The 57,671-nt window shown below is 64.9% G+C and carries 44 protein-coding genes and 1 pseudogene (1 of these 45 cut by a window edge); 27 read left to right on the top strand and 18 right to left on the bottom strand.

The window, feature by feature from the left end:
• The first annotated feature begins 967 nt into the window (after positions 1-967).
• The gene (locus BFN03_RS00860; protein ID WP_070380488.1) at positions 968-2,023 is read left to right on the top strand and encodes a GmrSD restriction endonuclease domain-containing protein; all 1,056 of its coding nucleotides are present in this window, start codon (positions 968-970) and stop codon (positions 2,021-2,023) included.
• A gap of 59 nt (positions 2,024-2,082) precedes the next feature.
• On the opposite strand, the gene BFN03_RS00855 is transcribed toward BFN03_RS00860, so the two are convergent.
• Together BFN03_RS00855 and BFN03_RS00850 are read right to left on the bottom strand one after the other, a co-directional pair.
• Positions 2,083-3,369, bottom strand: coding sequence for a lactate 2-monooxygenase (locus BFN03_RS00855; RefSeq protein ID WP_070377423.1), 1,287 nt, complete (start codon positions 3,367-3,369; stop codon positions 2,083-2,085).
• 54 nt (positions 3,370-3,423) lie between these two features.
• Entirely contained in the window at positions 3,424-4,332 is a 909-nt protein-coding gene (locus BFN03_RS00850) for an alpha/beta fold hydrolase (protein WP_070380487.1), read from the bottom strand.
• 206 nt (positions 4,333-4,538) lie between these two features.
• Between BFN03_RS00850 and BFN03_RS00845 the strand changes: the two genes are divergently transcribed.
• Positions 4,539-5,693, top strand: coding sequence for an alkaline phosphatase family protein (locus tag BFN03_RS00845; protein WP_070377422.1), 1,155 nt, complete (start codon positions 4,539-4,541; stop codon positions 5,691-5,693).
• 76 nt (positions 5,694-5,769) lie between these two features.
• Here the strand turns inward: BFN03_RS00845 and BFN03_RS00840 are convergent, their stop codons facing one another.
• A complete protein-coding gene (locus BFN03_RS00840) occupies positions 5,770-6,789 on the bottom strand; it encodes a beta-ketoacyl-ACP synthase III (RefSeq protein WP_070377421.1) in 1,020 nt (339 codons plus the stop codon).
• A gap of 285 nt (positions 6,790-7,074) precedes the next feature.
• On the opposite strand from BFN03_RS00840, the gene BFN03_RS00835 reads away from it, so the two are divergent.
• The 4 genes from BFN03_RS00835 to BFN03_RS20970 all read left to right on the top strand — a co-directional run bounded on the left by BFN03_RS00835 (position 7,075) and on the right by BFN03_RS20970 (position 11,169).
• A complete protein-coding gene (locus tag BFN03_RS00835; RefSeq protein ID WP_070377420.1) occupies positions 7,075-8,190 on the top strand; it encodes a DUF4185 domain-containing protein in 1,116 nt (371 codons plus the stop codon).
• A gap of 14 nt (positions 8,191-8,204) precedes the next feature.
• A complete protein-coding gene (locus BFN03_RS00830; protein ID WP_070377419.1) occupies positions 8,205-8,828 on the top strand; it encodes a class I SAM-dependent methyltransferase in 624 nt (207 codons plus the stop codon).
• Positions 8,829-8,910: 82 nt separating this feature from the next.
• A complete protein-coding gene (locus tag BFN03_RS00825) occupies positions 8,911-10,746 on the top strand; it encodes an acyl-CoA dehydrogenase (protein ID WP_070377418.1) in 1,836 nt (611 codons plus the stop codon).
• A 195-nt stretch (positions 10,747-10,941) separates the two neighbouring features.
• Positions 10,942-11,169, top strand: coding sequence for a PLDc N-terminal domain-containing protein (locus BFN03_RS20970; RefSeq protein WP_070377417.1), 228 nt, complete (start codon positions 10,942-10,944; stop codon positions 11,167-11,169).
• Positions 11,170-11,670: 501 nt separating this feature from the next.
• On the opposite strand, the gene BFN03_RS00810 is transcribed toward BFN03_RS20970, so the two are convergent.
• Together BFN03_RS00810 and BFN03_RS00805 are read right to left on the bottom strand one after the other, a co-directional pair.
• The gene (locus tag BFN03_RS00810) at positions 11,671-13,944 is read right to left on the bottom strand and encodes a VanW family protein (RefSeq protein ID WP_070377415.1); all 2,274 of its coding nucleotides are present in this window, start codon (positions 13,942-13,944) and stop codon (positions 11,671-11,673) included.
• A gap of 333 nt (positions 13,945-14,277) precedes the next feature.
• On the bottom strand, positions 14,278-15,612 hold the full coding sequence (locus BFN03_RS00805) for an acetyl-CoA C-acetyltransferase (RefSeq protein ID WP_070377414.1): 1,335 nt from the start codon (positions 15,610-15,612) through the stop codon (positions 14,278-14,280).
• A gap of 131 nt (positions 15,613-15,743) precedes the next feature.
• On the opposite strand from BFN03_RS00805, the gene BFN03_RS00800 reads away from it, so the two are divergent.
• Positions 15,744-17,090 carry a 3-oxoacyl-ACP reductase gene (locus tag BFN03_RS00800; protein ID WP_070377413.1) on the top strand — a complete coding sequence of 449 codons (1,347 nt, stop codon included), beginning with the start codon at positions 15,744-15,746 and terminating at the stop codon, positions 17,088-17,090.
• A complete protein-coding gene (locus BFN03_RS00795) occupies positions 17,090-17,953 on the top strand; it encodes a MaoC/PaaZ C-terminal domain-containing protein (protein ID WP_070377412.1) in 864 nt (287 codons plus the stop codon). Before BFN03_RS00800 ends, BFN03_RS00795 begins: the two co-directional genes overlap by 1 nt.
• Before the next feature lie 71 nt (positions 17,954-18,024).
• On the opposite strand, the gene BFN03_RS00790 is transcribed toward BFN03_RS00795, so the two are convergent.
• Together BFN03_RS00790 and BFN03_RS00785 are read right to left on the bottom strand one after the other, a co-directional pair.
• Entirely contained in the window at positions 18,025-18,624 is a 600-nt protein-coding gene (locus BFN03_RS00790) for a TetR/AcrR family transcriptional regulator (protein ID WP_070377411.1), read from the bottom strand.
• 75 nt (positions 18,625-18,699) lie between these two features.
• Positions 18,700-19,854, bottom strand: a complete 1,155-nt coding sequence (locus tag BFN03_RS00785; protein ID WP_070377410.1) for a glycoside hydrolase family 3 N-terminal domain-containing protein — start codon at positions 19,852-19,854, stop codon at positions 18,700-18,702.
• A 137-nt stretch (positions 19,855-19,991) separates the two neighbouring features.
• On the opposite strand from BFN03_RS00785, the gene BFN03_RS00780 reads away from it, so the two are divergent.
• The 4 genes from BFN03_RS00780 (at position 19,992) to BFN03_RS00770 (ending at position 26,254) form a co-directional block, all read left to right on the top strand.
• On the top strand, positions 19,992-20,441 hold the full coding sequence (locus BFN03_RS00780) for a universal stress protein (RefSeq protein ID WP_442971894.1): 450 nt from the start codon (positions 19,992-19,994) through the stop codon (positions 20,439-20,441).
• Between the two features lie 31 nt (positions 20,442-20,472).
• On the top strand, positions 20,473-21,630 hold the full coding sequence (locus BFN03_RS00775; RefSeq protein WP_084385449.1) for an isochorismate synthase: 1,158 nt from the start codon (positions 20,473-20,475) through the stop codon (positions 21,628-21,630).
• Between the two features lie 72 nt (positions 21,631-21,702).
• A complete protein-coding gene (locus BFN03_RS19970; protein ID WP_084385448.1) occupies positions 21,703-21,876 on the top strand; it encodes a DUF2613 domain-containing protein in 174 nt (57 codons plus the stop codon).
• Positions 21,877-21,922: 46 nt separating this feature from the next.
• Complete coding sequence (locus tag BFN03_RS00770) at positions 21,923-26,254, top strand: alpha-(1->3)-arabinofuranosyltransferase (RefSeq protein ID WP_070377408.1); 4,332 nt, start codon at positions 21,923-21,925, stop codon at positions 26,252-26,254.
• Positions 26,255-26,277: 23 nt separating this feature from the next.
• On the opposite strand, the pseudogene BFN03_RS19965 reads toward BFN03_RS00770, so the two are convergent.
• Positions 26,278-27,351: pseudogene (locus BFN03_RS19965) on the bottom strand (acyltransferase family protein); the annotation flags it as partial.
• Positions 27,352-27,571: 220 nt separating this feature from the next.
• On the opposite strand from BFN03_RS19965, the gene BFN03_RS00765 reads away from it, so the two are divergent.
• Positions 27,572-28,726: a DUF3068 domain-containing protein gene (locus BFN03_RS00765; RefSeq protein ID WP_070377407.1), complete on the top strand. Its 1,155-nt coding sequence runs from the start codon at positions 27,572-27,574 to the stop codon at positions 28,724-28,726.
• A gap of 170 nt (positions 28,727-28,896) precedes the next feature.
• Here the strand turns inward: BFN03_RS00765 and BFN03_RS00760 are convergent, their stop codons facing one another.
• Entirely contained in the window at positions 28,897-30,093 is a 1,197-nt protein-coding gene (locus BFN03_RS00760; RefSeq protein WP_070377406.1) for a polysaccharide biosynthesis protein, read from the bottom strand.
• Positions 30,094-30,155: 62 nt separating this feature from the next.
• Between BFN03_RS00760 and BFN03_RS00755 the strand changes: the two genes are divergently transcribed.
• A complete protein-coding gene (locus tag BFN03_RS00755) occupies positions 30,156-31,931 on the top strand; it encodes a hypothetical protein (RefSeq protein ID WP_070380486.1) in 1,776 nt (591 codons plus the stop codon).
• Here BFN03_RS00755 and BFN03_RS00750 read toward each other — a convergent pair.
• Positions 31,872-33,092, bottom strand: a complete 1,221-nt coding sequence (locus tag BFN03_RS00750) for a glycosyltransferase family 4 protein (protein ID WP_070380485.1) — start codon at positions 33,090-33,092, stop codon at positions 31,872-31,874. The genes BFN03_RS00755 and BFN03_RS00750 overlap by 60 nt on opposite strands.
• A gap of 162 nt (positions 33,093-33,254) precedes the next feature.
• Between BFN03_RS00750 and BFN03_RS00745 the strand changes: the two genes are divergently transcribed.
• From BFN03_RS00745 to BFN03_RS00735, 3 genes are all read left to right on the top strand, one after another.
• Positions 33,255-34,022 carry a class I SAM-dependent methyltransferase gene (locus BFN03_RS00745; protein WP_070380484.1) on the top strand — a complete coding sequence of 256 codons (768 nt, stop codon included), beginning with the start codon at positions 33,255-33,257 and terminating at the stop codon, positions 34,020-34,022.
• Positions 34,023-34,189: 167 nt separating this feature from the next.
• Positions 34,190-34,375: a hypothetical protein gene (locus tag BFN03_RS00740; protein ID WP_157109536.1), complete on the top strand. Its 186-nt coding sequence runs from the start codon at positions 34,190-34,192 to the stop codon at positions 34,373-34,375.
• Between the two features lie 28 nt (positions 34,376-34,403).
• The gene (locus BFN03_RS00735) at positions 34,404-35,852 is read left to right on the top strand and encodes an aldehyde dehydrogenase (protein WP_070377404.1); all 1,449 of its coding nucleotides are present in this window, start codon (positions 34,404-34,406) and stop codon (positions 35,850-35,852) included.
• A 90-nt stretch (positions 35,853-35,942) separates the two neighbouring features.
• Here BFN03_RS00735 and BFN03_RS00730 read toward each other — a convergent pair whose 3' ends face one another.
• The 4 genes from BFN03_RS00730 to BFN03_RS00715 form a co-directional block, all read right to left on the bottom strand.
• Positions 35,943-37,772: a phosphoenolpyruvate carboxykinase (GTP) gene (locus tag BFN03_RS00730; protein ID WP_070377403.1), complete on the bottom strand. Its 1,830-nt coding sequence runs from the start codon at positions 37,770-37,772 to the stop codon at positions 35,943-35,945.
• A gap of 274 nt (positions 37,773-38,046) precedes the next feature.
• Entirely contained in the window at positions 38,047-38,355 is a 309-nt protein-coding gene (locus tag BFN03_RS00725) for a DUF6802 family protein (protein WP_070377402.1), read from the bottom strand.
• Between the two features lie 103 nt (positions 38,356-38,458).
• Positions 38,459-39,904 carry a hypothetical protein gene (locus tag BFN03_RS00720; RefSeq protein WP_070377401.1) on the bottom strand — a complete coding sequence of 482 codons (1,446 nt, stop codon included), beginning with the start codon at positions 39,902-39,904 and terminating at the stop codon, positions 38,459-38,461.
• A complete protein-coding gene (locus BFN03_RS00715) occupies positions 39,901-40,917 on the bottom strand; it encodes a hypothetical protein (RefSeq protein WP_157109535.1) in 1,017 nt (338 codons plus the stop codon). Before BFN03_RS00715 ends, BFN03_RS00720 begins: the two co-directional genes overlap by 4 nt.
• 189 nt (positions 40,918-41,106) lie before the next feature.
• Here BFN03_RS00715 and trmB point away from each other — a divergent pair, with 189 nt between their 5' ends.
• The 3 genes from trmB to BFN03_RS00700 are packed head-to-tail and all read left to right on the top strand — an operon-like array spanning position 41,107 to position 45,600.
• Positions 41,107-41,883 (top strand): tRNA (guanosine(46)-N7)-methyltransferase TrmB, encoded by a 777-nt coding sequence (gene trmB, locus BFN03_RS00710; RefSeq protein WP_198163334.1) that lies wholly within the window; start codon positions 41,107-41,109, stop codon positions 41,881-41,883.
• The gene (locus BFN03_RS00705) at positions 41,880-42,617 is read left to right on the top strand and encodes an NYN domain-containing protein (RefSeq protein WP_070377399.1); all 738 of its coding nucleotides are present in this window, start codon (positions 41,880-41,882) and stop codon (positions 42,615-42,617) included. The genes trmB and BFN03_RS00705 overlap by 4 nt, the downstream gene beginning before the upstream one ends.
• Positions 42,618-42,627: 10 nt before the next feature.
• Positions 42,628-45,600 (top strand): MMPL family transporter, encoded by a 2,973-nt coding sequence (locus BFN03_RS00700; RefSeq protein ID WP_070377398.1) that lies wholly within the window; start codon positions 42,628-42,630, stop codon positions 45,598-45,600.
• Positions 45,601-45,624: 24 nt separating this feature from the next.
• On the opposite strand, the gene BFN03_RS00695 is transcribed toward BFN03_RS00700, so the two are convergent.
• A complete protein-coding gene (locus BFN03_RS00695; RefSeq protein WP_070377397.1) occupies positions 45,625-46,326 on the bottom strand; it encodes a DUF1707 SHOCT-like domain-containing protein in 702 nt (233 codons plus the stop codon).
• A 208-nt stretch (positions 46,327-46,534) separates the two neighbouring features.
• Here BFN03_RS00695 and BFN03_RS00690 point away from each other — a divergent pair, with 208 nt between their 5' ends.
• From BFN03_RS00690 to BFN03_RS00670, 5 genes are all read left to right on the top strand, one after another.
• A complete protein-coding gene (locus BFN03_RS00690; RefSeq protein WP_070377396.1) occupies positions 46,535-47,992 on the top strand; it encodes an adenylate/guanylate cyclase domain-containing protein in 1,458 nt (485 codons plus the stop codon).
• Positions 47,993-48,021: 29 nt separating this feature from the next.
• Positions 48,022-49,173, top strand: coding sequence for a TIGR00374 family protein (locus BFN03_RS00685; RefSeq protein WP_070377395.1), 1,152 nt, complete (start codon positions 48,022-48,024; stop codon positions 49,171-49,173).
• A 177-nt stretch (positions 49,174-49,350) separates the two neighbouring features.
• Positions 49,351-49,905 (top strand): YceI family protein, encoded by a 555-nt coding sequence (locus BFN03_RS00680; RefSeq protein WP_070377394.1) that lies wholly within the window; start codon positions 49,351-49,353, stop codon positions 49,903-49,905.
• 62 nt (positions 49,906-49,967) lie between these two features.
• A complete protein-coding gene (locus tag BFN03_RS00675) occupies positions 49,968-50,348 on the top strand; it encodes a DUF3054 domain-containing protein (protein ID WP_070377393.1) in 381 nt (126 codons plus the stop codon).
• Between the two features lie 53 nt (positions 50,349-50,401).
• On the top strand, positions 50,402-51,874 hold the full coding sequence (locus tag BFN03_RS00670) for a peptide MFS transporter (protein ID WP_070377392.1): 1,473 nt from the start codon (positions 50,402-50,404) through the stop codon (positions 51,872-51,874).
• A 33-nt stretch (positions 51,875-51,907) separates the two neighbouring features.
• Here the strand turns inward: BFN03_RS00670 and BFN03_RS00665 are convergent, their stop codons facing one another.
• Both BFN03_RS00665 and BFN03_RS00660 read right to left on the bottom strand, forming a co-directional pair.
• Entirely contained in the window at positions 51,908-52,645 is a 738-nt protein-coding gene (locus tag BFN03_RS00665) for a sulfite exporter TauE/SafE family protein (RefSeq protein ID WP_070377391.1), read from the bottom strand.
• Between the two features lie 31 nt (positions 52,646-52,676).
• On the bottom strand, positions 52,677-54,482 hold the full coding sequence (locus tag BFN03_RS00660; protein ID WP_070377390.1) for a penicillin-binding transpeptidase domain-containing protein: 1,806 nt from the start codon (positions 54,480-54,482) through the stop codon (positions 52,677-52,679).
• 112 nt (positions 54,483-54,594) lie between these two features.
• Between BFN03_RS00660 and BFN03_RS00655 the strand changes: the two genes are divergently transcribed.
• Positions 54,595-55,206 carry a hypothetical protein gene (locus tag BFN03_RS00655; protein WP_070377389.1) on the top strand — a complete coding sequence of 204 codons (612 nt, stop codon included), beginning with the start codon at positions 54,595-54,597 and terminating at the stop codon, positions 55,204-55,206.
• A gap of 132 nt (positions 55,207-55,338) precedes the next feature.
• Positions 55,339-56,934: an ABC-F family ATP-binding cassette domain-containing protein gene (locus tag BFN03_RS00650; RefSeq protein ID WP_070377388.1), complete on the top strand. Its 1,596-nt coding sequence runs from the start codon at positions 55,339-55,341 to the stop codon at positions 56,932-56,934.
• Between the two features lie 3 nt (positions 56,935-56,937).
• Here the strand turns inward: BFN03_RS00650 and BFN03_RS00645 are convergent, their stop codons facing one another.
• Positions 56,938-57,671, bottom strand: the 3' portion of a protein-coding gene (locus BFN03_RS00645) for an isopenicillin N synthase family dioxygenase (protein WP_070377387.1). It continues 223 nt past the right edge of the window; 734 of the gene's 957 nt are visible here — the last part of the coding sequence; its start codon lies beyond the right edge, outside the window; the stop codon is at positions 56,938-56,940.

Here is a 57,671-nt window from a genome sequence, read left to right as displayed (position 1 = left end):
TGCGTTACGGCGGCCCGGGCCCCCACCCTGGACCAGGCGGTTACGGACCGGGATTCCACCCAGGACCTCCAGGCCACTTCGGACCCGGTTTCTTTGGCCCCGGCTACCATCCTGGCCCCGGCTACCACCCCCGTCCCGGCTACTAAAGAGCACACTCACAAACTTGTTGCAAAACTCAATCGATCGGCTTGCGTAGGCCGCCGTCGGCCAGAAGCAGGTGAAACGGGCGGACCGACGCAGCCCCTGATGTGAGCACGCGAACGATAGCTTCGTTCGAATCATCAAGGCGTTCGCCAGGATCGCCGCCGAATTCCACGCACACACGCAATTAGTACAAAGCGTACGGTGGTCGCTGGACCCGCCAGTCACTACAGGGGCCGCCCGGATCAGGCGCAATTGTTGAATGCGAAGGATCCGGATCTCGATCAAGGAGCACCACATCATGAATATTTCGCACTTTCCCGCGCGCCGGACTCTCGCCAAAATCATTACTGCCGCAGCGCTCGTCGCGCTTCCCCTAGGTATCGCAGCCGCACCGGCTACCGCCGCGCCAGTCGTATCGCACTCGGCGCATGCCACCGAACTCGTTCGCGGCCCTGGAGGATACGGACCGCATGGTTTCGGTGGACCGGGAGGTTTCGGTGGACCACATGGTTTCGGCGGCCCACACGGTTTCGGCGGGCCACACGGTTTCGGCGGGCCCGGCGGGTTTGGACCGCCCGGACACGACTTCTTTGGACCCGGTTTCGGTTTCGGAGGTCCCGGCTTCGGAGGTCCCGGCCTCGGGCCTCCCGGAATCTTCGGACCTCCTGGTTTAGGGTCGCTCTGAGCGACACAGTTGCCGGGCGTCGCGACCTTCGTCGCGACGCCCGGCACAGTTTCGGGCCGACTCGCTCGCGCAGAACCTGACGATCCCGGCATGTTCGGCCATACTCTTTCGCATGCTGACGTACTGCCGAGTAACCGAATGACCCGCCTCTCGTCCTGGGCGCCTGTCACACGCAAGAAATGGCCCTCGGTCGCTGCCGGATCAATCGTGGTCGTATCCGCAGTTCTCTTGCTCAGCTCATGTCAGGGCGACCAATCACCTGAAGTCGCAGCAGGATCGACATCTGCAACGAGCACGGCTGCGGTCCCCACGCTTGGTCCATCGAGTACCACTTCGGCGCAGGCACCGACGACGTCTGCGTCTGCTATCGATCCCCTCACCGCCGACGTCGTCGACAAGAACGACGCACTGCGTCTGCTCGCCACCCTCGAGATCAAGGGGCGTGCGCCGAAGACCGGCTACGACCGGGACCTGTTCGGGTCGTCGTGGACCGACGACGTCACCGTAGAGGGCGGCCACAACGGGTGCGACACCCGAAACGACATCCTCCGGCGCGATCTCGAACAGGTCGTGTTCAAGCCGGGTAGCAGTGACTGCGCCGTGCAGAGTGGAACACTGCTCGACCCCTACACCGGGAAGACCATTTCCTTCGTGCGGGGCGATCGAACGTCAGCGGACGTGCAGATCGATCACGTCGTCGCTCTTTCCGATGCGTGGCAGAAGGGCGCCCAGCAACTCGACACCGCCACCCGAACGAACTTCGCGAACGACCCGCGGAATCTGAAAGCGGTCGACGGTGCCGCCAATCAGCAGAAGTCGGACGGCGACGCCGCAACGTGGCTGCCGCCGAACAGGAGCTATCGGTGCACATACGTTTCCGATCAGGTAGCGGTAAAGGCCGCGTACGGACTGTGGGTCACCCAGGCCGAGCACGACGCAATCGCGCGCGTACTCCAGGACTGCGGAGCCGCGGAACCCGCCTCGACCACCGACTCCACCCTCGCACCGATCGCGTCGCCGGTGCCGGTCGCGCCGGCACCTCTCCCGACCGTCGATACGGCACCACCGAGCGACGTCTATTACAAGAACTGTTCGGCGGCCAGGGCTGCGGGTGCCGCGCCGGTTCTGATCGGCCAACCCGGCTACAGCACCCACCTGGACCGAGACGGTGACGGAGTGGGCTGCGAGAGCTGACGGCGACCGTACCGGGCGCAGAGCCGTTCAACGAACTGCCTTTCACCGAACGCGTCGACCTACGCCCGTCGCAGAGCGTCCCGATCGATCTCGGCAACGGACTTCAGACCGCTCAACCCCATCGTGAGGTCGAATTCGGCGATCACGTTGGCCGTGGCGTCTCGTGCGCCGGCTTGACCGGCAAGGGCCAACCCGTACAAATGCGGGCGACCGAGTGTCACCGCGTCTGCGCCGAGCGCCAGGGCCTTGAAGACGTCTGCTCCCGTGCGGATTCCACTGTCGAGGAGCAAGGTCAACTTGCCGTCGGCGACGGGCGCGATGTCTACCAGCGCATCCAGCGAAGACACGCTGCCGTCCACCTGTCGTCCGCCGTGATTGGACACGACGATGCCGTCCACCCCGGCATCGATGGCGCGACGAGCGTCGTCTGGGTGGAGGACGCCTTTGAGGAGGATCGGCAAGGACGTTCTGCTGCGCAGGGTCTCGATGTCCGCCCAACTCAACGACGGTCGTGAATAGATGTCGAGAAACGTCTCGACGGCGGCGCGCGGTTCCGGCGACCGGAGGTTGTCGAGGAAACGACCGGGAAAGCGCCGGGTCATCGATATCAGCGACCGGATGGCGCCGAGCGTCACCTCCACATCCGCCTTCCCTACCGCCGACCTGACCCTGTCGTGCACGATCCTGCGGAACACCGGGTCCGATGTGTACTGTGCGATCCCCTGGCCTTGCGCGAATGGAAGCGAGCCGAGGTTGAGATCCTCCGGGCGCCAACCGAGCATGGTCGTGTCGAGGGTGACGACGACAGCGTCGGCCCCGATGTTCTCGGCCCGCCCGAGCAAGCTGTCGACGAGGTCGTCGTCTGTGCTCCAGTACAGCTGGAACCATCGGGGGGCGTCGCCCATCGCCGCCGCGCTCTCCTCCATCGGCGCGCACCCCTGATTGGAGAAGATGTACGGCACACCCAATTCGGCGGCGGCAGCAGCGATCGCCACGTCACCCTCGGGCCGAGCAAGTTCGGAGGCACCGACGGGAGCAAGGAGCACCGGCGCCGGGATCCGTCGACCGAACAGTTCGACGCCGATGTCGCGCTTCGAGACATCGCGCAGCACCCGCGGAACGATCTGCCACTTGTCGAACGCGTCCCGGTTGGCCTGCATCGTGCGGCCCAAGCCAGCCCCGCCGTGGACGTAGGCCCAGCCCTTGGCGCTCATCTTCTTTCTGGCCCGCCGCTCGAGCGTATCGAAATCCGTGGGGACGGACGGCGTACGACCGAGCACGCCGTCGCGGTAGATCAGATTCTGGCGGGCCCGGCCCGGGCCGTCCCGGTTCTCGCTCTCAGACATACGCAGAGCCTTCCACAGACCGCGACGGGGGGACGGTTACAGCGCGAACCATTCCTACGCCCCCCTCTTGTCCCAGATGTCGAGCAGCGAATGGAGAATCTCCTCCGACATCCCCAGCCCGCCGAGATGACTTTCGCCATGCATCATGTGGAACTCCGCGTTGGGCAGCAACGAAACCATGTGCTGGCCGTGCTCCATCGGGATGATGTGGTCGCAGTCGCCGTGCCACCACCGCACCGGGGTCTCCACAGAACCAACCTGAAATCCCCAATCCTTGGTGAACAACACCAGGTCGGCGAACGGCGCACTGAGTTGCTTGCGAGTGCCGTTGACGAGATCGTCGAGAAACATCGCCTTGAATTCCGGGCGCGCGAGCAGTCGGCGGTCGCCTTCCGGAGACAGCCGCCCGTAGAGGTCGATGATCGGAGACGCGAACGGCCTTGCGAGCCGGATGATCGAGCCCGCTGCCATTCCTACGGGAATGCCACCCGCTGCCAGTGCCGGAGCCACCAGCGACGCAAAATCCATCAGCCCGCTGCGAATTGCATCGGGGCCTTTCGTCGGGGCGACACCTCCGATGACGGCGGTTGCGACCACCCGATCGGGCATCGCACGGGCCGCGGCCAGTGTGTAGGGTCCGCCACCGGACAGTCCGATCACGGCCATCTCGTCGACGCCCAGTGTGTCCGCGACTGTGCGAAGGTCGTCAGCGAAGTCGATCACCGCGCCGTAGTGGTACAACGTCGACGAACCCACACCCGGTCGATCTATCCCGATCAGCCTGACATTCTCGCGTTCGGCGAACGCCCTTGCCTCCATGGGAACCTGGCGTCGCGCACCTGGCGTCCCGTGCAACCAGAAGATCGCTCTCCCCTGCGCCGAACCGAACTCTGCGAACCCGAGTCGACGCCCCTCACCTACAGCAACTGTGCCCTCCAACTGCGGGCGTGCAATATCCACCATGCCCACAGCTTTGCACGTGACCCCACTCACGATTGGTCCCGGTATCGGTTCTGCGTCACGCAGCGGATGTGAACTGGGATTTAGCGGTTTCAGTGTCTGCTCGGATCCAGGACGCATCCAGTTGCCTTCCAGGCGGCCCGAACCTATCCGGCTCACCTGGCGCCCGTAACGCGCTACGGTCTCGACCAATCCGCCATAGTGGATCTATGACCGTTTCGGCGCCCCCGCTCGACGTGTACTCACAGCCCACGCTGTCTACGCTCATGCCGTCGGTCCTCGCCTCGCTAAGCGTCAGCGGCGAGGCCAATCGCCTAGACCTGCCGGACAGCAAGCGCACCGTCGTCCTGCTGATCGACGGCCTGGGCTGGAATCTGCTGAATCGACACCGGGAATACGCACCCTTCCTCGACAGCCTTTCCGGCCAGCCGATCCGAGCGGGATTCCCCACCACGACGGCCACCAGCATCGCGTCCCTCGGAACCGGGTTACCGTCCGGCAGCCACGGCATTACCGGGTACCAGTCATACGTTCGTGAGGTTCACAACACTCTCAACTGGTTGTCGTGGCAATCGGGGCGTGGCCGAGACGAACGTCGGCGACTGGCGCCCGAGGTCACCCAACCCTCACCCACGGTCTTCGAACGCGCTACGGCGGCGGAAATTTCTTGCCGCATCGTGGCCCCCTCGACATTCGACGGGTCGGGCCTCACCCGCGCGGTCATGCGCGGCGGCACCTTCATCGGGATACACGCATACGGCGACCTGATCGCGCATGTTGCCGACGCCGCGCGTGCAGACGATCGGACGCTGACGTACTGCTATCTCAGCGAAGTCGACACACTCGGCCACATCTACGGGCCGGGTTCCGAGTCCTGGCTCCGACAATTGGCCCTCGTCGACCGCCTAGTCGAGAACCTCGCCGCAGCTCTCGAGGGCACCGGCGCCGCGCTTTACATAACCGCCGACCATGGCATGGTCACCGTCGCCGAGAACGACAAAGTCGACTTCGACAGCACCGCTGCACTGTCGGACGGTGTCGTCGCGCTCGCGGGTGAGCCGCGGTGCAGACACGTCCACACGAGGCAGGGGGCCGCAGCCGACGTCGCGGACAGCTGGAGGGCCGAACTCGGACACCGCATGTGGATCGGGACCAGGGATGAGGCCCTCGCCGCAGGGTTGTTCGGGCCCGCCGTGCGGTCCGAGATACATAACCGCATCGGACACGTGGTCGCAATTGCGCAAGGCGAAGCCGCCGTGGTTCGAAGGAACGTCGAATCGAGGCTGTCTGCGCTGCCCGGGCAACACGGAGCTCTCACCGACGACGAATTGCTGATTCCTCTGTTGCACATCGCCGCCGCTTAGTCGCGGCACCGACACACCGCCAGCGGTCCTGCCAGGCCGACTCGTCCCGGAGCCGGCCCGACTGGCCGATTTCGGATCAGTTCTTCGCGAGAACCGGCAGGGTCACGACCTGAGCCGCGTAAGACAGCCCGGCACCGAACGCGAGCAGCAGGGCTGTGTCACCCGGCTTGGTGTCACCGGACTCGAGCATGGCGGCCATCGCCAATGGCACCGATGCCGCCGAAGTATTTCCGCTCTCGGCGATGTCGTCGGCAACCGGAACGCCCTCGGGGATCTTCATGCTCCGGGCGATCACCTCTGTGATCCGGGAGTTGGCCTGGTGCGGAACGAACGCATCGAGATCTTCGACGGACAGCCCCGCCTTCTCCAGTGCAGTGAGGCCCACCTTGCCCATCTCGAAGGCGGCCCAGCGGAACACCGCTGTTCCGGTCATCTTGATGTACGGGCGTGTGGCGCCCGGCGTCGTGATGTACTCGTACCAATCCATGTCCTGCACGATGGCACCGGACTGGGCGCCGTCCGAACCCCACTCCACCGGCCCGATACCCGCGACGTCACTCTTGCCGACGACGACGGCTCCGGCGCCGTCGCCGAAAATGAACCGTGTACCGCGGTCGGTCGGGTCGGTGGTGACGCTCATCTTCTCGACACCCACCACGAGGGCGTAGTCGACGGATCCTCCCCGCACAAGGTCCGACGCGACGGTCAGCGCCGTGCAGAAGCCCGCGCACCCGCCGCTGACGTCGAAGGCGCCGGGTCCGCTGGTGCCGAGCGCATCGGCGACCACGGCCGCGGCCGGAGGTGTCAACAACAGGTACGTCGACGTGGCGACGATGACGCAGCCGATCTGCTCGGGATCGATCCCACTCGCCTCGATTGCGTCCCGTCCCGCAGCAATGGACATCGTGACGACGCTCTCGTCTTCCGCTGCGAAACGCCGGTTCTTGATACCCGAACGAGACTGGATCCACTCGTCGGTCGAGTCGATTAACTCACAGATCTCGTCGTTGGTGACGACCCGTTCAGGCCGGTATACGCCGAGCCCGAGGAGGGCGGACTGCCGACCTCCAGCCGCAGTAGCGATCTGCTTTCCCATCGATCGATCTCCTCAAAAGGTCCCGCGTGGTTTATGCGCGGCGTGAACTTACCGTGAGCACACGTTACGTCGAAGTCCAACCCACCGGTAGCACCGGTAGGTATTACCGCTCGAGAACGACCACGAGACGCCGACCTGCGGAATTCGTGCCGAGTGTCAAATCAACGCGCCAGCGAAGAGTCAAATTGTTAGACTTCTTCCTGATTTCCAGCAGTTGGTCGCCCTTAGCGGGCGCTCCGTCGGGCCGTGCAATTTCGCCTGTTGCTAGGGATTGGAGAGTCCATTTTGAAACGATTCAGAACTCTCGCAGCCGCCTCTCTCACCAGCGTCGTAGTGTCATCGATCGCGTTTGCCGCACCCACAGCGGCGAACCCGAATGCCATCAATCCGATACCCGGGCTCAACGGCACCAACGGAATCCCCAACCTCACCGGGCGCGCTCGCGCTGTGTCGCAGCAGACTGGGTTGCTCAGCACCAACCGCACCCAGGACGTCAACGTCCTCGGCACCGACCTCGGCATCATGTGGGACAACGGCCGGGGACAGATACTCACCGCGTTCGGCGACACTGCCGGTCTCGGTCTCCCCAACCTGCTGTCTGGCAGCTTGTGGGCCTGGCGCAGCAGCACCCTGTTCCGCAGTTCGGACAGGAATCTCTCCGACGGCATGCACTTCGACAGCGCCCCGCGCGACATCTTCGGACAGGCGAAAGAACTCGTACCGAGCCCAAAAATTCCGTTCGTCGAGATCAGCCGTGTCCCCACAGCAGGTGTCGCGGTCGGTGACACCCAGATCCTCAGCATGATGTCGGTACGAGACTGGGGCGAGGCCGGATCGTGGAACACGAATTTCTCCGGGCTCGCCTACTCCCTGGACAACGGAGAGAATTGGATCGTCGCGCCCGAGACACATCGCCCGAACGCCGGCGGCAATGCCAACTTCCAGATGAGCGCGTTCGTCAAGGACGACGGTTACGTCTACCAGTACGGAACGCCGTCTGGACGTGGCGGGCTGGTCCACCTGGCACGCGTCCCCGAGGCCGAGATCATGGACCTCGGCGCCTACGAGTACTTCGACGGCACCGAGTGGGTCGAGTCGAATCCGGACGCCGCCAGGCCGATCATGGCCGACGGGGTCGGTGAGCTGTCGGTCGCCTACAACGAGTACCTCGGCCAATACCTCATGATGACCACCGACCAGTTCAACTCCGTGGTGATGCGACGCTCACCATCGCTCACCGGCCCGTGGAGCGGGCCCGAGGTACTCATCGACACCAGAGAGCTTCCGAGCGCGTACGGGGCCTACATCCACCCGTGGTCGTCGGGTCCGGATCTCTACTTCCTCACAACCGTGCACAGCAACTACAACGTGCTCCTGATGCACACCACGCTGACTCCCTGACTACCGTCAGGGCCATGGATGCATCGGCCTGGGACGAGCTGTACTCGCGCAGAGAACTCGTGCGCGGCGAGCCACCGAACGAGTTGGTGGTGGAGTGGGTCACCTCGCTTCCCCGCGGCCGCGCACTCGACCTCGCATGCGGAGAGGGCCGCAACGCACACTGGCTCGCCACTCGCGGCTGGGAGGTGACGGCCCTCGACTTCTCGGCCGTAGCCCTCGACAGAGCCGTCCGAGTGGCCGCAGCGGCGCCCCGATCCGTCCGCGAACGGCTCGACTACCGGCTGGCCGATGTCACCGCTTCGGACCTCGGCGGCGAGTACGACCTCGTGCTGATGATCTACCTCCATCTCGCCCCCGAGGAGCGCCTCCAGGTTGTGAACCGCGCCATATGCGCTCTGAAACCTGATGGAATCCTCATGATTTTGGGGCATGACACAGTCAACTCGACACAGGGGGTCGGTGGTCCACCAGACGCCGAAATCCTCTACAGTCCAGATGATTTGGTAGCATCGTTCAAAGGCAGGCTCGACATCGACGTCGCAGAACGGCGCTCCCGAGAGACCGACACCGGCACAGCAATCGACGCACTCGTGGTCGCGCGCCGTCGAGGTCTTGGCAGTCAGGAAAATCGCGCGTAATATCAGCAAAGTTACCGACGAGTAATAACTTGGGCGGTACTCGCTGACAGACCGCACCATCTCACTGGGAGAGACAGAAGACATGGGCCATTACAAGAGCAACGTCCGCGACCTGGAGTTCAACCTCTTCGAGGTACTCGGGCTCGAGCAGCCGCTAGGCGAAGGCGTATGGGGCGATCTCGACGCAGACACGATCCGCAACATGCTCAGTGAAGTTGCCCGCCTCGCCGAAGGACCGCTCGGCGAATCGTTCGCCGATGCCGACCGCAACCCCCCGGTCTTCGACCCCGAGAGCCACTCCGTCACGCTGCCGGAATCGTTCAAGAAGTCCTTCCGCGCCCTCTACGACGCCGAGTGGTACCGCATGGGTCTCTCCGAGGAGATCGGGGGCGTTCCCGTGCCACGGTCCGCCGTGTGGGCCATCAATGAACTGATCCTCGGCTCCCAGCCAGCTGCGCACATGTACCAGGCCGGTCCCGCGTTCGCCAACGTTCTGTACAACAACGGCACCGACGAACAGAAGAAGTGGGCCGAGACCATCGTCGAGCGCGGATGGGGCGCGACCATGGTCCTCACCGAGCCCGACGCCGGCTCCGACGTCGGCGCCGGACGCACCAAGGCCATCAAGCAGGACGACGGCTCCTGGCACATCGAGGGTGTCAAGCGGTTCATCACCTCGGCCGACTCCGACGACTTGTTCGAGAACATTTTCCACCTCGTCCTCGCGCGCCCCGAGGGCGCCGGACCGGGCACCAAGGGACTGAGCCTCTTCTACGTCCCGAAGACGCACTTCAACTTCGAGACCAACGAGTACGGCGAGCGCAACGGCGTCTTCGTCACCAACGTCGAGCACAAGATGGGCCTGAAGGTATCGGCCACCTGTGAGCTCACCTTCGGTGGCCACGGCATTCCCGCGCAGGGCTGGCTCGTCGGCGAGATCCACAACGGCATCGCGCAGATGTTCGACGTCATCGAGCACGCTCGCATGATGGTCGGCACCAAGGCCATCGCCACGCTCTCCACCGGCTACCTCAACGCCCTCGATTACGCCAAGGAGCGCGTGCAGGGCGCCGACCTCACGCAGATGACCGACAAGGCCGCTCCGCGTGTCACCATCACGCACCACCCCGACGTCCGTCGTGCCCTCGCGATGCAGAAGGCATACGCCGAAGGGTTGCGCGCGGTCTACCTGTACACCGCGGCACACCAAGACGCGGCCGTCGCCAAGTTGGTGTCCGGCGCGGACGAAGACCTCGCGTACCGGGTCAACGACCTGCTGCTTCCGATCGTCAAGGGCGTCGGCTCCGAGCGCGCGTACCAGTACCTGACCGAAAGCCTGCAGACCTTCGGTGGCTCGGGCTTCCTGCAGGACTACCCGATCGAGCAGTACATCCGCGACGCGAAGATCGACTCCCTGTACGAGGGCACCACCGCCATTCAGGCGCAGGACTTCTTCTTCCGCAAGATTGCCCGCGACCGTGGCGTGGCCCTCGCGCACGTTGCCGGACAGGTCAAGAAGTTCATCGACAGCGAGGCAGGCAACGGTCGCCTCAAGGCCGAGCGGGCTTTGCTCGCCACCGCCCTCGAGGACGTTCAGACCATGGCAGCCACCCTCACCGGGTACCTCATGGGTGCGCAGGAGCAGCCGACCGAGCTGTACAAGGTCGGCCTCGGCTCCGTCCGCTTCCTGATGGCCGTCGGCGACCTGCTCATCGGCTGGCAGCTGCTGCAGCAGTCGGAGATCGCGATCAAGGCTCTCGACGAGGGTGCATCCGGGGCGGACAAGTCGTTCTACGAAGGAAAGGTCGCCATCGCGTCCTTCTTCGCCAAGAACGTTCTGCCCGAGCTCACCGCAACCCGCGGCATCATCACCAACATCGACAACGACATCATGGAGCTCGACGAAGCCGCCTTCTGATCGGCTCGGAGACCAACTACTGACGGTCGCCGCAACACCCAACCGTAGGAGTTGCGGCGACCGTTTCGTTTTTCTGGATATCGATCAGCCACTAGTTCTGCAAGCCATGACCCGCCACTGAAAAGCGCCGGGGCACATTGCTTTCAGCCATGACCTGGCGAGGTTCGACAAGAGATCATCTTCTAGAGTGGTGTGATGTCCGTGGCCGAAGCCTCGAGCGAACCACTGTTACCGCTGTACGCAGACGTTCTCTGGATGCTTGGGGCCGTATTTGTCGTGGCGACCTCCGTTGCGATCATTCGTGCACGAATTGCGTCTGTGGGGGTGAAGATCGTATGGATAGTGATCGTGCTGCTAGTCCCTTTCTTGGGCGCGCTTGCATGGTGGCTGATCGCGCGGCGGCTCGTCACTCGCTTGAATTGACCGACAACGATGGCGGGACACCCCTCACTCTCCGCGACTGACCCTCTAGAGGGTTGTCCCGTTTGACGATTGCCATACAGGACTGCAGCAAGCTGGCCGTCAGCACCACCTGGCGGCCAGCGTACGTACCTACAGCCTGCCGGGTGCGCAGCCTCAGGTTCGCAACGGAATCAACACTCGATCACCGTGGCATGTTCTGCTTCCGCCACATGACAACCGCCGCGGAGAACCAAATTGCCAGAACGATCAGCGCTAGAGACCAGCCGAGGATCCCGCTAGAGAATCTCCCCTGCAACATGATCGGGAGCATGACACACAAAATGGCCAATGCCGTACAGGCGGCGTTCAGTACTCGAAACCTCTGCTTGGTCATCCCTCAACTCTCATACCCAAGCTTGTCAAGAGCAAGCTCCCGTGATTCTCCGACACGTAAACCCGGATGTGCGAAAATGGGCCGCGCCCAACCTGTTCGAAGAACGGGCGCATTCGGGAGCAACGCGGCTACTCGTCCTCCTGCATCGGCTTCGGCCTCGACTTGGTAGTAGTGGTTGTCGGGCTTGTCGTAGTGGTTGTCGGGCTTGCGGCCACTGGGGATTGAGTTCGCGTGGCGGCAGGAGTCTCCACAGCCGGCTTGGGCATCGCAGCGGGTGAGCGCTCGGCGGATTCTGTTGCGTCGTCGGGCTCTTCGCACTTGACGACCGGGACTGGGTCGTAGCGAACCGTCCTGGTGTTGCGAGAGATCTCCCTCCCGGTTGCGTGATCGGAGATCACGCGGGTGTCGCTGGTGGTGAATCCTGGTGCGCCACCCGAGGGGATGCAGTGATCACCCGCCGGCAGCGTGATCGTCTCCGGCTGGGTCGGCCTCGTCCGGTTGCCGGTGATGGACTGGACATCGACCGTCTTGGTTCCCCACATCCTGACAGTCAGATCCGAACTTCCGCCTATGGCCTCGATCAGGACGCCGGTGTCCGAGGTGTTGCGGAATTTCAGGTCGATGGCCCCCTCGAAGACGGTGGCTTCGCGCGCCTCCGGGTACCGCGAGATGTAGTACGAGTGTTCGGTGTGCTCGACATCCTCCATGCCGGCGAAATACGCGGCGTTGTAGAGCGTCGTCGCCACCTGGCTCACCCCGCCGCCGACAGCGGTGTCCGGGCGACCGTAGTTGATGATTCCCGACTCCACGTAGCCCTGGGCCGTGCCACGCGGACCTGTGTAATCGTTCATCGAGAAAGTGTCGCCCGGCTTGATCAGCGCACCGTTGATCTGAGCGGCTGCGAGACGGATGTTGGTGCCGGAGGCCGCCGAGAACCCGCTGGTGGTGAACTCGCTGATCACTTCCTTGACCCCGAGCGCCTGTGCATCTTCGGTTGTCAGAGCAGGCTCGACCTCTCCGTAAATCGCATCGGCTGTGCGAGAGACGTTGCTGCGCAACAATTCGGGCAACTCCTGCAGAGTCTGCGGCCACTGCACCAGGTCTCCGACGACAGCCGGAACGACCGTGGGCGATCCCCCGCTGAGAGCGATCGTCGCATCTTTGGGCTCAACCTCCGTCGATTCGAGCTGGGGAGCCAGAATGTCGGTTGCAGCCTCGAGGTTGTACGTGGGCTTCAACCCGCCGTTGCCGTCCGGCTCGAATCCGAGGACGGCGCCGACCTGTTCCCGCTGCAGGGTCGCAGCTTCGCCGTCACGGCCGGCGAACACCAGGTCCGCAGACACAGCGGGCGTCGCGATCTCGTCGAGAGCCCTCTGGACACCTTCCCTCGTGACCGTTACGGGCACCACGTCGACGGGCAACTCAACCGTCTGACCGAACGCCCACCGCTCGGTCAACGCCGCCGATGCGCCCTCACCGTCGAGTGTCTGCCCAGTCAGCGGATCGACCGGTACGGGGGCTGCGTCCTCGAATACGACGTCTCCCTCACGAGGCTCGCGGTCGGTCTGCCCACGCAGATCATCGATGGCCGCGGTCATCGCGGCGTCGTCGCGGGTCGAGACCACGCCGATTTCGTCGGTGAAGAAGAACGATGCGAGCCGAGTGAACGGATTGAGTGGTTGCGAATCGGCCCGGTCGAGCGTAGCTTCCCAGTCGACTCCGAGACCGGCGGCAGCGGGCACGAGTTCCGCAGACACGTCACCGGCCTGCACGGTCACCGGTTGATCCACCCGCGGCCCGACCTGAGCCTCCAATGTGGCGGCGGCAGCCTCACGAGTCGACCCACCCACGTCGACACCGGCCACAGTGACCCCACGTGGGATTTTCCCGGAGGACATGGCGAGGTCGGCGACATAAGCGATTGCGATCACCGCGATAACCGCTCCGGCAATTGCAGCAATCTTCGCCCAGGGCGGGCGAGTCGTAGCGGCAGGTTCGGACGCCGACGCCGTCTGCGGTACCTGAGCTTCGATACCCACGGTGGGCCCGGTGGGCGAGTCCGCAGTCGGCACATCGGGCAGCTCACCTGCCCTGGAATACGCCCGCTCTTGTCCGGTATCGGCCTGCTGAGCGATCGCCGGTATCACCTGCGTCTCGGCGTCGTAGGGTGCAGGCTCTGCCCATTCCTGAGGTTCCGGATCCTGAGGTTCAGGATGCTGTGGGTCCGGATCCTGAGGTTCCGGATGCTGTGAGTCCGGATCCTGAGGTTCCGAATCCTCACCGTCGAGGCGTTTGTTGAGCTCACCGAGGTTCAGTTGCGTGGTCGGGGCTTCGTCGGAGTTCGGCTCGGGCGGCGCCACCTCGTGTGCATCGCTGCCTGTATCGCCGTCTTCGTCCCTCACCGTGGCCCTCTCACCGATTTGTCCGTCGGCCTCAGCTTGCCGTCGGTGCTCGTTGCATTTCGGGCGCGCGCCAAATAGAGCGAGGTCCGGTTCAGACCCCGCGCCCGTCGACAGACTACCGTCGCCGGAAACGTAGAGAGCCCCGCGCTGCTGCCAAGTCGGGGGTCAGGCAGCAGCACGGGACTCAAAGGAATATCGCCAGCTAATCTCCAGCGTTACACCTGCGGCCAAGAGTTCCCGAAAGATCCGACCAACTCCGCAAGTCCGGACGATTGTTCGTTATACGAACACGCTGACCTTTCGGTCTGCCAGCTACCCGACAGACCGGTCGAATCACGCCTCTATGATTGCCGTCACACCTTGTCCGCCGGCCGCGCAAATCGAGATCAACCCACGTCCTGACCCCTTCTCGGCAAGCGCCTTGGCGAGCGATGCGACGATACGGCCGCCCGTCGCAGCGAACGGGTGCCCCGCCGCCAACGATGATCCGTTGACGTTCAGCTTGCTCCGATCGATAGACCCGAGTGCGCCGTCGAGACCGAGCCTCTCCTTGCAGTACTCCTCCGATTCGAAGGCCTGCAGCGTCGCCAGCACGACGGATGCGAAAGCTTCGTGGATCTCGTAGAAATCGAAATCCTGCAAGGTGAGGCCGTTGCGGGCCAGCAGACGCGGGATGGCGTACGTCGGCGCCATCAAGAGTCCGTCCTTGCCATGGATGTAGTCGACGGCCGCGGTCTCGGAGTCGACGAGATGGGCAAGTACCGGCAGTTTGCGCTCGGCAGCCCACTCGTCGCTCGACAGCAAGACCGCAGACGCGCCGTCGGTGAGCGGGGTCGAGTTCCCCGCCGTCATCGTGGCGTCGCCCGCCTTTACCCCGAACACCGGCTTCAGCGTCGCCAGCTTCTCGACGGTGGAGCCGGGGCGCAGGTTGTCGTCCCGGGTGAGGCCCAGGAACGGCGTCACCAGATCATCGAAGAATCCGCGGTCGTATGCGGCGGCCATGTTCTTGTGGCTGGCCGCAGCCAATTCGTCCTGGTCCTCACGGCGGATGCCGAACTCCTTCGCCGTGATGGCTGCGTGCTCGCCCATCGAGAGCCCAGTGCGGGGTTCGCCGTTGCGTGGGATCTCGACGCCGAGCATCGAGGGGCGAACATTGCCGAGGAGTTTGATGCGTTCGCCAGTCGTCTTCGCACGGTTCAATGACAACAGGAACTCGCGAAGCTCGTCGTTCACGCCGATCGGGGCGTCAGACGTAGTGTCGACGCCACCGCCAACTCCGGCATCGATACGTCCGGCCGCGATCGCATCACCGACGGTCACAATCGACGCCAACCCGGTGCCGCACGCCTGCTGCAGGTCGAACGCCGGGGTGTAGGGGCTCAACGCGCTACCGAGCACGGATTCGCGCATCAGGTTGAAGTCGCGGCTGTGCTTGAGCACGGCGCCACCCGCTACCAAGCCCAGCTTTTCGCCCTGAAGGTTGAAGCGGCTCACCAGCCCGTCCAGGGTCGCGGTGAACATGTCCTGGTTGGACGCCTGCGCGTACGCCTTGTCGGAGCGGGCGAAGGGAATTCGATTTCCGCCGACGATGGCGACGGGACGCTGCTGCTTTCCGCGTGGCTTCCGCGCTGCTGCGGACTTCGAGGTGGTGCGAGCTTTGCTGGTCACTGAACGTCTCCAAGGATCTGGTGTGATTACCTGTTGGCTACTATTCTTACTCAGGAGTAAGTTTCTTGTCGACACCGCGCCCCAATCGGAGCCCGGTGACTGACCACCCAGAGACGACAGAAGGTAGGACAGTGTCAGCCAGCAAGGGAGCTCCCGACATCTATTCCCAGTTCCTCTCATCCGCGCCCGGCGCTTTCATCGCCGCGAAGGCGGGACTGCCGCGCCCAGAGAACTTGCGGCGATACAAGCACGGCGAGCCGCCGCTCCCCGGTCCGGTCCTGATCGGAGGCAAGGGCCGTCTCGCCGAGCCGCTGCGTCAACTGCTGTCCGACTACACCGAGGCAAGCGCGGGCGACGACCAGTACGGCGCCCTCGTATTCGATGCCACCGGCATCGCTTCGGTCACCGAACTCGAGCGGCTGTTCGAGTTCTTTCAGCCCGTGATCCGTAACCTCGCGCCATCGGCGCGCGTCGTGGTACTCGGCACCACTCCGGAAGAAACGTCCGACGTCGACGAGCACATCGCGCAGCGCGCGCTCGAAGGCTTCACCCGCAGCGTCGGCAAGGAAGTCAAGCGCGGCGCCACTTCGATGCTCGTCTACGTCTCACCGAAGGCCTCCGCAGGCCTCTCGGGCCTCGAATCCACCCTCCGATTCCTGCTGTCGGCCAAGTCCGCATTCGTCAGCGGTCAGGTCATCCGGGTGGGCGACCAAGACTCCGTTTCGCCCGCAGACTGGGACAAGCCCCTCGCCGGCAAGATTGCCATCGTGACGGGTGCGGCCCGCGGCATCGGCGCCACCATCGCCGAGGTGCTCTCCCGCGACGGCGCGCACGTCATCTGCGCCGACATCCCGTCTGCCGGTGAGGCGCTGTCGGAGACCGCAAACAAGGTGGGCGGAACGTCCCTCGCGCTCGATGTCACAGCCGACGATGCGGCCGACAAACTGGCCGAGTTCGTCCTCGAACGGCACGGCGGCGCAGACATCGTCGTCCACAACGCAGGCATCACCCGCGACAAGACGCTCGCCAACATGGACGAGGGCCGCTGGAACATGGTGATCAACGTCAACCTTCTTGCTCCGCAACGAATCACCGACACTCTCGTCGCCAAGGGCGCTCTGAAGGAGGGCGGCCGCGTGGTCGACGTCTCCTCCATCGCCGGCATTGCGGGCAATCGCGGGCAGACCAACTACAGTACCTCGAAGGCGGGAGTCATCGGGTTGGTGCAGGCGACCGCGCCGGTGCTGGCGAAGAAGAAGATCACCATCAATGCCGTTGCCCCAGGCTTCATCGAGACGGCGATGACCGCGGCGGTTCCCTTCGCCACGCGCGAGGCCGGACGTCGCATGAGTTCCCTGCTGCAGGGCGGTGAAACCGTCGACGTTGCCGAAACTGTCGCCTACTTCGCAAGTCCCGCATCGAGCGCCGTCACCGGGCAGGTCGTCCGAGTCTGCGGCCAGAGCCTGTTGGGTGCATGATGGCGGGCAAGGTGGTGCGACTCACCGAGACGCCGCGCACGCTCGACATCTACGCTGGTGCGGTCCGCAGCGCGATACCGTTCATCGGGGCTAGTGGGCACGACGCCCCGGACACCACGCTCGTGCTGAACGGCCTGCGCGTCGATGCCGACAACCTGGCTGCTTATGACCGGGTGACCGGCCTGCGTTTCGGAGACGTCCTTCCGGTGACGTACCCGTTCACCCTGGTGTTCCCGATCATGATGAAGTTGATGGTGTCGGACGGGTTCCCCTTCCCCGCCATCGGATCGGTGCACGCGGAGAACGTCATAGAACAACTTCGGCCCATCTCCATGAGCGAACCGCTCGATGTGTCGGTACATGCGGCGAATCTGCGCGAGCACCGCAAAGGTCTGCTGATCGATGTGATCAGCGAGATCAGGGTCGGACGCGAACTGGTATGGAAGCAGACGTCCACCCTTCTGCATCAGCAGAAGACGTCGTTGTCCGGGCAGCCGGGCCCCGAGCCGAAAGGCGAGGCGGAACCGCTTCGCCCCTTGCGAACCCTCCGGGTCGATCAAAAAACGATCAGCAAGTACGCCGCGGTGTCGGGTGACCGCAACCCGATTCACGTCTCGTCCTTGGGCGCAAAGGCTTTCGGATTCCCCAAGCCGATTGCGCACGGCATGTGGAGCGCCGCTACCGTTCTCGGCTCGGTGGAGGGGCGGATTCCGGATGCCGTCACCTACAGTGTCCGGTTCGGCAAGCCGATTCTGCTACCGTCCACGCTCAACCTGTACGCCGATCAGACCGACGACGGCTGGGATCTTTCGCTGAAGAACGCGCGGAAGGGTTACCCCCACCTCACGGCGACGCTACGGTAGCTGCCCCGGGGAATGTGCCTTTCGGCGCTGCGCGGTCACCGACCCCAGCGCCGCCCCGCCGAAAGGCACATTCACTCCGGCTTCTTTTCGCCCGCTAGACCGCGCCAGGCAAGAGACTCCAGAAGATCGACCGCCGTAGCCACCTCGATCTCACCGCCGGCGACACGGTCGGCGACGGCCTCACCCGCACCGACGAGGGCGATAGCGATCAGCTCGAAGTCCTGGCCCTCACCCGGATCCCGCGTGCTCGACTCGAGCAGATGGGCGGTCAATTCGATCAGACGGTCTCGGCTCGACTTCACCGAACCGACGAACGCCTGCTGCCTCATTGCCTGGCGGTACAGAACCATCCACGACTTGCGGTGCGAACTCACGAACCCGAGGAACTCCTCGAGCGCGCGACGCAGCTGCTCTCGCGGGCTCAGGCTGGGATCTCCCGCCGGAGCGAGTGCCTCGACGAAACGTCTGCCCTCGCGTGCGATGCAGGCGGCGAACAGTTCATCCTTGGACCCGTAGTACAGGTACAGCATCGGCTTCGAGATTTCCGCCTTGGCCGCAATCGCGTCCATAGACGTCTCGTGAAATCCTCTGTCGGAAAAGACGTCGACAGCCGCATCGAGCATCTGCTGCTCGCGCACTGCGCGTGGCAATCGCTTGGTGCCGCCCGCCATTCGTCCTCCATCGATCGCCCTGACCCGCTATCTTACTCTACGGTAATAAAGCGGGTCCGGGCGAAGAACGAGAAGCTAGCAGGCAAGCGCATCCTTGGCACGGGCAACCGTCAGAACAGCTTCGTCGACGCGCTCCTGGGGCAGTTTCCCAGATGCCACAGCGTCTTCGAGGTGGTCGAGCACCCGCGGAACATCGTCGGTGGTGATCCACAACGCAACGTCCACACCCGCTACCAGAGCCGCCTCGACCGCATCTGCGATGTCGTATCGGTCGGTGATGGCCTTCATGCCGCTGAGGTCGTCGGTAAAGATGGGTCCGGCGAACGGTGCAGCACCGAATCCCGTGCCTCCGCGCAGCAGTGCCACGGCGTCGGGGCTGATACTCGCAGGGACTCCCGGAGCCGTCAGCCCGGGAACCTCGAGGTGGCCGAGCATGACTCCGACACCCGTCGTCCCGAGGTCGCGGAAGGGAATGAGATCCTTCGCCCGCAACTCGTCGAGGGGCGGCGTCGTGACGGCACCGGTATGCGAATCACCCGACGCCGATCCATGACCGGGAAAATGCTTGATCACGGGCAGGATTCCAGCGTCGCGCATTCCACGCGCGTAGGCGTCGGCGTAACGGCTGACGACGGCGGGGTCGCTCGAGTACGAGCGGTCGCCTATGACGCTGTTGTCAGGCTGACTGCTCACGTCCACATCGGGGGCGAAGTTGACTGTGACGCCCAAGTCCTTCAGACCTCGGCCACGCTCGAGCGCCATCTGATAGGTCTGCTCCTCAGTCATCGTCGCGGCGGTCTGCCTGGCGGACGGTATCGGCCCGAGTAGATCCGCGGCCCGAGAGACACGGCCGCCCTCCTCGTCGATCGTCACCATCAGTGGCAGCGGCGACGCGGACGCGACCTGAGCGACCTTACCGTCGGCGAGTAGCGACTTGTCGGTCCAGCTGCCGATGAAGATGCCGCCGATCTGTTCATCGCGGACCACCCGCAAAGCGTCTGCTGTCCCGGTCACACCTACATTCAATAGCTGAGCGAGTTTGTGCCGCAGCGACAATGATTGAAGGAACTGTTCATCACATGTGACCGGCGCAGCAGCGGGGGGCGCAACCACAGCCTGCGAGACCGGCATCGCGGCGGAGGATTCCGGCAGTGTACCGATACCACCCGAAGAGCATCCAGCCACGAGACCGGCGCAGGCAGTGAGCGCGAGTGCATACTTGAGGCGCATGCGTTCGACCGTAGCCCAGTTCGTCGCCGACGCTTCCGCGGCGGCCGAAGAAACCGGCTACCACCACTGACCGCCTTGCTAACCTGTGTGTAGCGGAACCCCGTACTCAGGAGGTCCTGGTGACTGCAGGTTTGATCATGATCGCCTATGACGGATCCGACAATGCCAAACGTGCGGTGGAGTACGCGGGCCGGTTCATCGCGTCCGATCGCGCGGTACTGGTGACGGTATGGGAGCCGATGGCTCGGCAGGCTGCACGCATGTCTGGAATCTCGGGTGTGATGCAACCCGAATGGGTGCCCGACGAAGAAACCGAAGACGTCGCACTCGGCGACGCCAAGGCCACGAATACAGAGGGCACCGAACTCGCCGAGGCCGTCGGCCTGATCACCGAAGGTCGATGCGTCGAATGCACTACCACCATCTGGTCGGCGATCGTGGAGACTGCCGACGAACTCGCGGCCGACATCATCGTCACAGGCACCCGCGGAACAACGGGGCTGCGGTCGCTTCTACAGAGCAGCGTCGCCGACCATGTCTTGCGACACAGCCACCGTCCGGTGCTGATCGTGCCTCCCGGGAGGTAGTCAAACGGCCACGACTACTGTCAGGTCCACCATGGACGGTTTTCTACTCTCCCGTGCAGATCGAACGTTGCGTGCGTTCGGCGCCCGGGACACATACGACACTGCTGCGGCGAGCATCACCGCCCTTTCGAACGGTGATACGGAGCTGATCGTCGGCGCCTTGCCGTTCGACCCAGAGCGTCCCGCGGCCCTGACAGCGCCCGAGTTCTGGGAGTTCACCGACGGCCCCTGGCAGCCCGAGAGCATTCCGGACCTTCCGATGGTGAGCCTGACCCGCGAAGTTCCGGCTCCCGCCGAGCACGTGTCCCGCGTCCGGTCCCTCATCGCGCGCCTGCGGGGCGGCGCACTCGAGAAGGTCGTCGCCGCGCGCAGCGTTGCTCTCGGCGCCGACTCCCCCATCTCCGCGGAGGCATTGGTCGCTAGGCTGATCGCCCTTGATCCTGCCGCCAACGGATTCGCCGTCGACCTCACGGCCGCCGGCGACAGCTTCCGCGGCCACAGCCTGGTCGGCGCCAGCCCCGAAGTGCTGCTCAGCCGGCGCGGGCGACGGGTGGTCTGCCGCCCACTAGCCGGAACGGCACCGCGGCGTCTGGACCCCGCTGCCGACGCGCAGGAGGGCCGCGCCCTGCTCGAGTCCGCCAAGAACCTGGCAGAGCACGCTTTCGTCACGGACTGGATCAGGGAGGCTCTGGCCCCGTTGTGCAGCGAGTTGTCGATTCCGGATTCACCCGTCCTCACCAGCACGCACGAAGTGTGGCATCTGGCAACACCGATCGAGGGCATACTTCGCGACCCGGCGACCAGCGCCCTGGACCTGGCGACTGTCCTGCACCCGACACCAGCCGTGTGCGGAACGCCGACCAGCCTGGCAATGACGACCATCAAGGACATCGAGGAGGACCGGCGGTTCTACGGCGGCGCCGTCGGATGGTGTGACGCGGAAGGCGACGGCGACTGGGTGGTGGCAATCCGATGCGCCGAGATCACCGCAGACGGCCGCGAAGCGATCGCGACGGCTGGCGGTGGGATCGTCGCCGAGTCCGACCCGGAATCCGAGCTCGAGGAGACGAGCACAAAACTGCGCACCCTGCTACGAGCCTTCGCCCTCGAGCAGCGACCGGAGCACAACGGCGCACCGACGAGACATCACTACCGGGCACCAATCTGCAGTTCTCTGGCCTCCGGGTGATACCTTGACCCTTGCAGTTCGCACGCGGGAACACCCTGTGTGCTCCGATGACACAACGGTGGGAGATGTCTGATGCAGAAGTTCCTTGTGCCCGGTGCGGTCAGCGCCGTAATCGGCATTGCGCTCGGCACTGTGGCAACACTCGGCATCACCGCAGCTGCGCAGCAAAACACGCGTCCCGAGGTCGACCGCAGTGGCAATGCGGATTCCTCACTGCTGAACCAGGTTGAGTACGGCAGCCGCTGAGGGCGCACGCTCCACGAGTTCCCGCACTTCCCCCGAGTCGGCGGCCATGTCCTCCATGGCGCCCTCCGGGGAGCCTCTGTCACGACGGTGGCTGTTCGGCGCCTCTGTCGTAGCCCTTCTTCTCACCTTTCTCCAAGCCCCCCGCCGGCTCGCCGCCGACACCAAGTACGACCTCTCCCAGAATCCGATCGGATTCCTCGAGCGGGCGTCGCATCAGTGGAGTAGCCAGGCCCCCATGGGCCAGGTCCAGAACCAGGCCTACGGATACTTCTTCCCACACGGCACCTTCTTCTCGCTCGGCGACATCCTGAATGTCCCTGCATGGATCACGCAGCGCCTGTGGTGGGCCTTGCTGCTGGTTGCCGGCTTCTGGGGCATCATCCGCGTGGCCGAAGCTCTCGGCATCGGTAGCCGCTCTTCTCGCATCATCGCGGCAGTCGCTTTCGCCTTCTCTCCCCGCGTCCTGACAACGTTGGGTTCGATCTCATCGGAAACCCTCCCGATGATGCTGGCTCCGTGGGTGCTGCTACCGCTCATCTTGGCCTTCGCCCCGACTGGCACCGGCCAAGCCGGTAGTGACATTCGTGGCGGCGCGCTCCTGCGCTCACCCGCGAGACTAGCGGCGCAGTCGGCGCTCGCGGTCGCCCTGATGGGCGCGGTCAACGCCGTTGCAACCGCGGCGGCATGCCTCGTCGCCGGACTGTGGTGGATCTCTCATCGCCCGAACCGTCGCTGGTGGACATTTACCGCGTGGTGGCTCCCCTTCCTGGTTCTCGCCACCGCCTGGTGGGTTGTTCCGCTACTTCTGCTCGGCAAGGTGAGTCCCCCGTTCCTCGATTACATCGAGTCCTCCTCCGTGACGACGCAATGGACGGCCCTCGCGGAGGTCCTGCGCGGCACCGACAGCTGGACTCCGTTCGTTTCCCCCGAGCGCATCGCCGGCGCCGTCCTCGTCACCCAACCCGCCGCCGTCGCCGCGACCGGCCTCATCGCCGCCGCGGGTCTTGCCGGGCTGTGCATGCGATCGATGCCCGCCCGCGGACGCCTGGCACTGATCCTCTTCGTCGGTGTCGCGGGGCTCGCGGCCGGATACGTCGGCGAGCTGGGCTCTCCGTTCGCCGACCAGGTGCGATTGTTCCTCGATTCCAGCGGGGCACCCCTGCGGAACGTGCACAAACTCGAACCGCTCGTCCGACTGCCCCTCGTCCTCGGACTGGCTCATCTGCTGGCGAAGGTACCGCTGCCCGGTTCGGTCCCCTCCGCCCGCTGGCGCAGCGCGGTCGCACATCCCGAGCGTGAACCGATGGTCGCGGTCGCCAGCTTGGTCCTGGTTGCCCTCACCCTGGCGACGTCGCTGGCATGGACTGGCAAACTCGCCCCGCGCGGCACCTACACCGCGGTACCCGACTATTGGCATCAGGCGGCAGCGTGGCTAGAGGAGAACGCCGGGGGCACCAGTCCGGACGGCTCGGACGCCGAACGCGCTCTCGTCGTTCCCGGCGCACCGTTCGGTAGCCAGGTGTGGGGCCTCACCCGAGACGAACCCCTGCAGGCGCTGGCATCGACACCCTGGGCTTCGCGCGATGCCGTCCCCCTCACCCCACCCGGAACCATTCGGGCGATGGACTCCATCCAGCGACTCATCGCCGACGGCCGACCCTCGGACGGCATGGCGCAGACCCTGCTGGGGCAGGGCATCCACTACCTCGTACTCCGCAACGATCTCGACCCCGACACGTCCAGATCGGCCCGACCGATGCTGGTTCACCAAGCGATCGCCGGCTCTCCCGGATTCACACGGGTCGCCGAGTTCGGCGAGGACATCGGGCCCGCCGAGACCGAGGGCTTGGTGATCGACAACGACCTGAGGCCCCGCTACCCGGCCATCGAGATCTTCGAAGTGTCGATGCCGGACGGCGCTCCGACGACCAGCGGACCGTACGTGGCAGACCTCGACACGATCCCGCGCGTACAGGGAGGACCTGAGTCGCTGCAGCGTCTGCGGGAGAACGGCGCCCTGCCCGGCGCCGGGCCGGTATTGCTGGCCGCAGACGCACAGCGCGCCGGATTAGCTGTCGACGATGTCACCGTCACCGACACTCCCCGAGACCGCGAAACCGACTACGGGAAGGTCGACAACCACAGTTCGGCCTTGCGCAGTCCTGACGACCCTCGGCGCACCTTCAACCTCGTGCCCGACTATGCGGTCGCTGACACACCCCTGGTGGAGGGGAGATGGGAGGGCGCGAGACTGACCGTGTCCAGCGCCGCCTCCGACGCCACCCAACTGGGCGGCACCTCCCCGGGGAGTAGCGCCGCGTCGGCCGTCGACGGCGACCCCTCGACGGGTTGGTTCAGCAACGTCCTCGAACGAGCTCTCGGCCAGTGGCTCCAGATCGACTTCGACACCCCGCTCAGAAGCTCTCTGCTGCACATCACGACAAGCCCGGCCGCGATCGGCGTCCCCGTCCGTTGGATGGAGGTGTCGACACCCAACGGCACCACCGCGGTCAAGGTCGACGCCCCGGGTGAGCCGATCACCGTATCCGTACCCGGCGGCCCCACACCGTGGGTGAGGATCACCGCTACCCGAACCGAAAATGGTTCTGCAGGGGCGCAGTTCGGTATCAGCGAGCTATCGGTGGAGGACTTCTCCAATCCTGACGCGCCCGTCACCATCCCGATCCGGCATCAGACGGTACTGCCGCCGACGCCGAGTGGTGCGTCTGTATCGGGATGGGACCTGAGCCAAGAACTTCCGGGACGAAACGCCTGCGCCGAGGGCCCCGACCGCATCCGGTGCAGCAACGCCCTTATCGTGCCTCCCGAGGAGGTCGGCGTGTTCGAGAGAACGCTGACCGTCCCCGAAACCACCGAAGTCACAACCCAACTCACGGTGCGCGCACGGCACGGAGCTGCGCTGGAAGAGTTGCTCACCCAGCGGGATCGACCCACCGCACAAGGAGCGAGCGACATCGGCGACCTCCGCGGTTCCGCATTCGCTGCCACAGACGGCGACATACGCACCAGTTGGTCGTCGGCGTTGGACACTACACACGGCACAGGCGCGAAGCCCACTCTCGTCATCGACCTACCCGAACCCACGCTCGTAACCGGCCTCCAACTGACACCCAGCCTCGGCCCGGTGCCCGCTGCTCCACACCGAGTCGCCGTCGACCTGGGGAGCGGCCCACAGGTGCGCGACGTGGACTCCGGCGACGGGACCGTCGCCCTCGAACCGCTGGTGACCGACCGAATCGTGCTCAGTCTCGTGTCCTGGGATGACATCGTCGACCGGAACGTTCTGGGGTTCAGTCAGTCGCAGCCGGCTGGACTCGCGGATGTCGGGGTGCTCGGCGAGGGTGGCGCACTGCTGCCCGGTTCGGGACCGACCGACGACCCGGGCGCCCGTACGGTGACCGTTCCCTGCACCGAGGGGCCTGTCGTGTCGATCGGCGGGCAACCCGTCCGCACCAGTATCACTGCAACTGTCGACCAGATTCTTTCCGGCGCCCCGGTGTCCGCGACCGTGTGTGACTCTTCCGGCCCGGTGACATTGGTCGCGGGCTCCCAGGAAGTCACGGTGGATCCCGGGTCGGCGTTCTTCGTCGACAGCCTTCGCCTGAACGCGGGACCGGCGGAGACTGCAGTTCCGACCGAGCGGGTCGAAACCACCGCGTGGACCGACAACCACCGAGAGCTGACGGTGCCGCACTCGGATTCGGAACGGCTGGTCGTCGTACCCGAGAGCACCAACATCGGCTGGGTGGCAACCGACCCGGACGGCAACGAACTGACTCCGATCGTCGTGGACGGATGGCAGCAGGGATGGGTCGTCCCCGCAGGAACCGAAGGGACGGTGACTCTCGACTTCCCCACCGACCGTTGGTACCGGCTGGGAATCTTCGGCGGCTTGCTGCTGTTGGTTCCACTGATCGCCGCCGCACTGTGGCCGCGTCGTCGGGACCGCAGGCGCGACCCGGGTGCGGCACCCAGAACCTGGGGCAGCGCATCGGTCGGCTGGCTCGGAATCTTGGCCGCCGCCACCGTGATCAGCGGACCGGTCGGCGCGGCAACGACGATCGTGATGACCGCATTGGTCGCCGGCCTCGTCCATCTACGCGGAACCATCTCCACGGCACGGGTTCTGGTCGGCATCGCGGGCGCATCCGCGATGCTCGGCATGGCAATACTGTCCACCGGCCCGTGGCGCGCACCAGACGGATACGTCGGGCACTCGTTCTTCGTTCAGTTCCCGCTGCTGGTTGCCTTGGTCGCCACGGGACTGGCCGTGTTACCGCTCGGGCGTTCGACGCCGCTGCGCCGGCTATCCCATCGCCTGACGGCGCGGCGTGCGGGTTCTTCCACCAGTGCGTAGCTCGCCGACGCAACCGCGATGCTCAACACGGTGGTGAGCACCAACGCGTAGACGAAGTTTCCAGCGAACGGGACGAGCCCGAACACCTGAAAGACCGTCGACAGCACCGCGAGGTGCCAGATGAAGATGCCGTACGACCATCGGCCGACGGCCAGCGCGACTGGGCTCGTGAGGAAGCGGTGCTGCGACCTGTCTGACAACACCAGCGGGGCCATGAGCGTGAAACTGATGACCGCTCCGAGCACGATCTTGGTGGCGAACTGCCACGGCTCGAGCCGCACCAGCCCAGCCGGCCCGCCGAGATCGGTCGCGGTGAGCGCAAATGCCACCACGGCGACCACCGACATCCACCCCCGATGCCGCGCCCATCGGTGCATTCGTCCCGGCCGGCTCACCGACAACTCCGCCAGCAACATGCCAGCTCCGAACCACGGCAGATAGCCGGGAAGCCAATTCTCGTGGTTTATTCCGTTCGGGGTAGGAACGGGTAAGAACGCCCATACGAGGCTCACGGCGGCCATCGCGAGGATCACTGGAATACGCAGCCGCGCAGCGGAACCCTTCAGCCGGAACAGCGCGAATGCCAATAGCGGGAGCACCAGATAGAAGGCCACCTCGACCGACAGGCTCCACATCTGGGTAAGACCGCTGGTGAGCGTGAGCGGCACGAAGACCTGGACCAGACCGAGATTCGCCCACCAGGTACGAAAGCTCCCGTCCGCTGCGGGCAGGAACATCAGTACCACCGCCACCGCAACCCAATACGCCGGCAGAATGCGCGTCACACGCGAGATCCAATAGCGGACCGCTCCCTGCGCCGAACCCATACCGCGAGCCGCCCCAGCGTGGCTGCGCCACAACAGGAATCCGGACAATGCGAAGAACACCGCCACACACAGGTCGAGTCGTTCCACCAATCGCCCCACGACGGGGACCTGCGTGAATCCGGTTTGGAACGCGACGTGCGTCACCAGCACCCCGAGCGCGACAAGACCGCGCAGCCCCTCGAGTGCGGGAATGAAGCCCCGTGGGGCCGGCGCCGCAGTAGCGGTGGCGGCGGGCACAGACGTTTCCGATGTGGTGACCGATGTACTCATTACCAATAGTGTGCCCGGTGCCCACGCTGTGACGAAAAACTCCGGCCGCGTCATTTCTCAGTGAATCCGCCCATACGACTACTATCCGATGGGGCAGATGAGTGCTCGGGACTGTTAGTGTTTTGCCTCACGTGGTGTCGATGTGGACTCCATGCGATCCGCGCAGCCCTGCTGCCGGTGGGGGAATCTCAGTCGACAGATTTGAGTTAGGAGAGTCAGCATGGCGGAGCGCTCAGGGCCGAGCCGGATACTTGCATACATTCTGGTGGGCCTCGGTGCCTTCCTACTGGCCGTCGCTATTCTCATTCCGACCTACACCGTAGGCAAGTTGAAGACGACGCCCTTGGACCTCGAAGTAACCACGATTGCCTCAGGCACGGGCAGCGTGCTCGACTCGGCGGCGCTTCTCGCAGGAAGTGCACAGGTGGATACCAACGTTCCGATCGTGTCGCAGCGCTATGTCACCACCGAAGAGCCTTCCAACGCAGATGTGGTCACGCTCCAGGCCGGTCAGACAGTGTTTCGCACCGACAGGCCCGGCGACGTTGGCTTGCTGGCCGCGACCGTCGACCGCACCACCATCGACCGCAAGAGCGCGATGCCGACCAACGACCCGGTAGGCACCATCCAGACGGAACCAGACCAGCCCGCGCAGGAAGTTCCGCGCGACGGCCTGCAGTACAAGTTCCCGTTCGACGCCGAGAAGAAGAGCTACCCCTACTTCGACCTGAACTCCCGCACCACGCAGGACATGAACTTCGTCGAGGAGACGGAGATCAACGGCTTGAACGTGTACCACTACAGCCAGACCATCGATCCGGTCGACCTGTCGATGGTGGACAACGACCCGACCAACAAGCTGGAACTGCCGGCCGAGACCTGGGGCGTTCCCGGTGGAGATCTCCCCATCACCATGACTCGCTGGTACGCCAATGTGCGCGACGTGTGGGTCGAGCCCCAGACCGGCATCATCGTCAAGGGTCAGGAGCAGCTGCACCAGTACTACGCGCGTAACGCTGACCGGCCGGAGGTCGACGTGCTGCAGGTGACGCTGCCCTTCGACGAGCAGACCATCGAGGCCCAGGTCGAGCAGGCCAGGGATGGCATCGACACGATCAACCTGTTCGGTCGCACCATACCCATCATTGCCGGCGTTCTCGGCCTGATCGCGCTGATCGCGGGCATCTTCCTCGGCCTGCGCGGCGGGAAGGGCCAGCAGCCCGCGTCCACCAACGGTGGCGGCGATGTGCCCTCGGGCCAGGGCGGTCGTCACTTCGAGGGTTCAGACGCACCTACGGAGCAGCACGACTGGACCTTGGACAAGACGGAGGAGATTCCCGTCACCGATCCGCGTAGGCACGACGACCAGCGGTAGCGTCGGTCGGCCGCGCTCAACATAGTCGGCATCGAAGGGGACCTTGCTCTTGCGAGGTCCCCTTCGTCGTGTCCGGGGCCCGGTATCCGGGGAGCGTTGCACACGATGTGGCTCGCCCGATGTGACATCGGTTCCGCCTGACTGCACAAATGTCACATCGGGCGCACAGTTCAAGCTGTCACGGCATCGTGTCGCGCGCCGCGAACGGCGCGGACGCCGACGACCAGCGCGGTGCCCGCGGCGACGGCAACGGCGATTCCGATGAACTGCCCGATGGTGGACGCGACTGTCAGCATGGCGATCATCTCGACTGCCAAGCCGATCCAGGCAATCACCGCCAGGTGCGTCCTCTCGCCCGCGATCGCCGAGAGCAGCGCGCCCTGGAGGACAGCCAGGCAGGCCCCCTGCAGCGCGAACAGCCACAACAACGATTGGACGGGCTGGTAAGCGGCCCCGACGAGGACTGGGACGAGGGGTGCGGCCACCGCAACCCCAGCGACGAGCACCGCGCCGAGGGCCACGAGGATGGCCAGAGCCGAACGAACTGCACGCACCGACTGGGCAGGGTTAGCCATTCGGGGATAGAGGACGACACCGACGGCCTGGGGCAACCAGAACGCCGCCTTGGTCGCGACTGCTCCGAGCGCGTAGAGGCCTGCGTCGTCGGCGCTCAGAACAATTCTTGCCACCACGAGATCCATCGATGACAGCGCGATCAGCGCCAATTGCACCTGGGACGCCTTCAGCACCGCCCCTACGCCGATCCGCGTGCTCGCTTCCCCCAGCACGCCTGAGTCGGCCAACAGCCTGGTGACGAGGGCAACCAGACCGGTTCCGACCGCACTGGCCGCGAGGGCGAGTCCCGGTCCGGCCCCGAGAGCGAGCACGACGACGGCGGGAACAACCTTGGCGACACCTGCCGCGGCGAGCACAACGCTCAACGGGCCGAAACGCGCCGCACCCTGCAACAGTCCCTGCTCGGTGGCGAGGAGGACCAGTACGGGGGCTGTGATCAGTGCCGAAGAAGTGGCGAGCGTGCCGGTGTCCAGTGCCCAGGAGACCGCCGGAACAAGCAGCGCGGCCACCAGGGCGACGATCACGGCGCAGCGATACCCGAGCAACCGCACTGCGTGGGCACCCTTGCCCCGAACCACTTCGCGTGCGACGACGGTCTGAAGCGCGAGCGCGGGTACGGCCAGAACGAGTTGAGCGGCCAGCAGGCTGGCGAACTCCCCGTACCCAGAAGGACCAAGCCAGCGGCTTGCGGGAAGATGCAGCAGGTAGGAGGCGATATTCGCGACCATCGAACCCGCTGTCACCATCGTCACCCCGGCCACCGCTGACTTGGTGCGGATCCGGCGTGGCATTTGCTTATGATGCACTACGCACTGCGCGAACCCGGCCTGCGCACCACGTAATGTGGCGCCTCATGACCGTCCGGCACCGCGCACCGTTCGTCCCGGCCGTCTACAGCCTGCTGCTGGCACTCCTGGTCCTCGGACCCGTACTCACTCCGGGCTACCTACTGTTACGCGACGCGGTCAGCACCCCCCGCTCGTATTTGACGGACTCGGCTCTCGGACTGACCGACGCCGCGGCGCGAGCGGTGCCGCAGGACGCGCTCCTCGCAACGCTGAGTGCCGTCGTCGACGGTGGGTTGCTCGTCAAGGTGATTCTGCTAGCGGCCCTGTGGGCGGCCGGGTGGGGTGCGGCGCGGATGGTCGCCGCCGTGCTGCCGACGGCCGGACTCGGGCCACAACTCGTGGCCACGACGGTGATGGTGTGGAACCCCTACGTTGCTGAGCGCCTGCTACAGGGACATTGGAGTCTGCTGACCGGGTACGCCGCCTTGCCGTGGACGGTGTGCGCTGCGGTCGCAATTCGCCGGGGTCGGCCGCAAGGGTGGTTCGCGCTCGCGGCCTGTCTCGCGGCCGCCGGACTGACCCCCACCGGAGTGCTGCTCGCCGCGGCGACGGCGTTGGCAGTGCTCGTTGCCCCGGGTGGAAGGTCCGCCGCATGGCGCAGGGCAACGGGTGCACTGATCCTGTTCGTGCTCGCGAGCGCACCCTGGCTGGTGGCGACCGCCCTGTCCGGAGGCGGGGATGGTTCCGATCCGGCCGGAGTCGCGGCGTTTGCAGCTCGAGCCGAGCCGGGACTGGCGACCATCGGCAGCCTCGCCGGACTCGGTGGCATTTGGAACAGCGCCGCCGTCCCGGATTCCCGCACGACACTGTTCGCCCTGTTCGGCACACTTGCACTGCTGGGCCTTGTCCTACTCGGGTTGCCTGCCCTGTGGCGGCGGCGCAGAAATCCCGTCGTATCAGCGCTCGCAGCGCTCGCACTTGTTGCGGTGTTGGCACCCGCCTTCGGCGCCACGGCCTGGGGTCTCGATCTCGGTCGCTGGGTGGTTCAGGCCATCCCCGGCGCGGGGTTGCTCCGGGACGCCCAGAAATGGGTGGCGCTTGCCGCCCCGCTGTATGCGCTCGCGGCCGCCGCGGCGGTGCTTGCGCTCCCCCGCATCGCTGCGGCGCTGTCGCGGCGTCCCAACACCGCGGTGCTGCTTCAGCGGCCCAGCACATGGTCTGTCTCGGCTGTCGTCGTGGTGCTGCTCTCCCTTCCCGACCTGGCGTGGGGAGTCGGGGGCGCGCTGCGCCCGATCGAGTACCCACAGTCGTGGCAACAGGTGGCGTCCCAGCTCGACACCGACCCGAACAGCGGCGATGTCGCGGTCTTGCCCGCCGGGATGTTCCGCAAGTTCCCCTATTCCGGCCCGGCGCCCGTCCTGGATCCTGCCCCGCGGATGCTCCCCGAAGACGTCCTGCAAACGGGCGAATTGGTTGTGGCCGGCGGTGTCGTACAAGGCGAGGGTTCACGCGCACGACACGTGGAACGAGTGCTGCTGACCGGTGGCTCCCCCGCCGAACTTGCCGCGCTGGGCGTCCGGTGGGTTCTGGTCGAGCGTGATACGCCTGGACTCAGGGGCGAATCCGCGACGACGCTGGCCGACCTGGAGCGGCTGTTCTCGGACGAGCACCTCGAGCTGTATCGCGTCGATGGTGACGTTGCGCCGCACCAGTCATCCGGGCAGGCGCGGGCAGCGGTGATCACCGCCCATGCGCTCTGGGCACTGATGCTCTCGGGAGGTCTACTGGGCGCGGGCGTCCTCGAGGTGCACGCTCGGCGACAGCGCCGATACCAGTCCTGAGGTGCGGACACCGGCTGCGGTGCCCGCAAGTACCTCGTGGACGCCCTTGCCGGTGTGTTCCCAGGAGAACTCGCCCGCGCGGACACGCGCCTTCTCACCGAGCACGAGTCGCGTCTCGGAGTCGAGCAGGAGGGTGTTGACTGCCGCGGTCAAGGCGCCGACATCAGCAGCACCCCCCTCGGCACTGCCGACGAGAAGTCCGGTGACGCCGTCGACGATCGAATCCGTCAGGCCCTTGGAGCTGCGATAACCGATGGTCGGGACGCCGTGCTGAGCGGCCTCGATGACCGCCAGGCCCCAACCCTCTTTGCGAGACGGCATCACGTGCACCCACGACCTGGACAGCAATCGATGCTTGCGGGTCTCGTCGACGTGGCCATGGAACGTGACCGCGTCACCGATACCCAACTCGTGCGCGCGGTCGCGGAGATTGCGCTCCCACCAACCACCACCGATGACGTCGAGCTGGATGTCAGGGATGGTCGGGCGCAGGAAGGCCACGGCCTCGAGGGCGTCCTCGATCTGCTTGTGGGGCACCAGTCGCGACAGAACGCACACGCTCGGATGTGTGGTCCGCGTGGCTGTTCCGCCGACGACGACGCCGGCGGGGATGTCGTCGGCGCCGTTGCGAACCACGGCAATGCGTTCACGGTCGACGCCGAGGTCGACCAGTTCTTCCGCGGACGGGAGCGACACCGTGAGGTACTGATCGTCTCGATGGGTACGCGGAGACAGCCACGATTCGACCCACCAGCCCACCTTGCCCATCAGCCGCCCCGCCACAGGCCACTGCTCGCGGTGGCAGTGGTGCACGAGCAGAGTGACGGGCGCGCCGGCCACAGCACGGGAGAAGAAGGGGATGCCGTTCTGGGTGTCGATGACGGCATCTGGTCGAATTCCCCTGAGCGGACCGAACCCGAGTCGACCCGCTGCGATCGCGGCAAGGGCACGGGGGTAGACGCTGTAGCGTCCTCCACCACGACTGATCTCGATACCGTCGACCGTCTCCTTCTTGGCGGCTCCGCGGTAGCGGGCGGTGCGCAGAGTGACCTTGATTCCCCGTGCCGCAAGTTGTGCACCGACCTCCTCGAGGTATCGCTCACTACCGCCCCCCTGTGGGTGGCCGGTATCGCGCCAGCAGAGCAGCAGAACCTCTCGCACGTTCATGTACTCCTGTTGTCGGTGCGGTAATTACTTCTCGAGACAGGGCGTTGTGCCGCCGTGGCCCCCGAACACCTTATCGGTCGAATTCTTCCCCATGCTTCAGCCACCGTGGGCGGTTTGCTGCCAGGCCGCCTGCACTGGCTAGAGTTCACTTCCGTGATGACACCTCCCGTGACCCGACGATTCGGTCGACGGGCCACGTTGAAACGGTCGTTCGGCCTGCTCAGCGACTTCCGGCACGAGCAGAGCGCCCCCGATCTCTTCTACGGCGCGCTTGCCCGCGACTCGGTCGAACTCATCGGCGACCTATATAGAGGTCTCACCGACTCGGACCTGTCTGGTGTCACTGTGCTCGATGTCGGCGGTGGACCCGGCTACTTCGCGGAGGTGTTCCAGAACGCGGGGGCCCGGTACGTTCCGGTGGAACCGGATCCGTCCGAGATGCACGCGGCGGGCCTGGCCGTCGGCGGATCCGTGCGCGGGTCCGGCCTGGCACTGCCCTTTCGGACGTCATCGGTGGACATCTGCTTTTCCTCCAACGTCGCCGAGCACGTCAGCGAACCGTGGGCAATGGCCGAGGAGATGGTTCGCGTGACCAAGCCCGGTGGCCTGATCGTGCTCTCGTACACGCTGTGGTGGGGCCCGTTCGGCGGACACGAGACCGGACCTTGGCACGCGTTCGGGGGTGAATACGCCGCACGGCGCTACCTGCGCAAAAACGGGCACGAACCGAAGAATCGTTACGGCGTCTCGTTGTTCGAGGTGTCCGCGACCGACGGACTTCGGTGGGCCCGGCGCACCCCTGACGCTGAATTCCTGGCCGCTTTTCCGCGCTACCATCCGAGGTGGGCGTGGTGGATGGTGCGGATTCCGGGGCTGCGAGAGTTTCTGGTCAGCAACCTCGTTCTCGTGATGAAGAAGCGCTGAGCGCAGTCGTCGCCCCGACGGATCTCGAGGGGCTCGGAACTCTCGCCGAGTCGAGCGGCCTGGAGATCTACGGAAGTTGATTCCGCAGGATCTCACCACCTATTCCCAAACTCTGTAACGTGTTCTAGTGTTCAGAGTCACACCGCGTTCAGGGGAGGAGAGTGACCGTGAGCTCGAGCGCTGCTCGATCTGCCGATCCCGAGTCACTCACCGCGCACATCCGGCAACAGCTCATTCGACTTCATCTCACCGGGCGCGACGCGACATATGCCGGGACCGGATTGTTCGAGGTCGCGGCTGTCGGACCCCACGCACACTGCGGATTCGACAGTTTCACCGACACAGCCTCCTGACCGGGGCACCGACAAAGGGAATGGACCGATGACTGACTACGACAAGCTCTACATCGGCGGCAAGTGGGTTGCGCCCGCAACCGATCAAGTGCTCGAAGTGTTCTCCCCCGCAACCGAAGAACGCGTCGGTAGCTGCCCGGTCGCGTCGCCGGCCGACATCGATGACGCCGTCGTCGCTGCCCGGCAAGCGTTTACGCAGGGGCCCTGGCCGAACACCACTCCTGCGGAGCGGGGCGAGATCCTTGCCAAGGCGGCCAAGCTGATCGAAGAGCGCGGCGAAACTCTCGCCTCACTCATCTCGTCCGAGATGGGCCAGCCGCCGGCGATGGTCTCCATGATGCAGCAGACACCCTCACTGGCGACCCTGAACTTCTATGCCGGCTTGGCGAACGATTTCGAGTGGGAGCAGACCCGCACCGGCGTCTTCGGCCAGAGTCGGGTGTTGCGCGAGCCCGTCGGCGTGGTGGCGGCTGTCCTCGCCTGGAACGTGCCGCTGTTCCTGGCTGTCAACAAGCTGGCCCCGGCGTTGCTGGCTGGGTGCACCGTTCTATTGAAGCCGGCTCCCGAATCTCCTCTCGCCACCCATCTTGTCGCCGAGATCTTTGCCGAGGCGGGTGTCCCGGAGGGAGTCATCTCCGTCCTTCCCGGTGGCGCCGAGACGGGCGAATACCTCGTCTCCCATCCCGGCATCGACAAGGTGACGTTCACCGGAAGCAGTCCGGTGGGCCGCCGAATCGGAGCGATCGCGGCACAGAACCTCAAGAGTTGCTCACTCGAACTGGGCGGGAAGTCGGCGGCGATCATCCTCGAGGACGCCGACCTCGATGCCACGATGCCGATGCTGGTGATGTCCGGGCTCATGAACACCGGCCAGGCGTGCGTGGCGCAAACACGCATCCTCGCCCCCCGCTCGCGGTACAACGAGGTGCTGGACAAACTGGTGGCGGGTGCCGGACTCATGACGGTCGGGGATCCCTCCGACCCGGCTGCCCAACTCGGGCCGCTGATCTCCGAGAAGCAGCGCAATCGCGTCGAAGACTACATCGCGAAGGGCAAGGAGCAGGGCGCACGTCTCGTCCTCGGCGGCGGAAGGCCCGCGGGGTTCGACAAGGGATGGTACGTCGAGCCCACGATCTTCGCCGACGTCGACAATTCGATGACAATAGCCCGTGAGGAGATCTTCGGGCCCGTCCTGGCCGTGATCCCATACGATTCCGAGGAGGAGGCGATCAAGATCGCCAACGACTCCGAATATGGCCTGGCCGGATCCGTGTTCACCACCGACATAGAGCACGGTTTCGCCGTCGCGAAGAAGATCCGCACGGGCAGCTACGCGATCAACTGGTACGCGTTCGACCCTGGCTCGCCCTTCGGTGGCTACAAGGCCTCGGGTATCGGCCGCGAGAACGGTCCGGAAGGGCTGGAATCCTTCTGCGAGACCAAGTCCGTCCTGATGCCGCTCGGCTACACCGGCTAGGCGACTGCGAGCGAACCGATCCTGAAACGACGAATGTCACAGTGGTTCAGTTCAACTGAACCACTGTGACATTCGTTCATTGGTGAGGGACTAGCCCAGGCGCTGCTTCAGTGCCTCGAATTCGTTGCGGATACCGGAGGGGACCTTCTCTCCGAGGAATTCGAACCATTCCTCGATGAGCGGCAACTCCTGCTTCCATTCGTCGGCGTCAACCTTCAGCGCCTCGCTGACGTCGTCGACATTCACGTCCAGGCCGTCGAGTTCGAGATCGGCTGCGGTGGGCACCAATCCGATCGGGGTGGACTCAGCGCCTGCCTTGCGCTCGATGCGATCGACGATCCACTTCAGCACGCGAGAGTTCTCGCCGAATCCGGGCCACAGGAAGCGGCCATCCTCGCCGCGACGGAACCAGTTGACGTAGAAGATCTTCGGCAGCTTCTCGGAGTCCGCGTTCTTGCCGAGGTTGATCCAGTGGTTGATGTAGTCACCGGCGTTGTAGCCGATGAACGGCAGCATCGCCATCGGATCGCGACGAACGGTACCGACGGCACCCTCGGCGGCGGCGGTCTGCTCGGATGACAGGGTCGCACCGAGGAACGTGCCGTGCTGCCAATCAAAGGATTCGCTGACCAGTGGAACCGTCGTCTTACGACGTCCACCGAACAGGATCGCCGAGATCGGCACACCTTGGGGGTCGTCCCACTCGGGAGCGAGGATCGGGCACTGCGACATCGGAGTGCAGTAACGCGAGTTCGGGTGCGCGGCCTTCTCTTCCGACTCGGGCGTCCACTCGTTGCCCCGCCAGTCGACAAGATGTTGTGGGTCGCCCTCGAGGCCCTCCCACCAGATGTCGCCGTCATCTGTCTGGGCGACGTTGGTGTACAACGAGTTACCGGCTTCGAGTGTCTTCATCGCGTTGGGGTTGGAGCCGTAGTTGGTCCCCGGTGCAACGCCGAAGAATCCGAACTCCGGGTTGACGGCGTACAGACGGCCGTCCTCACCGAAGCGCATCCACGCGATGTCGTCACCGAGGGTCTCGGCGCGCCATCCGGGAATGGTGGGCTGGATCATCGCGAGGTTGGTCTTACCGCACGCACTCGGGAACGCGGCCGCGATGTAGTACGGCTTGTTCTCGGGCGAGATCAATTTGAGGATGAGCATGTGCTCGGCCAGCCAGCCCTCGTCGTGAGCCATGGCCGACGCGATACGCAGCGAGTAGCACTTCTTGCCGAGGAGAGCGTTTCCGCCGTAACCGGAACCGTAGCTCCAGATCTCGCGATCCTCGGGGAAGTGGGTGATGTACTTCGTGTCGTTGCACGGCCACGGGACGTCTGCCTGGCCCTCCGCCAGGGGTGCGCCCACCGAGTGCAGCGCTTTCACAAAGGGCTTGTCCTTGCCGAGTTTTTCCATCGCGGCGGCACCCATACGCGTCATGATGCGCATGGACACGACAACGTACTCGGAGTCCGTGATCTCGACACCCAGCTTGGGATCATCGGCGCCGAGCGGTCCCATGCAGAACGGCACCACGTACATGGTTCGTCCGCGCATACTGCCGCGGTAGAGATCGGTCATCAGCGCCCGCATCTCCGTCGGGTCCATCCAGTTGTTGGTAGGGCCGGCGTCCATCTCGGTACGCGAACAGATATAGGTACGGGACTCCACGCGCGCGACATCCGACGGGTCGGAGTTGCCGACGAACGAATTCGGCTTCTTCTCGTCGTTGAGGCGGGTGAACGTCCCGGCCGCGACGAGCTGCTCGGTCAACCGGTCCCATTCAGCATCCGAGCCGTCGGCGAAGACAACGCGGTCGGGCTGAGTGAGTTCGGCCACCTCTCGAACCCAGGTGAGTAGCTCACTGTGCTCCGTGGGGGGCGTGCCGTCAGTTCCGTTCAGACCGGGAATGGTCGCTGAGGTCATCAAACTCTCCTGGGGTGAGCCGGAACCGGGCCATCTGCGGTCCGCTATGAGAACTTCACAGCGAGTGCCAGACGGTCCGATTTCCCCCTCTCGGCGGGGTCCAGCCAGGCCGTCCATGTCACATGGAAGACGCGGGCGCCGGGTGTCCTATCCCTAGAGGTTAACGCCGCCGGTCCCATCGCGGGGAATCGGGCGTGGTTGGAAAGGTCACAGAAACGATTCAGATGCGTTGCCAGGTACCTTTCCCGATCCTGGAAAGCGCCTTTCGATGTGCTCAACCGTTACCAAGAATCCCGCCGTCGGTGCGCTCCCAACGAACGACGCCATCACGGTCGCGGTGAAATTCCCACGACGCGTAGGCGCCCTCCTCGTCAACTATCGTCACATGGTCGGCATCGCCGTCCGCATCCATGTCAGATGCGATGACCGCGGCACCTCCGTTGGTGAAGGTTTGCGTGTCGAAGACGCCGTCACCGTCGATGTCGTACACCGGATCCGTCAGCACGACCGCCCCGGCATCGTGACCGAACGTATCGGGGTCCAGATTCGGCACATCCGCGACCACAAAGCTCTCCGCCACCATTGCGACCTCCCTTTCACCTTCCGACCAGTCTCACCCACAAATCTCGGTAATTCAACGTGGTCGAACACGAAACCCGGCGAACTGCTGTCGGGCGTTCATGTATTCAAGCGTTGTCTACCAGATCCAGTTCCCCCGCCCGTTTGCGAACGCTGCGCAGTCCACGATCGACGGCCGCCAGGTCGCGCTCGCACGAGGACAGCTGACCCTTGAATCTTACTGCCAGAGAGCGCAGTTCGGCATCGATCTCCGCGACTCGCTCGTCCACTCTGAGGGCTCGCTCGCGACTATCGGCGATGACCGCCTCACCGATCTGAGCTTCGGCGGCAAGCAGTCGACCGAGAACGAACTGCTCCCAATGAGACCGGACGTGAGCGAGCGCCTCGGTGGCCCACTGCCGGACGTGGGCACGCTCCGCGATGTGCCCGCGCGCCCGCGTAAGCCACCACGCGGCGAGAGCTCCCAGCGCGAGAGTCAGAGGAATGGTCGCGATGTCGAGCGCGGGCACCATCGACAACGGCGAGAGCAGCAAGCCGCCCAGCCCCAGCCCGACAGACGCTCCGATCAGGATCGTTATCCGGTCCTCTAGTCCGCGATGCCGTTGCTGTGGCCCCTCCTGAGAGAGCGCGTCCGTCAGACCGAACTCGGACCCGAGCGCGGTCGGTGTCACACCCATCCGGGTGTGGAGATCATCGAGACGCGTCGTCACAGCGGCATCGACCACGGCGCCCCTCTCACGGATCAGTTGGGCCATCCGGTCTGGGTAGCGGGCGAGGGTCGCACGGTCGGCGCGGTCGATCTCGGCTCGTGTGGTCGCACCGGAGGTCCGCACCTGAGCAGCCACCTCGTGCATCAACTCGACCCTGGCGAGCTGGACCTGGCTCCGCAGCTGCGCCAGGCGTTCAGTTCGCAAAGCATCGCGGTGCGCCAAGACTTGGACCCGCTCTGCACGCAATTCCGCACCCGGCTCGGCCTGCCTGATCGACCGCGCAGTGGACACGATCATCCGCCGGGTCTGTTCGAGCACGCTTTCTATGGCCGACCGCGCACCCCCAGCCTCATTGCCGGCTGTCAGGAGTATTGCCGCAAGTAGCGACTCGACGCCGGATCCACTCGCCGCCACCGGATGGATTTCGGCCTCGGCGAATCGCGCCGAATGACGGGCCAGGAGCATCCGGTTGCGCTCGTTGACGGCCACCCAATCCCGGTGGACATCGGTCTTGGTCAGAGCAAATATCACAGGACGTTCAGGCGGCGCGGCCACGTCGAGGACAGCCAGTTCTTCGCGCCCGAGAGGTGCCGCGGCATCGAGCACCATCAGTACCACGCCGGCATCGACCGGATCTTCCACGAAGTCGACTGCCGCGGAGTCGACCGCACGAAGGCCCCTCACCAGCGTGGATTTCCCCGCGCGGGGAGGCCCTGCCACGAAGACCCCGAGCCGCGGACCCCGACCGGCCTCCAGTTCCGCGGCGCCTTCCGGGTTCCAGCGGGTGACGACGGCGAGGGTGTCGTCCGGCAAATCCGATAACTGCGCTTGTGTCTTCGTCACGCGCCGCGACTGCCGCTCAGTTGTTGCCAGAGGCGGATGTAGTGGCGACGAATGTCGATGACGGCACGGTGCTGACGTGCGGACGATTGCTGCGACAGTTGACCTCTCCACCAGTCGGCACACCGGATCGCGTCGCCGGCGGTGCGAGGGGAGTCCAGTGCATCCGAGGTCCACTCGCCGACGTGTAGTCGCGCCGCCTCTGCTGCGAACGCGACTGCGCCGTCCCCGGCGAGATAGTTCTCGACCACATCGCGAGCTGAGACGCTGTGCGCGGCGCACGCCCGCAGAGCGTCGAGCAAGGCCTCGGCCCGCCGAGCTCGGATTCGCTCGACACGGTCGGCGACCGCGGCCGACAATGCCGCGATTCCGCTGGCCTCACGCAGGGCTGCACCGACACCGGCGGCATCGAGTGCCGGGTTCGCCACCAGCGCCGCCCTGGCACGGGCCACACCGTAGGCGCCCCACCGACCCTCCAGGTCACGCGGACTGGTCCGCAGGATGACGAGATCCGACTCGGAAGGCGTACCGGCGTTTGCGAGCCAACCGATCAGCGGCAGGGTCGCGAAGCCGCCGTCCACCGCGCAATCCGATGCGCGCGCGACCGCCGAAGACCACACGTCACCGGGGGCACGCGACTCGCCCACGGTGTCCGACTTGTTGAGCACCTGAAGGACCCGCGCCGGCTCGAGTGTCCGTACTGCTTCTCGATCTGCATCACGAACAGATTCGACCAGGAGGTAGATCACCAGGTCTGCGTCGAGCACGGGGTCTGGCGCATCGGGCACGTCGACCGCGTCGGACTCCTCGATGACCACGCCGGCGATCTCACACGCGGTCAGCGCCTCGGCCACCGTGGACCTGCCGACCCCCGCGCGACCGGCCGTCTGCACCCGGATCGGCGCCCGAAAGGCGGTCGCGGCTTCATGGATGTCATCTGCAGCCTTCGGGTCCAGCGCCGCGACCTGATCGGCAAGTCCGAACAAGTCCTCGCCTCCGGCATCCACCGTGCCCATGACGCAGCCACCCCTTTCGCAACGCCGACGATTCTGTCAGATCCCGATCGGGCCAGCGCAAACTACGGCCAGGGCTTCTCACCGTCACGGCGCAGCGGCACCGATCACCGATTCGTCGATCACATCACGCTGGACGACAAGCGCGGAACCGTGATTATCAAGACGACTAGAGGTGAACTTCATACCCGCATGCCGAAATGGGCCCTCATGCGTGACAATGGTCCGGTGAACCACGCCGATCAGGACATACCCGCCGACCCGGACGGGGGCCAGACGCAGGAATCGAGAGGATCCCGTCTCCACCCAAGGGTAACGAGTTTCCGCTCGCGTCGGGGTGCCCTGACCGCCGCGCAGCAGGCTGCGTGGGATCGGCAGTGGCCACTGATCGGCGCGGACGTCTCGGACGATCTCCTGGACCCGACCGCATGGTTCGGCCGGGAAGCACCCCTTATCCTCGAGATCGGCTCGGGTACGGGCACGGCCACCGCAGCAATGGCAAAGGCCGAACCCCACGTGAATCTGATGGCCGTGGAGGTCTACCGGCCCGGGCTCGCACAACTGCTACAGCAGATCGAGAGGGACGAGATCCCTAACATTCGGGTACTCCGAGGCGATGCTATGGACGTGCTCGAGAATATGATCGGTCCGGAGTCACTCACGGGTGTCCGTGTATTCTTCCCGGACCCGTGGCCGAAGGCCCGGCACCACAAGCGGCGCCTTCTGCAGTCGCCGACCTTCGCGCTGATTGCGAGCCGACTGAAGACTGGCGGTGTGTTACACGTCGCAACGGACCATGCGGGGTATGCCGAAGCGATCGCCGAGGCCGGCAACGCGGAACCACTGCTGACCTCGCTCGATTGGGAATCGCCGATGACGCATGAGCGTCCGGTAACGAAGTTCGAGGACAAGGCCCACCGGGTCGGCAGTGCGATTACCGAGTTGATTTGGGGGAAGATCAGGTCATGAGCGTCAGCGAGCAATACTCCGATATGACCGACGCTGTGCCTGCGGGCAGCGCTGGCGCCGTGATGTCAGAATCTCCCGTGCTGGGTACTCGTGACGGACGCCACCAGAAGAGGGTCCTCCTCGTCTGGGACGCACCCAACCTCGACATGGGTCTAGGTTCCATCCTCGGCGGCCGGCCGACGGCCGCCTACCGGCCCCGATTCGATGCGCTCGGTCGCTGGCTTCTCTCCCGAACCGCGGAATTGTCCGCAGTCCGCACCGACACCCTCGAACCTGAGGCCACGGTCTTCACCAACATCGCTCCCGGCAGCGCGGATGTCGTGCGACCGTGGGTCGAAGCCTTACGTAATGTGGGTTTCGCGGTGTTCGCCAAACCGAAGGTCGATGAGGACAGCGACGTCGATTCCGACATGCTCGAGCACATCGCCCTTCGTCTCGGCGAGGGTCTGGCCGGCGTCATGGTCGCTTCCGCCGACGGTCAAGCCTTCCGCGAACCGTTGGAGGACATCGCGGCGACCGGCATCCCGGTGCAGATAATCGGATTCCGCGAACACGCAAGCTGGGCAGTGGCGTCCGACCTCTTGGACTTTGTTGATCTCGAAGACATCCCCGGCGTGTTCCGGGAGCCACTGCCCCGGGTCAGTCTCGATACTCTGCCCGACGAGGGTGCCTGGTTGCAGCCGTTCCGACCGCTTTCCGCCCTGCTCGTCGGGCGAAAAAGTGTTGCCGAGTAGGAGTTGATCTGTGTTCGCGAGCTGGGGAAGCATCGTCTACCGGGCCCGATTCACCGTCATCGGCATCATGGTTGCCTTGTTGCTCGGTTCGGCTGCCTACGGGCTCAGCCTCCAGGATCATCTCAGCCAGAGCGGCTGGGACGATCCGGCCTCGGAGTCGGTCGCCGCGGCTGAGCTGGCTGACAGCACCTTTGGGCGCGACACCACCAGCGATGTCGTGGTGCTCTACACGGCACCCGAAGGCAAGACGATCGACGATCCGGAGTTCCAGGCGAAGATTGTCGAGAACCTGGAATCGCTGGTCGCGAACCACCCGGACAAGATCCTCCGGATCAACGGCGGCTACTTCGATGTAGCCAACGCGCCGCACCTCGCCTCCGCATCGGATGCCGACAAGCAGCACGCCATCGAGAGTGTCGCGATCGCCGGTGACAACGACACCGAGGTCACCAACAATTTCGGTGACATCAAGGACGAGTTCTACATCGATGGTGTCGATGTGCAACTCTCCGGGCTCCAGCCCGTTGCCAGGGCGTTGAACGACACGATGGCCAATGACATCAAACGAATGGAACTACTGGCGATCCCCGCCGTGGGCGTTCTTCTGTTCTTCGTGTTCGGTGGCGTCGTCGCGGCAGCGTTGCCATTGATCATCGGTGGCCTCACTGTCGTCGGCGCCAACGGCATAGTCCGTCTGTTCACAAACTTCACCGAGGTCAACTCGTTCGTCGCACCCGTTGTCTCTCTTGTGGGCCTCGGCCTGGCCATCGACTACGGGCTGTTCATCGTCAGCCGCTTCCGAGAAGAGATGGCGGAGGGGCACGACACCGCCTCCGCCGTCCGTAGAACCGTCATGACGGCGGGCCGTACCGTCACCTTCTCCGCGACGATGATCATCGTCAGCCTCGGCGGGCTGGTGATCTTCCCGCAGGGCTTCCTGAAGTCCGTCGCCTACGGCGCCATTGCGACGGTCGGACTTGCCGCGTTGACGTCCATCACGATCCTGCCTGCGATCCTCGGCATCCTCGGCAAACGAATCGACTCTTTGACGCTCGACCGTCTCCGTCAAACCAAGAACGCCGAAGAAATCGAGGCGAGCATCTGGGGCCGGCTCACCCGCTGGGTGATGCGCAACCCGCTCAAGGTGACCATTCCCATCGTCGTTGGTCTGCTCCTGCTGATCATCCCGCTGACCGGGATCAAGTTCGGTGGCATCAACGAGACCTACCTCCCGCCGAACAATCCGACCCGAGTGGCGCAGGAGGAGTTCGACGAGATCTTCCCGAATCTGCGCACCGAACCGCTCAAACTCGTCGTATCGGATGCGGACAACCAACAGCTCGGTCAGATCATCACCGATGCCAGCGAGGCACCCGGCCTGATCGAGAGATTCACTCCCGAGGGGCCGACCAAGGACGGCGTCGTCGTCCTCAAGGCCGGACTGATCGATCGCAACGACTCGAAGCCGGCCATCGACTACCTCCGCGCCATGGACAACCCCGACGGCGTGCAAGTGCTGGTGGGCGGTACGCCGGCGATCGAGCAGGACAGCATCGCCGCGTTGCTCGACAACCTGCCCACGATGGTGATCACTGTCCTGATCCTGACGACGCTGCTGATGTTCCTGACGTTCGGTTCGCTGGTGCTGCCGATCAAGGCGGCCCTGATGAGTGCGCTGGGCCTCGGTTCCACTCTCGGCATCCTCACGTGGATCTTCATCGACGGCCACGGTGCGTCGTTGCTGAACTTCACTCCGGGCCCGATCAGTTCGCCGATCCTCGTGTTGATCATCGCGATCGTCTACGGCCTGTCCACCGACTACGAGGTGTTCCTCCTCTCTCGCATGGTGGAAGCGAGAGCCCAAGGGGCGAGCACGTCGGAATCGATCCGCATCGGCACTGCGCACACCGGTCGCATCATTACCGCAGCTGCCCTCATCCTCATCGTCGTAACCGGCGCCTTCGGGTTCTCCGAACTGGTGATGATGAAGTACATCTCCTACGGCATGATCGCAGCGCTCATCATCGACGCCACCGTGATCCGTATGTTCCTCGTCCCCGCCACGATGAAACTCCTCGGCGACGACTGCTGGTGGGCGCCGACGTGGATGAAGCGCATCCAGGAGAAGACAGGTCTCGCCGAGCCCATCCTCGACGCCGAGATGATGCCGGCCGACGTTCCAGAACTCACCCCGGTCGGCGCCCGCGCGTCTGCGCGCGGCACTGCCGGTGGTCCCTACACGCCCGGAAAACCGGAGCCACTGACCGAGCCGATCCCGCTGGTCACCAAGAAGGCAGCGGCCGGGAAGAGCTCCGGGGACGACGCGAAGTCCCTTCAGTCGCAGACCGAAGCGCGACGGTCGGCCACCGGACGACCTGCTCGTCCACCCAAAGACAGCGAGGACGCGCCAGCGCCTCCGCAGAGCACGGCGGCTTCGAAGTCCAGCGCCCAGAAGCCCAGCCCCCAGCGGTCAGCCCCAGCACAGTCGCGTGCCGCATCGCAGCCGCGACCGGCGCCGCCACCGCGTCCAGTTGCTCCGACACAGGGCCCTGCCACCGCGTCGCGGCCGATCGAGAGTTGGCTCGCGGATCTGCGGTCTACCTCCACAGCCGAACGGCGTGCGATCTCCCTATCTCGGGACGCACAGCCTGAGGAAACACGGCGCGAGGAAGCCGGGCCTGGCGAATCCGGAAGGACCGCCGCGGTGCCGCCGCTGCCGACCTTCTCCCCCCGCCCGGCGACTTCACAGCCGAATCCACGTGAGCCGGAGACATCGGAGCCCGTTGACGGCGGTGACCGCATGAAGGGCAAGAGCGAAACCCCAGCTGAGGGCACGAACGGCAAACAGGCCTACGACACGCGTCGTCGCAGAATCGAGAAGTCCTCCGCCGACCCGGACGAAACGCCGAGCGGCAGGCACCGTGCAGACGACACCACCGCCATCAGCGTGAGCGAACTCATCGCCCGGCAGAATCGGGAGTGACGAACCCGGTTCGGGAGAAGTCTGCTATCCGAACATCCGGCGAAACGCCGAGCTGTAGGAACGTCGGGCGGTGACGCTTCCGAACCGGACCTTGCCGCGGACCACGACATGCAGGGGGCCGATCGGTGGGCCCGTTCGAACCTTGTTCCTTGCTGTGCCACCGACCGTTTCCACGCCGCCGAGGTCGACCGTTGCCTCTTCCGGCAGGATCAGCGTGATCGTGCTTCCGTAATCGTCGATCGCGATATTCACCACCTGCGTCGCCATGACCGCCCGAGTGAAGTCGAGCGACACCGTCGACAGCTTGGTGTTCAACTCGAGGACCGGCGGTACATTCCACGGCCCTGTACGGCTGACCGACGACATCCACCCTCGAATGACGTCCCCCGGCGGCGGGGCCGGTGACATATACACGTTCGCCGGCACCGGCTGCGCCACATGCGGCGCAGTGGGGTGCTGGGCGGCGGGATACGGGGGTACCGGGTGCTGGGGTACCGGATGCTGGGAAACGGGGTACGGGGGCGGCGCGAACTCGGAAACCATCGCGAGACCGGGCAGATCCGCCAAGACTGCGTTCAGCTCTCCTCGCGTCTTTGCGGCGAGAGCCGTATCCACCCGTTCCGTGAACTCCCCGAGCGAAAGCATCCCTTGGCCCACCGCCCGCTGCAACAACTCGCCGACGTGTTCCCGTTCCGCGTCCGTTACGCGCAGATCCCGTGCCTCCATATCGATCAGAATAGGCAACCCGTTTCCAGAAGTATTCGGAAGGCTACGATCTTCGCTTCAACAGTCGAGTCGAAGTCTGGGGGGAACGCACATTCGCACCAATGTGGGACATGTACCACTCCGCACACGACGCCCCGCTAAATTAAACGCCGTGCGGGAATTCTATAGAGCGATTGCGACCACAGTGCGCAGCCGATGGCCGCTCTATATGGGTTCGATGCTCCTTGCCAACTTTTTCGGCGCCATTCTCGTCTACGCGTTCGTGCGCTACGGCGTGCCACTTCAGGAAACGCCGGCGGTCGCCGCCGACCGGGTACGCAACATCGCCATCTTCGGCGGATACCTGGTGTTTGCCGCCATCGTGAGCCTCACCGCCGCCGCGATGATGCTGAGATCGGTCGTCCAATGGCAATTGAGAGGCGGTCCGCCGACGCCCAGCCAGCAGATGGCGGCGCTGCACGCACCGCTGAGGCAGGCGATCGTGCATCTGGTGTTGTGGATCCTCGGCGGCATCATCTTCGTAATACTCACGATCTCTGAGATGCCCGAACTCGCGGTTGTCGTGATCGTCACCGTCGGCATGGCAGCCACCACCACATTCGGCTTCACCTACATGCTCGGCGAGCGCATCCTGCGTCCAGTGGCCGCGAGGGCTCTCAGCGAAGGTGACTTCGACCGAACCGTGGCTCCCGGCGTCGGCACCCGGATGGCCATGACCTGGGGGCTCGGGACACTGATGCCCGTCATCGGCATCATCTTGCTGTGCGTCACCCAGCTGACCAACGAACTGCCGTTCTCTTCCACTGCCCTCGCGTGGGCGATCATGCTCCTGTCGATCATCACGATCGCGCAGGCGTTCGCGTTGTCGATGTTGACTGCCAGCCAGATCTCCGACCCCATCAAGCAGCTGCGGCGAGCTATCGAACGCGTCCAGCGCGGCGACCACGACGTCAACGTCGAGGTGTTCGATGGAAGCGAAATCGGACGACTGCAGGTCGGGTTCAACCGCATGATGCGCGAATCGGACGAACGCCGACTCCTGCGCGAACTGTTCGGTCAGCATGTCGGCGAGGACGTCGCGCGCCGCGCGCTGCAATTCGGAACCGAGCTCGGAGGTGAGACCAGGTTCGTGGCCGTCCTGTTCGTCGACATGGTCGGTTCCACCGGCGCTGCTGCCGAGCGGCCACCCGGGGAGGTTGTGAACCTCCTCAACGAGTTCTTCCGCATAGTCGTCGACGTGGTCGACCGGCACAACGGCTTCATCAACAAATTCATGGGCGACGCAGCGCTCGCGATCTTCGGAGCCCCCCTCGACCGCCCGGACGCACCAACGGCCGCCCTCGCCGCAGCCCGGGAGCTACGGTTCGATCTGGACCGGATCACCGGCCTCGATGTCGGGATCGGAGTCTCCGCGGGCCTGGCGGTCGCCGGTAACATCGGCTCCGCCGAACGCTTCGAGTACACGGTGATCGGCGACCCCGTGAACGAGGCGTCCCGGCTCACCGAGCTTGCCAAACTTCACCCGAGCCGGGTCTTGGCGTCGACGAGTGCCTTGTACTTTGCGGACGACGACGAACAAGGGCGCTGGGAACTCGGTGAACAGGTCCAGTTGCGCGGGCGTCGGCGCAACACACATCTGGCTTGGCCCAAGGACTATCCGGAGTAAATCGCTACCCGTTGGTTACGCTGACCAACGTGGCCCAGCCTCGATCCGACCCGCGCGACGCCGAGCAGGCTCGGCGACGAAGTCGATTCCGATGGATCAAATGGGTGCTCGGCGTAGGCCTCGTGGCACTGCTTACCGTCGAGGCCATCTACCTGTGGCCGACACTGAGCGACTCGTGGAGGGCGCTCACCGAGATCCACTGGGGGTGGGTCGCGGCGGCCATCGGCGCCCAGGCCGTCTCTCTGAGCGGGTACGGCGCGGTCCAGCAGCGCCTGCTGAAGGCGGGCGGCGTCGTCGTCGGGCAGCTGAAGTCGGTGTCGGTGATCTATGCCAGCACGGCGATGGCCGTCACCCTGCCGGCCGGTCAGGTGTTCTCCACGGCGTTCACCTACAAGCAGACCCGAAAGTGGGGCGCCACACCCATCGTGGCCTCCTGGCAGCTCGCGATCTCCGGAGTGATCGCGGCAGGAAGCCTTGCGCTGCTGGGCGCGGCCGGTGCGTTCGCGGTGGGTACGAAGGTCAGCCCCGTCACCCTGGCTCTGTCGTTGGCCGCGGCGTTCGGCCTGTTCTTCGCGCTGCGTTACGTCTCCAGAAACCCCGATTCCATCGAGTCGATCGCCAGGTGGGTACTGACCCGGTACAACGCGCTCCGCGATAATCCGCCGGACACGGGCACCGACCGACTGGTGAGGATCCTCGGCCAGCTCGATTCGGTCGAACTCGGTCGCCGAGACTCCCTGATCGCGTTCGGATGGTCGGGCGTACACCGGATCGCCGACGTCGCATGCCTCGGATTCGCGTGCTGGGCGGTGGGCGCAGAACCGTCCCTGGCGGGCCTGCTCATCGCATTCGCCGCGGCCAAGGCGGTAGCGAGTATTCCGCTCGCCCCCGGCGGGCTGGGGTTCGTCGACGGTACGCTGATCGCCACTCTCACAGCGGCGGGGGCGACGGCGTCGCAAGCTCTCGCGGCGGTTTTCGTCTACCGCGTGGTCAGCTACATCCTGGTCGCACTTGCCGGTTGGATCGTCTTCCTCATTCTGTTCCGCTACAACCAGGCTGAGGATCTGGAGATGGACGTCGAGTTCGAACGACACGAGCAGTCGCCGGCGCCTGCCGACGACCACAACCCACGCGCTTCAGAGCCAGAGCCAGAGCCAGAGCCAGAGCCAGATCCTCAGTAGCGAATCGCGCACTGCGGCAGTGAATCGCGCACTGCGGCGCCGCGACCACGCACTCCCCCATGCAAGCGTGATGTACGGCACACTCGGGTTGCGGAACAAGTCGCCGTCGAGGATGGTTACATTCTCAAGAAGTTAAAGTTTCAACCACTTCGGTTGATCTCGATCCAAGGAGTTCACATGACCACCGCCACCGCCGCCCTGCCCAACCTTGCCGCCGGAACCTGGGCCATCGACCCGACCCACTCCTCCGTCGAATTTTCCGTACGCCACCTCATGGTCAGCAAGGTCCGCGGCAGGTTCGACGAGTTCAGCGGCGCGATCACGGTAGCGGAGGATGGCACCGCCTCGGTCAGCGCCGAGATCCAGATCGCGTCCATCGACACCAAGCACGAGGGCCGCGACGGCCACCTCAAGTCCCCCGACTACTTCGACGCCGAGCAGTTCCCGACCGCCACGTTCAAATCGACCGGCCTCCGCGCGAAGGGTGACGACTACGTGGTCGAAGGCGAGTTCACCCTCCGCGGCGTGACCCGTACCATCGAGCTCGCACTCGAGTTCAACGGCGTCAACCCCGGAATGGGCCACGGAGCGGTGGCCGGCTTCGAGGCCACCACCGTCATCAACCGCAAAGACTTCGGTATCACCGTCGACATGCCGCTCGAGACCGGCGGCGCCGTGGTCGGCGACAAGATCACCATCACCCTCGAGATCGAGGCAGCCCTACAGTCCTGATCCACACAGGTGCGCGCCCGTCCTACTCCATGGGGACGGGCGCGCACCTCTAGGCTGGGCGGGTGAAGAAGTACCTGCTCGCTCTGTTGCTCGATGCCGTCCTCGTCGTCGTGTTCTGCGCCATCGGTCGCAGCAGTCACGGCGAAGCGAACGCGCTGGCGGGGCTGGCCGGCACCGCGTGGCCATTCCTCACCGGCCTGGCGGTCGGTTGGATCGCCACTCTCGCGCTCTACCGAGACAAGTTCGATGCCCTCTTGATCGTCCCGACTGGAATCGTGTTGTGGCTTTCGACGCTCTTCGTTGGCATGATTTTACGTATCGCCAGCAACCAGGGAACGGCGCTAAGCTTCATCATCGTGGCGGGAACCGTTCTCGCCGTGTTCCTCCTCGGCTGGCGTGCCGTCGCGAAAGCACTCACGAGGACGGCCGCCACACGAAAGTAGACAAAACCGTATAGCCGGCGCCGGGCACCGACTCGATATGAGACAGGTTCCTCATGAGTGAAACACTCGATCCGCAACTGGACGAGAAGAAAACCAGTCGCGGCTTTTTCGGCCAACCGCTCGCCCTGTCGAACCTGTTCGGCGTCGAGATGTGGGAGCGATTCTCCTTCTACGGGATGCAGGGCATCCTGCTCTACTACCTCTACTACTCGGTAGCCGATGGCGGCTTGGGGATCTCCCAGACCACGGCTACCAGCATCGTCGGCGCCTACGGCGGCACGGTGTACCTCTCGACCATCCTCGGCGCCTGGATTGCCGACCGCATACTCGGCTCCGAACGCACACTGTTCTACAGCGGTGGGCTGATCATGCTCGGCCACATCGCCCTCGCAGTACTGCCCGGCCTCGGGGGTGTCGGCGTCGGCCTCGTCTGCGTGGCCTTCGGCAGCGGAGGCTTGAAGGCCACCGCAACATCGCTCGTCGGCGATCTCTACGAGGAGGGCGACGACCGCCGCGACGCGGGATTCTCCATCTTCTACATGGGGATCAACGTCGGTGCCCTGGTCGGCCCTCTGCTCACCGGCTGGGCTCAGAGCACCATCGGCTTCCATGCCGGCTTCGCGCTCGCCGCGATCGGCATGGCCCTCGGACTCGCCCAGTACACGATCGGCCGCAAGCGGCTGCACGGCATCGGCGCCACCCCACCGAACCCGCTTCCACGGGATCAGCGCAGTCGGTGGATCTTGATCGGCGTCGCCGCGGTGGTCTTTGTCGTGGCGCTGAGCTTGGCCGGCGTGATCAACGCCGACGATTTGTCGAACATCGTCATCGGGTTGACGATCGTGGCAACCGTCATCTACTTCCTCGTCATCCTGACGAGCAAGCGGATCACGGCCGTGGAACGCAGCCGCGTCTACGCGTTCATCCCGATGTTCATCGCCAGCGCGGTGTTCTGGTCTCTGTTCCAGCAGCAGTTCACCACCGTCGCGGTGTATGCCGATCAGCGACTCAACCGGAACGTGCTCGGCTGGGAATTCCCACCAACGTGGGTGCAGTCGCTCAACCCGGTCTTCATCATCATCTTCGCGGGAATCTTCGCAACAGCATGGACCAAGCTGGGCCACCGCCAGCCGTCGACCCCGATGAAGTTCGCGGCCGGTACCACCATCATGGGTATCGCCTTCTTGGCGTTCATCCCGATGTCCGGCGGCGGTGCCAACAGCGCGCCGGTGCTCGGTCTGGCCGGCATCCTGCTGCTGTTCACGTTCGCCGAACTGCTGCTGTCCCCGGTCGGCCTGTCACTGTCGACCAAGTTGGCGCCCAAGGTCTTTCACACTCAGATGGTAGCGCTCTTCTTCCTGTCGATAGCACTCGGAACTGCCATGGCGGGCACCCTCGCCGGCTACTACAACGAGAACAACGAGGTTCCGTACTTCACGGCGGTCGGACTCGGATCCATCGCCGTGGGTGTCATCATCGCCGTCGCCGCTCCGAAGATCAAGCAACTGATGAAGGGCGTCCACTGACGACTCAGGCGTCTCCTCTACTCCCTGACGAACTCAGCGCACCCACAGCCAGAGCGCCAGACCGAATCCCGCCATCGCGATGGAGACTCGGAGCACGGACGGCGGTATCCGTTTGACGACTGGTGGCCCGCACCAGCCACCGGCCAGGGCGCCTATCGCCATCGCGGCGGCGGCTCCCCAATGGACAGGGCCGAACACTGCGAATCCTATGGCCGCCACCAGATTCGCGATGCCAAGCAGGAAACTCTTCAGCACCGTCGCGCGCCAGATCGTCTCCGAGGTGAGGATCAGGGCGATCGCCAAGAAGATCACACCGGCGCCCGCGCCGAAGTACCCACCGTAGATCGCGACGACAAACAACGACACCGAGTATGTGCGTGGCATGTCACGTTCACCCGCCAGGTTGCGGATCCGCGGTTGCAGCAGCAACGCCAGTGCTGCGAACGCCACCATGAAAGGCACGATCGCCTCGAACGACCCCTCGGGGGCTGCCAGCAGGATCCCGGCACCGACAATTCCACCCACAGCCGAGTACAGCGCCCAACGCCACACCTTGGGGCCGGTGTCGGCTATCTCCTTGCTCGAGTTCGAGAGTGCTCCGACACCGACCGCAACTATGGCAACGGTATTGGTGACGTTCGCCGCCACCGGGGACAGACCGACGGCGAGCAGCGCAGGATACGACACGATCGAGGCCAAGCCCGTCACAAAGCCGACCAGTCCCGCGAAGAACCCCGCTACGACGAGAAAGCCGAGATCCAGCACGGTCACGAAGTGGAACTTACTCCTGCACAGCTACTCTTCAGCGCAAGAAGCGCCCCGCAGCCTCGACGGCCGGTGCCGAACTGTCGGCTCCGGCGATGAATACTGCGAACGCCAGGTCGTCCCTGATTCCGACGAACCAGCCATGGGCCGGGCCGCCCTCCGATTCCGCTGTGCCGGTCTTCCCGAGAAGCCCCGGAATATCCTGCAGCGCAGTGGCAGTTCCATCGGTGACAGTCTCACGCATCATTGTTCGCAGGTCGGCGGTGACGTCCGCGGGCACCGGTGGAGGTGTCTGGTCCGCGGTACCCGGCTGCCCTTGAACGAGCATCGGCAAGGGAGTCGAACCGTTCGCGATCGATGCGGCGACCATTGCCATACCGAACGGCGAGGCGGTCACCTGGCCCTGCCCGATTCCGGATTCGACTCGGGCGGCGGAACTGTCGGCGACGGGCACGCTTCCGGTGACGGTCGTCAACCCGGGGGTCACGTAGTCGACCCCCAAGCCGAATTGCAAAGCGGCCTTCTGGAGTGCGTCGGCCGGCAACCCCGCAGCCAACCGACCCATGGTGGTGTTGCACGAGTGGGCGAAGGCGGTGTGCAGCGGAACGTCGCCGAGATCGAACTCGTCGTCGTTGGGAATCTGCCTGCCATCGATGTTCTCGGTGCCGGGGCAGGGCAGGATCGTGTCGGGTGCGACGACGCCTGCCTGCAGTGCCGCCGACGTCGTTACCGTCTTGAATGTCGACCCCGGCGGGTAGAGACCGGTCAGCGCAATGGGGCCGACCGCGTCCGCGGGGGCGTTCTGCGCCACCGCCAACACAGCCCCGGTCGAAGGCCGCAGCGCGACGATTGCAGCCTGCTGCGGAACACTGGCGAGCGCCCTCTCTGCCGCCATTTGCATCGGCAGGTCGAGGGTCGTTGCAATGTCGGGCGCGTCGGGGCCCGGCTCGCCGGCGATGGTCTCGGCGGACCCGTCCTGCGCGACCAGTTGGACCGCCCAGCCCGCCGACTCATCCTGCCCCTGCTGCCACAGGTCACCGAGGTCGGACAGTGTCGGAGAAGCCAGCGCCTTGTCGACCGTGATCAGCCTGGCTTGCGGGACCAGCGTCACTGAGTCGAGTTGCTGCAACTGCGACTCGATCGGCGCAATGTCCTCGGCCCGCAAGGAGATGGCCGTGACCGCCTGGCCATCGGCGCCGTCCAACTGCTGCTGCAACGAGGCCGCGGTGATCGTGGGTTCGATGGGAGCCAGTAGCGCGGCCACCGCCGCGGTGTCCGCGCCCGGTTCGAGATTGACCAGTGTCACCACCTGTTGTTCGAGGATCGGATCGCCGGAAGCGGCGAGGACTCTCGCGGGCGTACCGGATGTGGTCGTGTAGCGAAGGGTTGTGTCGTCGGTCAGACCGGGCGCGAGCACTGCTGGGTTCCAGACGATCTTCCAGTCGTCGCCCTCCTTGGTGGCGTTACCGGAGGTGCTGTACTGCCACTGCTGGTCCGGCGCAAAGGGCCATGACACGTCCATCGTGAAGGTTCCGTCGCCATCTGACTCCTCGGCGCCGGTGCGGGTGAATGTCCCGTCCGTGTTGCCGAGCCCGTCGTACATCGCCGTGATCGCGGCGGCAGCGGCATCCGGATCGGTGGTGAGGTCTGCCGCGGCCTGCACATCGTCGTTGTTCAGTGCTTCGGCGAACTGCTGTGCCACGGTGTCGGGCTGGTCGGGGCCGAAGAATCCGCAGGCAGAGAGCACCGTCGCGAGTACGACTATCCCCGGCACAACCTTGCGGCTGCGGGCGGGACGGGCGGCGGCGTGACGAACGGTTGAGGTGCGCACGGATTCGATCATGCCTGACGTAGTGGCGCGCCACGAGAAAACGGTGTAATCATGTAATTAGTACTCCAAGTTGGTGCTCATATCACCAGACTGCAAGGTGTCGACAAGCTCTCAGGAGGACGCCATGAAGAACGCACACGGCCCCCGCGGTCGCCGCTTCGGACGGCCCGGCGGATGGCAGCAAGCAGACGTTCCCGACGCAAGCGACGCAGCCGACTGGTTCGGCGGCCGCCTACCCGACGACTGGTTCACAGGACCGGCCACCATCGAGGTTGACCGCGAGGAGATCGTGGTGATCGGCGAGTTGCCACCCGTCGAATCTGGTGACTCGGGTTCCGGTGACTCTGGTTCCAGTGAATCGGGTTCCGGTGAATCAGGTTCAAGGGCCGCAGTAGACGGCCGCATCGCCCGATTCCGCGAGTCGACCAGAGCGGCCCGTATGCAGATCGCCGACGAGGCTGAGTTGCGCTACGGACGCAAGGTGGCATGGGGTGTCACCATCGACGGACGCACCACGCTGTTCACACACCTCGCCGTCCCGGTGATGACCCGACTCCGCCAACCCGAACGCAAGGTTCTCGACACACTCGTCGACGCCGGGGTGGCGAGGTCTCGATCGGACGCTCTGATGTGGACCGTGAGGCTGGCCGGCAAACACAGCGAGCAGTGGCTGACCGAACTGCGCGAAGCGATGGCGAAGGTCGACGAACTCCGAGCCGACGGCCCCCAGATCTAATTCGATTGCGCAAATATCGGTGGCGCCCTACCGTGGACATTGCCAACATGCACACGAGTCGATAGGAACGGTCCATTGCTCCTGAAGAGGTAGTCCGCGAGTCTTCATCCGCACCTTCCTCTGGAGTACACCATGGCCCAGTCATACCTATCTCTCTCCGATCTCACGTTCACCTGGCCTGACGGCGAACCCGTCTTCGAAAGCCTCGATGCTGTCATCGGTACTGGGCGTACAGGCCTCGTCGGCCTCAACGGCTCAGGCAAGTCCACACTGCTCCGGTTGATCGCCGGTCGCCTGCACCCCGACCGCGGGTCGGTGACGGCCCGGGGCGAGCTGGCGTACCTTCCGCAGGACATCACACTCGATCCGACTCTGCGGATCGACCGGATCCTGGGCATCGCCGACCTCCGGGGGGCGTTGCACCGCATCGAGTCCGGTTGCGGTACGGCCGCTGATTTCGATGTCGCCCAAGGCCACTGGGACATCGAGGAACGCGCGCTGTCCACTCTTCGGCGACTCGGCCTAGGGAGCGTGCTGCGGAATGCATCCGACCTCGATCGCACCGTTGGCAATCTGTCCGGCGGCGAGACCATGCTGCTATCCCTCACCACACAGTTGCTGAAGGACCCGGAAATCCTCCTCCTCGACGAGCCCACGAACAATCTCGACGCCGAATCCCGGAGCAGACTCTACGAAGTAGCGCAACAGTTCTCGGGCACGCTGCTGGTGGTCAGCCACGACCGCGACCTGCTCGACTTGATGGACTCCATCGCGGAACTGCGTGGTGGCGAGATTCGCATGTTCGGAGGCAACTTCAGCACCTACCTCGAGACGATCGAGGCCGAGCAGGAGGCCGCGAGGGCCGCGGTGCGCGATGCGCGAAACGATATGGAGAAGCAAAAGCGGGAACTGGCCGAGGCCCGCATCAAGCTCGACCGCCGTAAACGCTACGGGCAGAAAATGTTCGAAAACAAGCGTGCGCCGAGAGCTGCGATGAGACTTCAGAAGCGTACGGCGCAGGAGTCGGCGGGCAAGCTGCGCAGCAGCCATATCGGCAAGGTCGAAGAAGCAAAGGAGACGCTTACCGAAGCGGAGAGCGCGTTACGCGACGACCGCGAGGTGCGAATCGACCTCCCGGATACGGAGGTGCACTCCGGCCAGCAGGTTGTGTCTGTCCGAAACGCATGCCTTCCGAGCGGGCATCCGGTCTCGTTCGATGTCACTGGCCCCGAGCGCATCGCCATAGTCGGCCCCAATGGCGTCGGTAAGACCACGCTGCTCGAGACTGTTGTCGCGGCCGGACCTCGAGTACCTTTCAAGACCCTGCCGCAACGGCTCGACGTATTCGACGAGTCGCTGACGGTGGCCGAGAACGTCGCGGCTGCTGCACCGCATGCGTCCGCGCAACAGATCCGCGCTCACTTGGCCAGGTTCCTGTTCCGGGGCAACGATTCCGATGTGCGCGCATCCGCATTGTCCGGTGGGGAACGACTTCGGGCGGCACTCGCGACCATCCTGCTGGCCGAGCCGGCACCTCGCCTACTGCTGATGGACGAACCCACCAACAACCTCGACCTGCCGAGCCTCGCGCACCTTGCACAGGCGCTTCGCAGCTACCGGGGAGCACTGATCGTGGTGAGCCACGATCGACAGTTCTTGAGCGATCTCGGCGTCACCCGTTGGCTGGAACTGACCGACGAGGGTCTTCGCGACTATGAGAGTCCGTAGGCCCTACATCGTGATCTTGTCCAATCGCGACTTGATGAAATCGGCTGAAATGACGGGCTCGAGGCCGGCGACGGTTCCGATCGGCGGAGCGAGAGGTGTCACCCGAGCGTCGTGGTTGAGTTCATAGAAGAAGATGAGCGAGACGAGGTCTTCCTCAGGAGCCCCGGCTTGAGGCGGCAGGACTCGGTGCCGACCCGACGGCCAGCGCCTTCCGCTCCAGTATTCGAGGAGATCACCAATGTTGACGGTGAGAGCCTCCGGGTCGTAAGGCGCGTCTTCCCAGCCTCCCTCTTCGGTGTATACCTGGAGCCCGCCTTCGCCCGGTTCCCGGTCCAGAACGGTAACGGTGCCGAAATCGGTGTGTGGCCCGATACGGAACTGACCGGATTCGGGCTCACCCACCGTCGCGAGCGGTGGGTAGTGGTTGAGCTTGAACATCCACGTCGGCCGATCGGTGCACCCTTCGAAATAGTTACCGGGCAACCCGAGCGCAGTCGAGAGCAACGCCAAGAGCTCGTTGGACAACTTGCGCACCGCCTCGGTATAGGCGGTGAGGAGAACACGTAGTTCCACCACTTCGGCAGGCCACACATTGGGGCCGAACCACACGTCATCGACGACGGGGTCTCCGACAGGCGTCTCGGGCCCGGCGGTAAACGACTCCTTGAGATCCGGGGGCGTCTCGGTGCCCTCGGCGTACCCGTCCGCCTCCATACCCGGCGGGATCCAGCCGCGTC

The organism is Rhodococcus sp. WMMA185 (assembly GCF_001767395.1).
Lineage (GTDB): Bacteria > Actinomycetota > Actinomycetes > Mycobacteriales > Mycobacteriaceae > Rhodococcus_F.
Note: the sequence above shows the minus strand (reverse complement) of the source record. Positions and strands in the feature narration are given on the sequence as shown.

Bases quoted from the DNA above. Each gene is read 5' to 3' on its own strand.
- BFN03_RS00860 (WP_070380488.1), top strand. From the start codon at position 968: ATGACCCGCCTCTCGTCCTGGGCGCCTGTCACACGCAAGAAATGGCCC.
- BFN03_RS00855 (WP_070377423.1), bottom strand. From the start codon at position 3,369: ATGTCTGAGAGCGAGAACCGGGACGGCCCGGGCCGGGCCCGCCAGAAT.
- BFN03_RS00850 (WP_070380487.1), bottom strand. From the start codon at position 4,332: ATGGTGGATATTGCACGCCCGCAGTTGGAGGGCACAGTTGCTGTAGGT.
- BFN03_RS00845 (WP_070377422.1), top strand. From the start codon at position 4,539: ATGACCGTTTCGGCGCCCCCGCTCGACGTGTACTCACAGCCCACGCTG.
- BFN03_RS00840 (WP_070377421.1), bottom strand. From the start codon at position 6,789: ATGGGAAAGCAGATCGCTACTGCGGCTGGAGGTCGGCAGTCCGCCCTC.
- BFN03_RS00830 (WP_070377419.1), top strand. From the start codon at position 8,205: ATGGATGCATCGGCCTGGGACGAGCTGTACTCGCGCAGAGAACTCGTG.
- BFN03_RS00825 (WP_070377418.1), top strand. From the start codon at position 8,911: ATGGGCCATTACAAGAGCAACGTCCGCGACCTGGAGTTCAACCTCTTC.
- BFN03_RS20970 (WP_070377417.1), top strand. From the start codon at position 10,942: ATGTCCGTGGCCGAAGCCTCGAGCGAACCACTGTTACCGCTGTACGCA.
- BFN03_RS00795 (WP_070377412.1), top strand. From the start codon at position 17,090: ATGGCGGGCAAGGTGGTGCGACTCACCGAGACGCCGCGCACGCTCGAC.
- BFN03_RS00790 (WP_070377411.1), bottom strand. From the start codon at position 18,624: ATGGCGGGCGGCACCAAGCGATTGCCACGCGCAGTGCGCGAGCAGCAG.
- BFN03_RS00785 (WP_070377410.1), bottom strand. From the start codon at position 19,854: ATGCGCCTCAAGTATGCACTCGCGCTCACTGCCTGCGCCGGTCTCGTG.
- BFN03_RS00780 (WP_442971894.1), top strand. From the start codon at position 19,992: ATGATCGCCTATGACGGATCCGACAATGCCAAACGTGCGGTGGAGTAC.
- BFN03_RS00775 (WP_084385449.1), top strand. From the start codon at position 20,473: ATGGACGGTTTTCTACTCTCCCGTGCAGATCGAACGTTGCGTGCGTTC.
- BFN03_RS19970 (WP_084385448.1), top strand. From the start codon at position 21,703: ATGCAGAAGTTCCTTGTGCCCGGTGCGGTCAGCGCCGTAATCGGCATT.
- BFN03_RS00770 (WP_070377408.1), top strand. From the start codon at position 21,923: ATGTCCTCCATGGCGCCCTCCGGGGAGCCTCTGTCACGACGGTGGCTG.
- BFN03_RS00765 (WP_070377407.1), top strand. From the start codon at position 27,572: ATGGCGGAGCGCTCAGGGCCGAGCCGGATACTTGCATACATTCTGGTG.
- BFN03_RS00760 (WP_070377406.1), bottom strand. From the start codon at position 30,093: ATGCCACGCCGGATCCGCACCAAGTCAGCGGTGGCCGGGGTGACGATG.
- BFN03_RS00755 (WP_070380486.1), top strand. From the start codon at position 30,156: ATGACCGTCCGGCACCGCGCACCGTTCGTCCCGGCCGTCTACAGCCTG.
- BFN03_RS00745 (WP_070380484.1), top strand. From the start codon at position 33,255: ATGACACCTCCCGTGACCCGACGATTCGGTCGACGGGCCACGTTGAAA.
- BFN03_RS00735 (WP_070377404.1), top strand. From the start codon at position 34,404: ATGACTGACTACGACAAGCTCTACATCGGCGGCAAGTGGGTTGCGCCC.
- BFN03_RS00730 (WP_070377403.1), bottom strand. From the start codon at position 37,772: ATGACCTCAGCGACCATTCCCGGTCTGAACGGAACTGACGGCACGCCC.
- BFN03_RS00725 (WP_070377402.1), bottom strand. From the start codon at position 38,355: ATGGTGGCGGAGAGCTTTGTGGTCGCGGATGTGCCGAATCTGGACCCC.
- BFN03_RS00715 (WP_157109535.1), bottom strand. From the start codon at position 40,917: ATGGGCACGGTGGATGCCGGAGGCGAGGACTTGTTCGGACTTGCCGAT.
- trmB (WP_198163334.1), top strand. From the start codon at position 41,107: ATGCCGAAATGGGCCCTCATGCGTGACAATGGTCCGGTGAACCACGCC.
- BFN03_RS00705 (WP_070377399.1), top strand. From the start codon at position 41,880: ATGAGCGTCAGCGAGCAATACTCCGATATGACCGACGCTGTGCCTGCG.
- BFN03_RS00695 (WP_070377397.1), bottom strand. From the start codon at position 46,326: ATGGAGGCACGGGATCTGCGCGTAACGGACGCGGAACGGGAACACGTC.
- BFN03_RS00690 (WP_070377396.1), top strand. From the start codon at position 46,535: ATGGGTTCGATGCTCCTTGCCAACTTTTTCGGCGCCATTCTCGTCTAC.
- BFN03_RS00680 (WP_070377394.1), top strand. From the start codon at position 49,351: ATGACCACCGCCACCGCCGCCCTGCCCAACCTTGCCGCCGGAACCTGG.
- BFN03_RS00670 (WP_070377392.1), top strand. From the start codon at position 50,402: ATGAGTGAAACACTCGATCCGCAACTGGACGAGAAGAAAACCAGTCGC.
- BFN03_RS00660 (WP_070377390.1), bottom strand. From the start codon at position 54,482: ATGATCGAATCCGTGCGCACCTCAACCGTTCGTCACGCCGCCGCCCGT.
- BFN03_RS00655 (WP_070377389.1), top strand. From the start codon at position 54,595: ATGAAGAACGCACACGGCCCCCGCGGTCGCCGCTTCGGACGGCCCGGC.
- BFN03_RS00650 (WP_070377388.1), top strand. From the start codon at position 55,339: ATGGCCCAGTCATACCTATCTCTCTCCGATCTCACGTTCACCTGGCCT.